A 48,039-nucleotide genomic window follows, 5' to 3' on the forward strand; every position below is an offset into this window, starting at 1 on the left:
GACGCGAGGATCGATGGGTTCATTGACAGCCACCCCCGCAGCCTCGGGGCGGAAGTGTCACCACCAGAACCACCCGAAGTGTCACCGATGTCCTGATGCAGAACTGTCACCGATGTCCTGAGAGATGGCAACTGAAACTTGTCGGGGTGGGTCGGTACACTCGAACATGTGTTCGAAGTTTCCGATCTGCGCGTGCTGACAGCCGCCGATCTGATCGACGCTGCCCGGGAGTGGGCACGCGAGGAGAACACAGCCGCTGCCCGCAAGATGGCGGTGATGGCCGAGTTGTTCACCCGCCGCACCGGGGTCGACGCCGAGGACCGCTCCGGATGGTGGCTCGATCCCGACGCCGCGGTCGCCGCGGAGCTGGCGGTGGCCGTCGGCGTCACTCAGGGGCTGGCACTGCATCAGATCCGACGCGCGGTGGCGCTGAGGGATCGGCTACCCCGGGTGGCGGCGCTGTTCGCCGAGGGACTCATCAGCGATCTGCTGATCCGCAAGATCGTCTACCGCACCGGGCTGGTGATCGACCCGGCGGTGATGGCCGAAGTCGATGCGGCGATCGCCGACCGCGTCGACCGCTGGGGTCAGCTCTCGGAGAAGAAGATCGAGCAGGCCATCGACGCGACCGTGCTGGCGCACGATCCGATCGCGCTGCGCCAGGTGGTGGAGTCCCTGACGGGACGGCGGGTCGAGTTCGGCTCGCCCTCGGACGTACCGGGTTTCACGAGCGTCTGGGCGCTGCTGCCGGCCGCCGACGCGACCGCGCTGGAGGATCGCCTGGAGGCCATCGCGCACACCGTCTGCGCCGCGGACCCCCGCACCCTGCAGAACCGCCGGGCCGACGCACTGAGCGCCGTCGGCGTCGGGCTGGACGCGTTGGTGTGCCAGTGCGGTCTCGACGATTGCGACGCAGCCACCGGACCGACGCCGAGCTCCAACACGACGGTCTACGTGATCGCCGACAGCGAGACCATCGACGAGGAGGAGGACAGGGTCACCGAGGAGCCCGCTCGCAAGGACAAGCCCGCGCTCATCTTCGGTTCCGGGGTCACGTCGGTGGAGGCGTTGAACCTGGCCCGCGCTCGTCTGCGACAGATCGTCCATCCCGGTGATGCGCCGCCCGAACAGCGCTACGTGCCGTCCCGCACGCTCGCCGAATTCATCCGCTGCCGGGATGTCACCTGTCGCTTCCCCGGCTGCGACGTGCCCGCCACCGAAGCCGACATCGACCACACCGTCCCGTATCCCGTCGGGCCCACGCACGCATCGAACCTCAAGGCGCTGTGCCGTTTTCATCATCTCCTGAAAACGTTCTGGGCCGGTCTCGAAGGATGGCACGATCGTCAGCTGCCCGACGGCACGGTCATCTGGACCAGTCCGACCGGCCATGAGTACACGACGTATCCGGGCAGTCGAGATCTGTTTCCGTCGCTGTGCCGCCCGACCGGCACGCTGTGGGACGCCGATCCTCCGCGGCCGCCGGCGTGCGAGGCGCGCGGTGCGATGATGCCGCGGCGCCGGCGCACACGCGCCCAGAGCCGGGCGCGTGCGGTCACCGCGGCCCGCCGTCTGAACCAGAAACTCGGGGCCGAACCACACGGGCCTCCACCGTTCTGAAGGTCCTAAGCCTCCACCGCATCAGCGCAGCGGTCGAGCACAACCTGGAAATTCCAGGGCAGAAGGCGAGCAGTCAGACCTTCGAGCGCCTTCCCACCGCAGTAGCTCGGATGGGTGTATTCGGTGACCCACGTGACGTGGGCACCCTCTCCCACCGGCTCAACGGTGATCGAGCCACCCTGGTGGACGAACTCCGGAATGGAGCGACGGATCCGATAGGAGTACGACTGCGGCGGATCGAATGCAGTGATCTCCTCTCGCAACCACATCCCCACTCCAACAGCTTCTCTGAACGCGCCCACACCTGCGGACGGCGAACCCGACGCCCACCTCGCCCGCAAGATCAGAGGCGCGGTTCGCAGATTCTCGGGGTCAGCCAGCCACGCGAACACCGGCTCAGGGGGCGCATCGATCGTGCGCTCGACGTGAACTACGACCACATGCGCCTCCGCGGCTCGGCTCAGTTCCGATCAGCATGGCACGGGTCTTCATTCGCCAGCCCGTAAGCTGCCCGGGTGGCCGAGCCTCCGATGTCACCACAGCTCCCGTTGACGACGCAGATCTGGCGATTCGTCCTGACCGGTGGGTTGTCGGCGATTGTGGACTTCGGTCTCTACGTTGCGTTCCTCGCGGCGGGGCTGCATGTCAACGTCGCGAAGACGCTGAGCTTCATCGCCGGGACGACGACCGCCTACCTGATCAACCGGCGGTGGACCTTCCAGGCGCCGCCGAGCCGGGCCCGCTTCATCGCGGTCGTTGTGCTCTACGCCGTCACCTATGCCGTCCAGGTCGGCATCAACTACGTCTTCTACATGCAGTTCGAGAACCAGCCCTGGCGGGTACCGGTCGCCTTCGTCATCGCCCAGGGCACCGCGACCGTCATCAACTTCATCGTGCAGCGGGCCGTCATCTTCCGGCTTCGATGACCGTCCGCCCGGCAACTCGAGAGGCCCTCGTCACCGACGGTTGGCACGCAGTCGTGCGCCGGTCAGCACCGGGGGTAGCCGCCTGGGCCACGCTGATGGTGCTCGAGCTCTACGTCCTGATCGCCTCCGGTGACCAGGACATCGACATCAGCACGTCCCCGTCCTTCGCCGACTGGTCGGTGCTCGTGGTGCTGGCGGCGCTGCTGCCCCTGATGGCCCTGGTCGCGTTCGCGGTGAGCCGCATCACGAGCCCGCGAGCACGCGGGCTGATCGCGTGGGCCTCGATCGTGGTGGGCCTGGCCTCGGACACCTACCAGGCCGGCGGCTGGACCGCGTTCCGGACCGACGCCGTCGACGTCGCCGTCGTCCTGGTCATCCTCGCCGCGACCGGCACCGGGATGGGCGCGATCCTCGGCTGGGCGCTGCGCACCACGTTCACCCACCTTCGCTCTGCAGCCCAACTGCTCGCGCGTGCCCTGCCGGTCGTCCTGCTCACCCTTCTGGTGTTCTTCAACAACACCGTCTGGTACATCGCCGCCAACCTGGAAACCACCCGGATCTGGCTGCTGGTGTGCTGTATGGCCGCGATCGCGCTGGCCTTCACGGTCACCGAGTCGATCCACGCCTGCCGTCCCCTGATCGCCGACACCGAGCCACCGTTGCGACGCTCGGAGCGAGCCAGAGTCGTCGCCGTGGTGTCGCTGGCGCAGAGCATCCAGGCGCTGGTCCTCGCCCTGGTCACCGGCGTGATCTTCTTCGTGATGGGGCTGGTGGTGCTCAACGGCACGGTTCTCGACCACCTGACCGACGGGAATCCGGCGCGCAGCCAGTGGCTGGACATCACGCTCCCGGTCGACCAGGCGCTGGCCCACATCACGCTCATCCTGATCGCGTTGACCTTCATGTACCTCAGCGCCCGCGCGGCCACCGACGCCAAACACCGCGTGGACTTCGTCGACCCGCTGCTCGACGACCTCCGCGCCACGCTCGCGCTGCACCGGACGGCCGCCGCGAAGCGGTACCCTCTGTGACGATGTTTCGCACCGAGTTTCCGACCATCGCCAAGCGCCTGACCGGCTGGGGGCGCACCGCCCCGACCGTCGCGCAGGTGCTGACGACGCCGGATCCCGAGGTGATCGTCAAGGCCGTCACCCGCGCCGCCGAGGACCCCGACCGGGGAATACTCGCGCGTGGCCTCGGCCGTTCCTACGGCGACAATGCCCAGAACGGCGGCGGCCTGGTCATCGACATGAATGCGCTCAACCGCATCCATGCGATCAACACCGACGACGCGATCGTCGACGTCGATGCCGGCGTCAACCTCGACCAACTCATGCGCGCGGCGCTGCCACTGGGGCTCTGGGTACCGGTGCTGCCCGGCACCCGCCAGGTCACCATCGGCGGTGCCATCGCCTGCGACATCCACGGCAAGAACCACCACAGCGCCGGCAGCTTCGGCAACCACGTGCGCTCGATGGAGCTGCTGACCGCCGACGGACAGGTCCGCACGATCACTCCCGACGGCCCCGAGCGTGAGCTCTTCTGGGCCACCGTCGGCGGCAACGGGCTGACCGGCATCATCCTGCGTGCCACCATCGCGATGACGCCCACCGAGACCGCGTACTTCATCGCCGACGGTGACGTCACCGCGAGCCTCGACGAGACGATCGCCTTCCACAGCGACGGCACCGAGGACAACTACACCTACTCCAGCGCCTGGTTCGACGCGATCAGCGCCCCGCCCAAGCTGGGCCGCGCGGCCATCTCCCGCGGCTCGCTGGCGACCCTCGACCAACTCCCGCCGAAGCTGCAGAAGAACCCGCTGAAATTCGATGCACCGCAACTGCTCACACTGCCCGACGTCTTCCCCAACGGCTTGGCGAACAAGTACACGTTCATGCCGATCGGCGAACTCTGGTACCGCAAATCGGGCACCTACCGCGGCAAGGTCCAGAACCTGACGCAGTTCTACCACCCGCTCGACATGTTCGGAGAGTGGAACCGGGCCTACGGCTCACTGGGTTTCGGCCAATACCAGTTCGTGGTGCCCACCGACGCCGTCGAGGAGTTCAAGGCGATACTCGTCGACATCCAGCGCTCGGGGTTCTACTCGTTCCTCAACGTGTTCAAACTGTTCGGACCGGGAAACGAAGCGCCGCTGAGCTTTCCGATCCCCGGCTGGAACGTGTGCGTGGACTTCCCGATCAAACCGGGACTCAACGAGTTCCTCAACGGACTCGACAAGCGCGTCCTCCAATTCGGCGGCCGCCTCTACACCGCCAAGGATTCCCGCACCACGGCCGAAACCTTCCACGCCATGTATCCCCGCATCGACGAGTGGATCGCGGTGCGCCGCAAGGTCGATCCCGCCGGGGTCTTCGCTTCCGACATGGCTCGACGACTGGAGCTCCTCTAAATGGTGTTTGACGCCACCGGCAATCCCCAGGCCATCCTGCTGCTCGGGGGTACCTCCGAAATCGGGCTGGCCATCTGCGCGCGCTACCTGCGCAACGCAAAGGCCCGGGTGATCCTGGCCTGTATGCCGGGCGATCCGCTCCGCGAGGCTGCCGAAGCCCAGATGCGCGACGCAGGTGCCTCGGCCGTCGAGGTCATCGACTTCGACGCCATCGACACCGACAGCCATCCGGCTGTCATCGAGAAGGCCTGGGCCAGTGGCGACGTCGATGTCGCGATCGTGGCGTTCGGTCTGTTAGGCGACGCCGAAGAGCTGTGGCAGAACCAGCGCAAAGCGGTCCAGATCGCCGACATCAATTACACCGCCGCCGTGTCGGTGGGCGTGCTCGTCGGCGACAAGATGCGTGCGCAGGGGTCCGGTCAGATCATCGCGATGAGCTCCGCGGCGGGCGAACGCGTGCGGCGCTCCAACTTCGTCTACGGCTCCACCAAGGCGGGCCTCGACGGCTTCTACCTCGGCCTCGGAGAAGCCCTGCGCGAGTACGGCGTTCGCGTCCTCGTCATCCGCCCCGGCCAGGTCCGCACCCGGATGAGCGCGCACGTCAAGGAAGCGCCGCTGACCGTCGACAAGGAGTACGTCGCCGAGCTCGCGGTGACCGCCTCGGCCAAAGGCAAGGATCTGGTGTGGGCGCCCGGCGCGTTCCGCTACGTGATGATGGTGCTGCGCCACATCCCGCGCCCGATCTTCCGCAAGCTGCCCATCTGATGCCCAGCGCGCTGGCCGCGCCGGTTCGAGTGGCCGGCCAGATGGCCGTCGCGGCCCTCATCGCCGCCGCGGTCGCCGTTGTGAGCCTGACCGCGATCGCCCGCGTCGAATGGCCGGCGTACAACTCGTCCAATCAGCTGCACGCACTGACGACGGTCGGCCAGGTCGTCTGTCTGGCAGGGCTTCTCGCCGCCGGGCTGCTGTGGCGGCGCGGCCGCCGCACGCTGGCCCGCCTCGGCGCGGTGCTGTTCCTCGCCGCCTTCTCCGTGGTGACCATTGCCATGCCGCTGGGCGCCACCAAGCTGTACCTGTTCGGCATCTCGGTCGACCAGCAGTTCCGCACCGAATACCTGACCCGGCTGACGGATTCGGCGAGCCTGCACGACATGACCTACATCGGGTTGCCGCCGTTCTACCCGCCGGGCTGGTTCTGGCTCGGCGGCCGGCTCGCCGCGCTGACGGGCACACCGGCCTGGGAGATGTTCAAGCCGTGGTCGGTCGCCTCGATCACGATCGCTATCGTCCTGGCCTTCGTGCTGTGGGCGGCGATGGTCCGTTTCGAGTACGCGCTCGTGGTCAGCACCGCCACGGCCGCCGCCGCGCTCGCCTACACCCCCGCCGAGCCGTACGCCGCGATCATCACCGTGCTGCTGCCGCCGATCTTCGTGCTTGCGTGGTCGGGGCTGCGCGCGCGGGGTAACGCATACAGCGGCTGGGCGGCTGTCATCGCCGTCGGGATCTTCCTCGGCGGCGCGGCCCTGTTCTACACGCTGCTGCTGGCCTACGCGGCCTTCACGCTGACGATCATGGCGGTGCTGCTCGCCATCGCGCGGCGGCACTGGGACCCGCTGGCCCGCCTCGCCGTGATCGCGGTGATCTCCGGGGTGATCGCGCTGATCGGGTGGGGGCCGTACCTGATCGCCGCCGCCAAGGGCACGCCCGCCGACCGTGGCACCGCACAGCACTACCTACCCGTCGACGGCGCCCAGCTGTCGTTCCCGATGCTGCAGTTCACGCTGCTGGGTGCGCTGTGTCTACTGGGCACGTTCTGGCTGGTGATCCGGGCGCGCAGCTCCACGAGAGCAGGAGCACTGGCCGTCGCCGTGCTCGCCGTCTACGCGTGGTCGCTGCTGTCGATGCTGACCACGCTGGTCGGCACCACGCTGCTGTCCTTCCGGCTGCAGCCGACGCTGACCGTGCTGCTGACCGCCGCCGGCGCGTTCGGCTTCCTCGAAGCCGCACAGGCACTGGCCGCCCGGGTCAGCACCGCCAACACCCACCGCGTCGTCGCCGTGGCCACCGCGGTCGGCGCGCTGGGCGCGCTCACCTTCAGCCAGGACATCCCCGACGTGCTGCGCTCCGACATCGTCGTCGCCTACACCGACACCGACGGCGCGGGGCAGCGCGCCGACCGCCGACCGCCAGGTGCCGAGCAGTACTACCGCGAGGTCGACGCGAAGATCCAGAAGGTGACCGGCCGGCCGCGCAACGAGACCGTGGTGATGACCGCCGACTACAGCTTCCTGTCCTACTACCCCTACTACGGCTTCCAGGGCCTCACCTCTCACTACGCCAACCCGCTCGCCCAGTTCACCGAGCGGGCCGGCGCCATCGAAGGCTGGTCCATGCTGACCACAGCCGATCAGTTCATCAAGGCCCTGGACGCGTTGCCGTGGCCGCCGCCGACGGTGTTCCTGATGCGCCGCGGCGCAAACGACACCTACACACTGCGGCTGGCGTCGGACGTCTACCCCAACCAGCCCAACGTGCGGCGCTACCACGTCGCCCTCGACGACGCACTGTTCGACGATCCCCGCTTCGACGTGTCCACGATCGGGCCGTTCGTGCTGGCCATCCGTACGCCCTCTACGATCTAGCCCCGTGGCGGAGCAGCGGGCGACAAGCGGCAATCACCGCACCGCGCGCCTGATCGCGATCGTGGCCGGGCTGCTGGGCACGGTCTTGGCGATCGCCACGCCGCTGCTGCCGGTCACCCAGACCACCGCGCAGATCAACTGGCCGCAGGACGGCGTGCTCGCCAGCGTCGACGCCCCACTCATCGGTTATGTCGCCACTGACCTCGACATCACGATCCCGTGCCAGGCCGCCGCCGGGCTGGATCGGCCCGGCCGCTCGGTGCTGCTGTCGACGGTGCCCAGGCAGGCGCCCAAGGCCGTCGACCGCGGGTTGCTCATCGAACGGGTCAACAACGACCTGCTGGTGATCGTGCGCAACACCCCGGTGGTCAGCGCCCCGCTGGACCAGGTGCTCAGCCCCGCCTGCCGGGAGCTGACGTTCACCGCCCACGCCGACAAGGTCACCGGCGAGTTCGTCGGACTCACCCAGCCACCCGACTCGTCGAACGCCGGGGAACCGCTGCGCGGCGAGCGCAGCGGCTACGACTTCCGCCCGCAGATCGTGGGCGTCTTCACCGATCTGTCCGGCCCGGCCCCGCCCGGCATGCAGTTCTCGGCCACCGTCGACTCCCGCTACAGCACCTCGCCGACGGTGCTGAAGCTCGTCGCGATGATCCTCGGGGTCGCGATGACGATCGTGTCGCTGGGGGCGCTGCACGTGCTCGACAGCGCCGACGGCCGTAGGCACAAGCGATTCCTGCCGCCGCGGTGGTGGTCGCTGTCGCCGCTCGACGGGCTGCTCACCGCCGTGATGGTGTGGTGGCACTTCGTCGGCGCCAACACCGCCGACGACGGCTACATCCTGACCATGGCGCGGGTGTCGGAGAACGCCGGCTACATGGCCAACTACTACCGTTGGTTCGGCACCCCGGAGGCGCCGTTCGGCTGGTACTACGACCTGCTCGCGCTGTGGGCCCACGTCAGCACCACCAGCGTGTGGATGCGACTGCCCACGTTGCTGATGGGCCTGGCCTGCTGGTGGGTGATCAGCCGCGAGGTGATCCCCCGCCTCGGCGATGCGGTCAAGCACAGCCGGGCCGCCGCATGGACGGCCGCGGGGCTCTTCCTCGCGTTCTGGTTGCCGCTGAACAACGGGCTGCGGCCCGAGCCGATCATCGCGCTCGGCATCCTGCTGACGTGGTGCTCGGTCGAGCGCGGAGTGGCCACCAGTCGCCTGCTGCCGGTCGCGATCGCCGTGATCATCGGGGCTCTGACGCTGTTCTCCGGACCCACCGGCATCGCGGCCATCGGCGCCCTGCTGGTCGCCATCGGGCCGCTGAAAACGATTGTGGCCGCGCACGTCTCGAGGTTCGGGTACTGGGCGCTGCTGGCGCCGATCGCCGCGGCCGGCACCGTGACGATCTTCCTGATCTTCCGCGACCAGACACTGGCCGCCGAACTGCAGGGCAACACCTTCCGGTCCGCGGTCGGCCCGAGCCTGGCGTGGTTCGACGAGCACATCCGCTACTCGCGGCTGTTCACCACCAGCCCCGACGGCTCGGTGGCCCGCCGGTTCGCGGTGCTGACCCTGCTGCTGGCGCTGGCCGTCTCGGTCGCCATGGCGTTGCGCAAGGGCCGCATCCCCGGTACCGCACCCGGACCCAGCCGACGCATCGTCGGCATCACGATCATCTCGTTCCTGTCCCTGATGTTCACCCCCACCAAGTGGACGCATCACTTCGGGGTGTTCGCCGGGCTGGCCGGTTGCCTCGGCGCGCTGGCCGCCGTCGCGGTCTCCGCCGCCGCGATGCGCTCGCGCCGCAACCGCACCGTGTTCGCCGCGGCCGTGCTGTTCGTCACCGCGCTGTCGTTCGCGACCGTCAACGGCTGGTGGTACGTCTCCAATTTTGGTGTGCCATGGTCGAATTCGTTCCCCGAATGGCACTTCGGCTTCACCACCATGCTGCTCGGGCTGTCGGTGCTCGCGCTGCTGGTGGCGGCGTGGCTGCACTTCTCGGGTCGCGACGGTGCTCCCGACGGCCCACCACGGCGCTGGCGGAACATGGCGCGGGCTCCGCTGGCGATCGCCACCTGGGCGCTGGTGATCTTCGAGGTGGGCTCCCTGACGCTGGCGATGACCGGCCAGTACCCGGCCTGGACAGTGGGGCGCTCCAACCTCGAGGCGCTGACCGGAAAGACCTGCGGCATGGCCGAAGACGTCATGGTCGAACAGGATCCCAACGCCGGCATCCTCACCCCCATCGACACGCCTGTCAGCATCTCGCTGGGCGCACAGCGATCAGAAGGGTTCAGCCCCAACGGGATTCCGGCCGACGTCTCCGCCGACCCGGTGATGGAACAACCCGGCTCGGACAACTTCGCCGACTCCGACAGCGGCGTGGTCACCGGCAGCGAGGCCGGTACCGAAGGCGGCACAACGGCGGCGGCGGGCATCAACGGCTCCCGCGCGCGCCTGCCCTACAACCTGGACCCGGCCCGCACCCCGGTGCTGGGCAGCTGGCGCAGCGGCACCCAGGCGCCGGCGTTCCTGCGCTCGGCCTGGTACCGCCTGCCCGCCGGCTGGAGCGACGGCGATCGCTCCGACTCGCTGCTCGTGGTGTCGGCGGCCGGCCGATTCGACCCCGACGACCTGGTGGTCCAGTGGGCGCGCGACGACGACGAAGCGGGCGGCAGCATCAGCTTCGCCGATGTCGGCGCGGCCCCCGCGTGGCGCAACCTGCGCGCGCCGCTGTCGGCCATCCCCTCCGACGCGACCCGTATCCGGCTGGTCGCGACCGACGACGATCTGAGCCCCACCCATTGGATCGCCGTCACCCCGCCCCGGATCCCCACGCTGCGCACCCTGCAGGACGTCGTCGGTTCCAGTGACCCGGTGATGCTGGACTGGCTGGTCGGGCTCGCGTTCCCGTGCCAGCGCCCGTTCGGGCATCGCAACGGCGTCATCGAGGTGCCGAAGTGGCGCATCCTGCCGGACCGCTTCGGCGCCGAGGCCAACTCCCCGGTGATGGATTACCTGGGCGGCGGGCCGCTCGGCATCACCGAGCTCCTGCTGCGCGCCACCACCGTGCCCACGTATCTGAAGTACGACTGGTCCCGCGATTGGGGCGCGCTGCAGCAGCTCACGCCGTACTACCCGGGCGCCGACGTCGCTCGCCTGGATCTCGGTTCGGCAACGCGTAGCGGATTGTGGAGCCCGGCGCCGCTGCGTCTGTCCTAGACCCGTCTACCATCGAGCCTCGTGCCTGCCCGCAGTTCCCGTCTCGTCGCGATCCTCGCGGGAGCTCTGGGACTCCTGGGCATCCTGTGCTGCGGTGTCGCACCGCTGCTTCCGGTCACCCAGCAGACCGCCACGATCATGTGGCCCCAAGGCGCCGACGCCGACGGCACCGTCAGCGACATCACCGCGCCGCTGGTCTCCGGCGCCCCCAAGTCGCTCGACGTCACGATCCCCTGCTCCGCGGTCGCGAGCCTGCCCGCCGACGGCGGGCTGGTCTTCTCGACGATCCCGCCCGGCGGCATCGACGCCGGCCGTAACGGCTTGTTCGTGCGCGCCAACGCCGACGTCGTCTACGTCGCGTTCCGCGACACCGTCGCCGCCGTCGCCCCCCGCCAGGACGTGAACCGCGGCGCCTGCAGCGAGCTGCGCCTGTGGGCCAACGTCGGCGCGGTCGGAGCCGACTTCGTCGGCATCCCCGGCGCGACGGGCACGCTGAGCGTCGACAAACGCCCGCAGGTGGCCGGAGTGTTCACCGACCTCCGCGTCCCGGTGCAATCGGGCCTCAATGCGCGCATCGACGTCGACACCCGCTTCATCACCAGCCCGACGGCACTGAAGACCCTCGTGATGGCGCTCGGCGTGGTGTGCGTGGTCGGGTCGATCATCGCGCTGGCGCTGCTCGACCGGGTGTCCGGACGACGCCCGCCGCGCGCACGTCGGCGCGTCGGCTGGGCGACCTGGGTGGGCGACCTCGGCGTCATCGGCGGGCTGCTGGTGTGGCACATCGTCGGCCCACAGTCGTCGGACGACGGCTACAACCTGACGATGGCGCGGGTGGCCGGCGAGGCCGGCTACACCGCCAACTACTACCGCTACTTCGGGGCGTCCGAGGCGCCGTTCGACTGGTATCAGAGCGTGCTGGCCCATCTGGCCTCGATCAGCGCCGCCGGGGTGTGGATGCGGCTGCCCGCCACCCTCGCCGGCATCGGCACCTGGCTGATCGTCAGCCGCTGTCTGCTGCCGCGGCTGGGCCGCCGAGTCGCGGCCAACCGGGTGGCCACGTGGACCGCCGCGGCGGTCTTCCTGGCGGCGTGGCTGCCGTTCAACAACGGGTTGCGCCCCGAACCCCTGATCGCCTTCGCGGTGGTCGCGGTGCTGATGCTGGTCGAGTGGACGCTCGGGACCCGACGACTGTGGCCGGCGGCCGTTGCGATCGTGATCGCGATGTTCTCGGTGACGCTGGCCCCACAGGGTCTGGTCGCGGTGGCGCCGCTGCTGGTCGGTGCCCGCGGGATCACCCGGATCGTCTCCGCGCGCCGCCGCACCGACGGGCTCGCCGCGACCCTGCTGCCTCTGCTCGCATCGGTGTCGCTGGTGTCGGTGATCGTGTTCCGCGACCAGACGCTGGCCACCGTCGCCGAATCGGTGCGCATCAAGTACGTCGTCGGACCGACGATCCCCTGGTACCAGGAGTTCCTGCGCTACTACTTCCTGACCGTCGAGGACAGCGTCGACGGCTCCCTGACCCGTCGCTTCGCCGTCCTGGTGCTGCTGCTGTGCGTGTTCGGGCTGATCGTGGTGCTGCTGCGCCGCGGGCGCGTACCCGGTGCCGTGAGCGGGCCGGTCTGGCGGCTGACGGGCACCACCGCGATCGGCCTGCTGCTCCTGACGCTGACACCCACCAAATGGGCCGTCCAGCTCGGTGCGTTCGCCGGGCTGGCCGGCGCACTGGGCGGGGTGACCGCGTTCGCGTTCGCCCGGGTCGGACTGCACAGCCGGCGCAACCTGGCGCTGTACGTGACCGCACTGCTGTTCGTCCTGGCCTGGGCGACGTCGGGCATCAACGGCTGGTTCTACGTCGGCAACTACGGCGTGCCGTGGTTCGACAAACAGCCGGTGATCGCCCACTTCCCGGTGACCACGATCTTCCTGGTGCTCGCCATCGCCGGCGGCCTGCTCGCCGCCTGGCTGCACTTCCGCATCGACTACGCGGGCCACACCCAGGTCGCCGACACCGGCCGCAACCGGGCGCTGGCCTCCACACCCCTGCTCGTCGTGGCGATCATCATGGTGGTCCTCGAGCTCGGCTCCATGCTGAAGGCGACCGCCGGCCGCTATCCCGTCTACACCACCGGCGCGGCCAACATCGCGGCGCTGCGCTCGGGTCTGAGCACAGACAGTTGCGCGATGGCCGACGACGTCCTCGTCGAATCCGATACGAATGCCGGGATGCTGCAACCGGTTCCGGGCCAACGCTGGGGACAGTACGGCCCGCTCGGCGGTGAGGATCCGGTCGGTTTCACCCCCAACGGCGTCAGCGACACCCTGGAGCCGGCCGAGCCGGTGGCCGCCAACCCCGGCACCGTCAACACCGACGGACCGGTCGACAAACCGAACATCGGCGTCGGCTACGCGGCAGGCACCGGCGGCGGCTACGGGCCCGAGGGCGTCAACGGTTCCCGCGTGTTCCTGCCATTCGGGCTCGACCCCAAGCGCACGCCGGTGATGGGCAGCTTCGGCGAGAACGCCGTGGCCGCCAAGGCCACCTCGGCCTGGTACCAACTGCCGCCTCGCACCCCGGACCGGCCGCTGGTCAGCGTCGCCGCGGCCGGGGCCATCTGGTACTACAACGAAGACGGCTCCTTCAACTACGGCCAGTCGCTGAAGCTGCAGTGGGGGGTGCACCGGCCCGACGGCTCCTACCAGGCGCTGAACGAGGTCCAGCCGATCGACATCTTCCAGCAGAAGGCCTGGCGCAACCTGCGATTCCCGTTGACGACGGCGCCGCCGGAAGCCAACGTCGCCCGCATCGTCGCCGACGACCCCAACCTGTCCGAGGACCAGTGGTTCGGGTTCACCCCGCCCCGGGTCCCCGTGTTGGAGACCGCCGAGCAGTTCCTCGGGTCGGACACCCCGGTGCTGATGGACATCGCCACCGCGGCGAACTTCCCGTGCCAGCGGCCGTTCGCCGAGCATCTCGGCATCGCCGAGCTGCCGCAGTACCGCATCATCCCGAACTTCAAGCAGATGGTGGTGTCGTCGAACCAGTGGCAGTCGGCCGAGTCCGGCGGACCGTTCCTGTTCATTCAGGCGCTGCTGCGGACCGCGGCGATACCGACCTACCTGCGCAATGACTGGTACCGCGATTGGGGAGCCTTGGAGCGCTACATCCGCGTCGTGCCGCGCGACGAGGCACCCGACGCCGTCGTCGAGGAAGGGTCGACACGAGTGTTCGGGTGGAGCCGGGGCGGACCGATCAGGGCCCTCCCGTGATGAACGACGTGAAGGTGGCGCGCTGGGTCGCGACGATCGCCGGGCTGCTCGGCTTCGTGCTGGCGGTGGCGACGCCGCTGCTGCCGGTCATCCAGACCACGGCGACGCTGAACTGGCCGCAGCAGGACCGGCTCGCCAATGTGACCGCGCCGCTGATCGCGCAGGCTCCGGTCTCGCTGTCGGCGTCCATTCCGTGCCCCGTGCTCTCCGGGATGCCGGCCAGGGGCGGTCTCGTTCTCGGCACCGCCCCGGCCCAGGGGCGCGACGCGGCCCTGAACGCGATGCTGGTCAACGTCACCGCGTCCCGCGTCGACGTGATCGTCCGCAACGTCGTCATCGCCAGCGTCAACCGCAACCGGGTCGGTGGCTGCGAGCGCCTCGACATCACGTCCTCACACGACGGCACGTACGCCGACTTCGTCGGCCTGACCCAGGTGTCCGGCGCGGACGCCGGGAAACCGCAGCGCACCGGCTACGCCGATCCGAACTTGCGGCCCGCCATCGTCGGCGTGTTCACCGACCTGGTCGGTCCGGCACCGCCCGGTATGCAGTTCTCGGCGACGATCGACACCCGCTACACCAGCCATCCGAGCGCCCTGAAGCTGACCGCGATGCTGCTGGCGATGGTCTCCACGGTGATTGCGCTGCTGGCCCTGTGGCGGCTGGACCGCCTCGACGGGCGCCGGATGCACCGCGTGATCCCGACGCGCTGGCGGACGTTCAGCGTGGTCGACATCGTCGTCGTGGGCGGCTTCCTGCTCTGGTACGTGATCGGCGCCGGCTCCAGCGACGACGGCTATCAGATGCAGATGGCCCGCACCGCCGATCACGCCGGCTACATGGCCAACTACTTCCGCTGGTTCGGCAGCCCGGAGGACCCGTTCGGCTGGTACTACAACGTGCTCGCGCTGATGACCCACGTCAGCGACGCCAGCTTGTGGATCCGCCTGCCCGATCTGATCTGCTCGCTGATCTGCTGGCTGCTGCTCTCCCGCGAGGTGCTGCCCAGGCTCGGCCCCGCGGTGTCGTCCAGTCGGGCCGCGATGTGGGCCGCCGGCCTGGTGCTGCTGGCCGCGTGGATGCCGTTCAACAACGGTCTGCGCCCCGAAGGGCAGATCGCCACCGGCGCCCTGGTCACCTACGTACTCATCGAACGGGCCATCACCTCCGGCCGGCTCACCCCGGCCGCGCTGGCCACCCTCACCGCGGCGTTCACGCTCGGCATCCAGCCGACCGGACTGATCGCGGTCGCCGCCCTGATCGCCGGCGGCCGTCCCATCCTGCGCATCGTGATGCGCCGTCGCGCGCTGGTCGGCATCTTGCCGCTGATCGCGCCGCTGCTGGCCGCGGGCACGGTGATCCTGACCGTGGTGTTCGCCGACCAGACCATCGCCACGGTGTTGGAGGCCACCAAGATCCGCACCGCGATCGGCCCGAGCCAGGAGTGGTACACCGAGAACCTGCGGTACTACTACCTGGTCCTGCCGACCACCGATGGCGCCATCGAACGCCGGGTGGCGTTCCTGTTCACCGCCATGTGCCTGTTCCCGTCGCTGTTCGTCATGCTGCGGCGCAAGCGCGTTCCGGGCGTGGCCCGCGGCCCGGCCTGGCGGCTGATGGGCGTGATCTTCGCGACGATCTTCTTCTTGATGTTCACCCCGACCAAGTGGATCCATCACTTCGGGTTGTTCGCCGCTGTGGGCGGCGCGATGGCAGCGCTGGCCACGGTCATCGTGTCACCGGTGGTGCTGCGTTCGGCACGCAACCGGATGACGTTCCTGTCGCTGGTGTTCTTCGTGCTGGCGCTGTGCTTCGCCTCCACCAACGGGTGGTGGTATGTCTCCAATTTCGGTGTGCCGTTCAACAACTCGGTGCCCAAGATCGGCGGCGTGAGCATCAGCACGATGTTCTTCGCGCTCTTCGCACTCGCCGCGCTGTGCGCGTTCTGGCTGCACCTGAGACCGCGGCGGGAACCACGGGTGGTCCGCCTGCTGACCACCGCGCCGATCCCGATCGCCGCGGCGCTGATGGTCGTGGTGTCGATCGCCTCGATGGCCATCGGCGTGATCCGCCAGTACCCGACCTACTCCAACGGCTGGGCCAACGTACGCGGGTTGGCCGGCGGCTGCGGGCTGGCGGACGACGTTCTGGTGGAACCGGATTCGAATGCCGGCTTCCTATCCCCGTTGCCGGGCGACTACGGCCCGCTGGGACCGTTGGGCGGTGCGACGCCGACCGGCTTCTCCCCCAACGGCGTTCCGGAGAAGATCATCGCCGAGGCGATCCGGCTCAACAATCCACAGCCCGGCACCGACTACGACTGGAATCGACCGGTCAAGCTGTCCCGGCCCGGGGTGAACGGATCCACAGTTCCGTTGCCTTACGGTCTCGACCCGGCCCGGGTGCCGGTGGCCGGATCGTATTCGACTGCAGCACAACAGGAAAGCCGCCTCACCTCAGCGTGGTATGCGCTTCCCGCACCTGATGACGCGCATCCGCTGGTCGTCGTCACCGCGTCGGGCACCATCGCCGGGATGAGCGTCGCCAACGGCGAAACATCCGGTCAGGCGGTCGAATTGGAGTACGCCACCAAGGGTCCCGACGGCGCACCCGTGCCGGCGGGGCGCGTGCGCCCCTACGACATCGGCCCCACACCGTCATGGCGCAACCTGCGCTACCCGCGCCCGGAGATCCCCGCCGATGCCGTTGCCGTCCGGGTGGTCGCCGAAGACCTGTCGCTGGGCCAGGGCGACTGGGTGGCGGTCACGCCCCCGCGCGTACCGGAGGTGCGCTCGGTGCAGGAGTACATCGGCTCCACCCAGCCGGTGCTGATGGACTGGGCGGTCGGGCTGGTGTTCCCGTGCCAGCAACCGATGCTGCACGCCAACGGCGTCACCGACATCCCGAAGTTCCGGATCTCCCCGGATTACTTCGCCAAGCTGCAGAGCACCGACACGTGGCAGGACGGCAAGAACGGTGGCCTGCTGGGCATCACCGATCTCCTCCTGCGGGCCTCGGTGATGTCGACCTACCTGTCGCACGACTGGGGCCAGGACTGGGGTTCGCTGCGCCGGTTCGACACCATCGTCGATGCGCAGCCGGCGCAGATCGATCTCGGCGAGGCCACCCACTCCGGGCTGTTCTCACCCGGGCCGATGCGTTTCGAGCCGTGACCGACCGCGTCGCGCTCGGCCGGGCGACGCTGACCCGCGTCGTCGAGCTGCGGGTCCAGATGCGCACCGATCTGTTCGGCCAGACCCCCGCCCAGGCGTGGAGCGACAACGCCGACCTGCTCGAGCCGTCGTTCTGGGACCGGGCGGCCGATCAATGGAAAATCGCCATGCAGACCTGGGTGCTGCAGGTCGACGGCATGACCGTGCTGATCGACACCGGCGTCGGCAACGATCGCCACCGGCCGCACTTCCCGCCGCTGCACCAGTTGAGCACCGGATACCTCGACGCACTCGCCGATGCCGGCGTGGCACCGGAGTCCGTCGACGTCGTGGTCAACACCCACCTGCACACCGATCACGTCGGCTGGAACACCCGCCTCGTCGACGGGGCCTGGGTGCCGACGTTCCCCAATGCGCGCTATCTGATGCCCGACGCCGATTACCGTCACTTCTCCCCCGACGGCGACAGCACCAATGAGAGCATGCGAATCGTGTTCGCCGACAGCGTGTTACCTGTGGCCGATCAGACCGAGCTCTACTCCGGCGACCATCAGCTCAGCGACTCGCTGTGGTTGCGGCCCGCGGGCGGTCACACGCCGGGTTCGTCGGTGGTGTGGCTGGACGCCGGTGTACCCGCCGTGTTCGTCGGCGACCTGACCCACTGTCCGATCCAACTGGTTCGCCCGGACGATCCGTGCGCGTTCGACGAGGACCCCGCCGCCGCGGCGCACACCCGCCACCGCGTGCTGACCGAGGCGGCGCGGCGCGGCGCGACGGTGGTGCCCGCGCACTATCCCGGCCGGGGCGGGGCACGAATCTCAGCCCGCGAGAACGGATTCGCCGTCGACGAGTGGCTGGGGCTCTCAGGAATCTAGCTCGTCGGCTCGGTCGTATCATTCGCGGCGGGGTCGGCGTTCTCCCGCGCGATGTCGCCCTGGCAGTCCGCCTGAGACCGATTCGTCTGCTGCACGCACACCTGCACCGGGACGTCGCCGGTGCCCGTCGGCTTCGCGATGTCCGACGAATACAGCGACCACAGCTGCTGATCCGACCCACTCACCTTCGCGCAGTAGGCCTGCGCCTTCTGCTCGGTGATCCCGGCCGCGCCCAACGTCCCACAATCGGCGCCCACCACCACCACGGGCACCGCCACCGTGTCCGTCTTCGCCGGCTCGTCGTGCAGCACCACGAACAACGTCGCGGCGACCGCCACCAGGGCCAGCACCAGCGCCACCACCGCCAGGTTGCGGCCGCGTGAACGAGCAGCAGCCCGATCCGGTTTCGCGTGGCGCGGTCCGGCCGCTGCGGCCTGCGCCGGCATCGTCGCGTGCGGATCGACCCCGAGCGCCGGCGCCACCATGCCCGTCCGGTTGGCCAGTGCCCTCGCGAAGTCGATGCAGCGCTCGAACCGGTCGGCCGGCGACTTGGCCAGCCCCTTCTCCAGCGCCCCGCCCAGCCCCGACAGATCGGGCCGCGCCTGCGCGATCGAGGGCGGCCGCGCCGACAGGTGCGAGCTGATGACGATCGCCGGGTTCGAATGCTGGAACGGCGGCGACCCCGTGAGCAGCTGGTAGGCCGTCGCCGCCAGCGCGTACTGATCGGCACGGCCGTCGATGTCCTTGTCGGCGGTGAGCTGCTCGGGCGCCGAATAGGCGACCGTGCCGACCGTCATGTCCGTGCCGGTGAGCGCGCTGACCTCGCCGACGCGGCGGGCGATACCGAAGTCCGCCAACAGGATTCGCTCGTCATCGGTGTCCGGGTCGGCGATCAGGATGTTGGCCGGTTTGACGTCGCGGTGCAGCAGACCGCGGGCATGCGCGTAGTCGAGCGCCTCCCCCACCGCGGTGACGATGCGCACCACCAGATCGGGCGGCATGCCGTCGGGGTAGCGCTCGGCGAGCAGCCGCGCCGCGTCGGTGCCCTCGACGTGATCCATCGACAACCACAGCCGGCCGTCGAAGTCCCCGCGGTCGTGGACCGACACGATGTGCGGATGCCACAGCGTGGCCGCGATGTCGGCCTCCCGGTTGAACCGCTCCCGGTACTCGATGTCAGCGCAGACCGTGGCGGAGAGCACCTTGAGCGCATCGTTTCGGGGCAGCCGTGGATGACGCGCCAGGTACACCTCACCCATGCCCCCCGAGCCCAGCAGCCGCATGACCGTGTAGCCCGCGATCACGTCTCCATCGGTCAGCGGCATCGCCCGACCCCTACGGTGCGCTGAGGTACGGGAAGTCGGGCAGGAAATCCCCGCCCGGCGCGAAGTCAGTCATCGTCGTGCGGCCGTTGGTCAAGAACCGCGAGCGGTAGTCGGCGACGTCGTCGCGCAGCCCGCGCCCGTTCGGATACCCGGCGGGCTTGCTCGGGTTGTAGGTCAACACGTCCGGCAGCGTGCCCTCGGTGGCGATCGCATCGATGGCCTCGGCGCGGGTGTAGCCGCCGGTCTCGGCCAACACATCGATGAGGTGCCCCATCCACCGGCCCTGATCCCGGTTGGGTTCGTCGGCGTTGAACTCGGCGAGTTCCTCGTCGTCGGGGAAGAGTCCGCTCACCCACGGATGGCCGACCCGGTCGACATGGCGCCACGTGCCGTCGGTGTTCACACTGCACCGCGCCCAGATGCGGACGTCCGGCGCGGCGCCCAGATAGGCCGTCGGCAATTCCACCGCCATGGCGATGACCTTCGAGTCGGGGAACGCAGCGTCGGTGCGCGCCCCGGCGAAGAACGAGAACGATCCCGACCGCGACCGCCACAGATGCGGCTCGTCTTCGAAGGACACGTCGAGCCCGCCGAAGATCTCCGACCCCACCGCGGCGTCGACGCGTGCCTCGGCCTGCAGAGCCAGCCGCACATCGACCTTCTGGCGCCCGTTCACCGGTTCACTGAAGGTGAAGTTGAACACGATGTCGTTGCGCAGGTCACCGTCGTTGTCGATCGCGATGCGGTACACCGCGTCGGGATGCATCGCATCCGCGTTCGGGTTCGCGGTCAGGATCAGCGCGGTGCGCCCCGGATCGTGCGGGGACGGGAACACGTACAGATCGCACAGGTCCAGGCGTGGATCGCCCAGGGGGGCACCCCGACGCAGCCCGGTGAAGTCAGTCGACACAGGCTCTATCCAACCCCACCACTGATCTAGATGGGCGTCAGGCCGTGTTTGCGCAGCACCTTCGGGAACGGTTGCTTGTCGCGCAGCAGCTTCAGCGACTTGCGCAGCAGCAGCCGCGTCTCGTGCGGTTCGATGACACCGTCGATGTATCCGCGTTCGGCCGCGATCCACGGAGTCGCCATGTTGAGGTTGTAGCCCTCGATGAAGTCCTTGCGGATCTTCTGCACCTCGGGCGCGGTCGGATCCGGGAACCGCTTCACCAGCAGCTGGGCCGCACCCTCGGCGCCGATCACCGCGATGCGCGCCGTCGGCCACGCGAAGTTCAGATCCGCCGAGAGCTGCTTGGACCCCATCACCGCGTAGCCGCCGCCGTAGGCCTTGCGGACCACGATGGTGACCTTCGGGACATCGGCCTCGACGATCGCGTTGAAGAAGCGACCGCCACGCTTAATGATGCCGTTCTTCTCCTCCTCGACACCGGGCATCGCGCCCGGGGTGTCGACGACGAACACCAGCGGCAGGTTGAACGAGTCGCAGAACCGGATGAAGCTCGATGCCTTGTCCGACGCCTCGCTGTCCACGGCGCCGGACAGCACCATCGGCTGATTGGCGATGACCCCGACCGGCCGCCCGTCGACCCGGGCGAACGCCGTGATCATCGCCCGGCCACGCTGGTCGGCGACCTCGAAAACGTCGCCGTCGTCGAAGATCCGCAGCAGGATCTCCATCATGTCGTAGGCCTGGTTGTCCGAGTCAGGCACGATCGTGTCGAGCTCGAGATCGTGCGGCGTGATCTCCGGCTCCAGCCCGGGGTTGACGATCGGCGCGTCGTCGAAGTGGTTGGCGGGCAGGAAGCTCAGGTAGTCGCGCACGTACTGATACGCGGCCGCCTCCGACTCGACGACCTTGTGGATGTTGCCGCGCTGCGCCTGGACGTCGGCGCCGCCGAGCTCGTCGAACGTGACGTCCTCACCGGTGACGTCCTTGATGACGTCGGGGCCGGTGATGAACATGTAGCCCTGGTCGCGCACCGCGACGATCAGGTCCGTCTGGATCGGCGAGTACACCGCACCGCCGGCACACTTACCGAAGATCAGCGAGATCTCGGGCACCAGCCCGCGCAGCATCTCGTGGCGGCGGCCCAGCTCGGCGTACCACGCCAGCGATGTCACCGCGTCCTGGATGCGCGCGCCGGCCGAGTCGTTGATGCCGATGATCGGGCAACCGACCATGGCCACCCACTCCATCAGCCGGGCGACCTTGCGGCCGAACATCTCTCCGACCGAACCCTGGAAGACGGTCTGATCGTGGCTGAACACACCCACCGGGCGACCGTTGATGGTGCCGTGCCCGGTGACCACACCGTCGCCGTACAGCGCGTCGGGATCACCGGGGGTCTTCGCCAGTGCGCCGATCTCGAGGAAGCTGCCCGGATCGAGAAGCTCGTGGATGCGTTCCCGGGCGCTCGGGATGCCCTTCTTCGCCCGCTTCGCGACGGCTTTCTCGCCGCCCGGCTCCTTGGCGAGCTCCAGCTTCTCCCGAAGCTCGGTCAGCAGTTCCGCCGTCGTTTTCGTGGTCACTTGCTCTCGCTCTCGATCACGGTGATCGCCTCACTCAGGTGAGCCCCGACCTTGGCAATGTACGGCTCGTCGATGACCTGGATGTGCTCGCCCCCGACCGGCACCACTTCGAGATCCTCGACGAACTCGCCCCACCCGCCGTCGGGCTGACGGACGGCGTAGCGCGGCTCGAAGAAGATCGCGTCATCGTGGTAGCGATCGGCCATGTACAGCGTGACGTGACCGTCGTAGGGCTGGATCTCGGCGGTCTCGAGCAGCCGGTTGTCCAGGTACGACGTCCGCTGGTGCTCGATGATGCCGCCCGGGATCTCCACCCCGGCCTGCTGCACCGCGTCGAGCACGTAGCGGACCTGCCCGTCGTCGTCGAGCGCCTCGAGCTCCTCGTACGGGATCTCGGGGATCTCGACGTTGAAGGTGCGCTGCGCGAACAACGCGTAGCGATCCCAGCGGGCGCGGGTCTCCTCCTTGGTCTGCGGGATCTCCTCGCCCGGCCGGACCATGTCGATCAGCCCGACGAAGCGCACGTCGGCGCCGGACTGCTTGAGCCCGATAGCGCAGGCATAGGCCAGAGCCCCACCCAGCGACCAGCCGACCAAGATGTAGGGGCCGTCGCCCTGGATCTCCCGCAGCTTCGGCAGGTACTCGGCGGCCCGCTCCTCGACCGAACCCTCGACGCGCTCGAACCCGTACATCGGGGTGTCCGGCGGCAACCGCTTGAGCAGCGGCTCGTACACCACCGTCGACCCGCCCGCCGGATGGAACACGAACACCGGGATGCGCGTCGACCCCTCGGGCCGGGCCCGGATCGTGCGGACGAACCCGTCGACCTCACCGGCGTCCATCAGATCGCGCACGACGGTGGACAGGTCCTGGATGGTGCCGGCGGCCTTGACCTGCTCGGCGGTCACCTCTCCGTCGGCGCGCTCGGAGAGCCGCTCGGCCAGCTTCTGCGCGGTGGCGTCGTCGATCGACGGCAGGTCGTTGAAGATGCCGCCCGGCGACTTCCCGGTGACGATCGCCCACGTCGCGAACGTGACGCGTTCGGCGGCGTCACGCGGCGGCACGTCTGCGCCGAGCGCCTCGGTGACCGCTTCCTGCGTCAGCACCTTCGCGGCGAGGCTCGCGGCGCTGGGCTTGTCGGCGCTCGGGGCGCTCGGACCGGACGGATCGGTCGGCGGGGGCGGGATGCCCGGGCCTGACGGGTCGGTCGGCGGAGCGGGGACCGCGACATCAGACAGCGGAGCGGGGACTGTCAGGTCCTGCTGGGCCTCGACGCTGTCGGTCGCGATCTGCGTCGCGTCCTGCTCTGCCGGTGCCGCAATGGGGTGACCCGCCTCGGCGAGCTTGGCCTCGAGTTCGGCGACCGTGCTCGCCCCGCCCATCATCTCGGCCTGCTCGGCCGCGATCTCCTCCGCCGTCTTGCCCTTCTGGGCCTCGGCGAGCTGGTCCACCTCGTCGCGGTGCTCGATCGCGTAGGCGATCAGCTTCTCCACCGCGTACAGGTTGGCGTCGCGCACCGCGGTCAGCTGGATCGGCGGCAGGTCGAAGTCGTATTCCACGCGGTTCTTGATGCGCACCGCCATCAACGAGTCCAGGCCCAGCTCGATCAGCGGCACCTCCCACGGCAGGTCCTCGGGCTCGTACCCCATCGCCGAGCCCACGATCGTGCCGAGCCGCTCACCGATGGTCTCGCCGGACTCCGGGGACCACTTGGCGAAGCTCGCACCGAGGTTGGCCCCGGCAGTGAGGTTGTCGGCCTCGAACCCCGGTGTCTCTTCGGGCTCCTCGACCGGCGCCGCGACAGCCACTTCGGCGACGGTGCCCGCACCCACGGCCGTCGGCAGCGCGGTCTGCGCACCGTTACGGCTGACGATCGCGTCGTAGACCAGGGTGAACGACTCGTCGATCCGCGCATGCACCTGCACGCTCGCCCCGCCAGGATGGCGGGTCAGCGTGGTGACCAGACGCGAGCCCTCCGCAGGGACCGCGCGCTGCTCGGAGGCAACCAGCTTGGCATCCGGAAGGACCATCGCCGCAGCACTTTTCACCAGCGCGGCCAGGTCAGCCTCGGCACGTGGCGAGAACTCCCACACGTGCCGACCGTCGGGCGTCGCCACATGGCTGCCCGGCATCACCGACGAGCTGTCGCCGGTGAAGTGCGCATCCAGCCAGTGCGGCTTGCGCCTGAACCGGGTGGGCGGGATGTTCGCGAAGTCCAGCGACCCGGCCAGCCCGCGTGACGTCCGCGGGAACAGGGTGCGGAAGTCGAGGTCGTGGCCGTGCACGAACAGGTGCGCCATGGCCGTGGTCATCGAGTCGACCTCGTCCTGCTTGCGCGCCAGCGTCGGAATCAGCTGCGCGTCATGCAATCCCGCGTCCGCAGTGGTGAGACCGGCCTGCATCAGCGCGACCGGGTTCGGCGCCAACTCCAGGAACGTGGTGTGCCCGTTGTCGACGGCGTTGCGGATGCCGTGGGTGAAGTAGACGCTGTGCCGCAGCCCCTTCTTCCAGTAGTCCACGTCATGGATCGGGTCGGCGCCGGCACGAATGAGGTTGCCCTCGTGCACCGTCGAGTAGTAGGCGACCTGCAGCGGATGCGGTTCGATGCCTTGCAGTTCCGCGGCCAACTCGCCGAGCAGCGGATCCATCTGCGAGGTGTGGCTGGCGCCCTTGGTCTGGAACTTGCGGGCGAACTTGCCCTCCGATTCGGCGCGGGCGATGATCGCGTCCACCTCGTCGGGCGGCCCGCCGATCACCGTCTGCGTCGGCGCGGCGTACACGCAGACCTCGAGGTTCTTGAAGTCCGAAAACACCGTCTCGATCTCGTCGGCCGAGTACTCCACCAGCGCCATCAGCCGGATGTACTCGCCGAACAGCATCGCCTCGCCCTCACCCATCAGGTGGCTGCGCGAGCAGATGGTACGGGTCGCGTCCTCCAGCGAGAGGCCGCCGGCGAAGTAGGCCGCGGCCGCCTCGCCCAGCGACTGGCCCACCAGCGCACCGGGTTTCGCGCCGTGCGACTTGAGGAGCTCACCGAGCGCGATCTGGAGCGCGAAGATGGCCAGCTGCACCTTCTCGATGGGCAGCTCGGTGGTCTCGTCGGTGTAGTCGATCGCGTCGTCGAGAATCAGCTCCAGGATGGAGAAGCCGCGCTCGTCTTGAATGAGGCTGTCGACCTTGTTGATCCACTCGGCGAACGTCTCGTCGCGCAGATAGAGGCTCTTGCCCATCTTCCGGTGCTGGGCACCGAATCCGGCGAGCACCCACACCGGCCCGTTCGTGACCGGGCCGTCGGCACTGATGACGAGCGGGGTGGGCTTGCCGTCGGCGATGGCGCGCAGACCCTTGATCGCCTCGTCGTGATCGTGGGCCAGCACCACCGCGCGTGAGCGGCCGTGGTTGCGCCGCGACAGCGAGCGGCCGATCGACTCCAGCGACGACGCGCGCCCCTCGGGGCTGTCGATCCAGTCCGCCAGCTCGGCGGCGGCAGCCTTCTTGCGTGACGTCAGGAAGCCCGAGACTGCCAGCGGGACAATGGGTGTCGGGGGATTCTCGGCATCCGCGGCGGCCTGCTGCTCACGGGCGATCTCGAGCAGCCGCAGCGCCTCGTCCGTCAGACCCGGCAGCTCGTACTCACCCTCGGCGGTCGCCGCCGGGGTGTCCAGCGCGTCGTCGTCATCGTCGTCGAGGAATTCGCCGTACTCGTCCATCCGAACGCCGCCCACGTACACGGCTTTGGCGTCGTCGTTGGCGGGCGTCACGACCGCGACGTCGGCTTCGAGAGCAGGTTCGACCAGATCGCTGGCCAGCACCTCGCGCACCACCAGGTGGGCGTTGGCGCCGCCGAAACCGAAACCGGACACACCGGCGATGGCCCGGCCGCTGTAGCGCGGCCAATCGGTCGCCGTGTCGGCCACCTTGAGGTGTTCGCCCTCGAAGTCGATGTAGGGGTTGGGGCCGGCATAGTTGATCGACGGCGGAATCTTGTTGTTGCGCAACGCCAACGCCACCTTGGCCAGGCTCGCCGCGCCGGCGGCCGACTCCAGGTGCCCCACATTGGATTTCACCGCACCCAGCAGGGCCGGCTTGTCGGCGGCACGACCGCGGCCGATGACGCGGCCCAGCGCGTCGGCCTCGATCGGATCGCCGAGGATGGTGCCGGTGCCGTGCGCCTCGACGTAGTCGACGGAGCGCGGGTCGATACCCGCGTCCTTGTAGGCCCTGCGCAGCACGGCTTCCTGGGCGTCGGGATTCGGCGCCAGCATGCCGTTGGAGCGGCCGTCGTGGTTGACCGCACCACCGGCGATCACGGCGAGGATGTCGTCCCCGTCGCGGCGCGCATCCTCGAGGCGCTTGAGCACGATCATGCCGCCGCCCTCGGAGCGGGCGTATCCGTCGGCGTCGGCGGAGAACGACTTGATCCGGCCGTCGGAGGCGAGCACGCCGCCGACCTCGTCGAAGCCGAGCGTGACCAGCGGGGTGATCAGGGCGTTGACCCCACCGGCGAGAACGACGTCGGCATCCCCGGCGCGCAGCGCCTTCATGCCCTCGTGCACGGCCACCAGCGCCGACGAGCAGGCCGTGTCGATGGCCATCGACGGGCCGCGGAAATCGAAGAAGTAGGACACCCGGTTGGCGATCACCGCACTCGAGTTACCGGTGATGGCATAGGGATGAGCGACGGTGGGGTCGGCGACCGACATGAACATGTAGTCGTTGACCGAGCTGCCGACGAACACGCCGACATTGCCGCCACGCAGGCTCGACGCGGGAATCCTGGCGTGCTCCAACGCTTCCCATGTCAGCTCGAGCGCCATCCGCTGCTGCGGGTCGATGTTGTCGGCTTCCATCTTCGACAGCGCGAAGAACTCGGCGTCGAAGCCCTTGATGTCGGACAGGTAGCCGCCCCGGGTGCGGGCCTTGGCCACCCGCTCGGCGATACGCGGCTCCGACAGGAACTCCGACCACCGCCCCTCGGGCAGATCGGTGATCGCGTCGCGGCCCTCGAGCAGCGCTTCCCACGTCTGGTCGGGGGTGTTCATGTCCCCGGGGAAGCGGGTGCCGACACCGACGATCGCGATGTTGAGTCGGCCCTCGTCCCCGTGGCGTGACCAGTCCTCGGCGTCCAGGGCGGCCAGATCCTCTTCGGGCTCACCCTCGATGATCACCGTCGCCAGCGACTCGATCGTCGGATGCCGGAACGCCACCGTCGCGGTCAGCGTCACGCCGGTCAGGTCCTCGATGTCGCTGGCCATGGCCACCGCGTCACGCGAGGACAGACCCAGCTCGACCATCGGCGTCGACTCGCTGATGGAGTCCGGCGACTGCCCGGTGGCATTGCCGATCCAGTTGCGCAGCCACTCCCGCATCTCGTTCACGGTCATGTCGGGTACGCGCGGATTGTTCTGCGGCTCAGCCATGTTCACTACCTCACGATCGGCAGGCAGCCGAGGGCCGCCTGTGCCGTTGCTGTTGGTGGACGTCAGTCCGTTTCATCGGGGAAGGCGTTGGCCACCTTGCCGCTGCGCAGGCTGCCGTCCAGGTATGCCGAGCGGCAGGCGCGGCGGCCGATCTTGCCGCTCGACGTACGCGGGATCGCGCCGGCGGGAGTAAGCAGCACGTCGCGCACCGTCACACCGTGGCGCACCGCGATCGCCGCGCGGATGTCGTCGGCGATCGGCCCCATGTCCAGCTTGTGGGCGCCCGGTGCGCGCTCGCCGACGATGACGAGCTGCTCGGACGTGTCACTCGGGTCCCGCTTGAGACCCGAATGCGCATCGGCGAACACCTCGTCGGGCAACTGGTTGGCCGGCACGGAGAACGCGGCGACGAACCCGGTGCGCAGCGCCTTGGTCGACTCCTGTGCGGAGTACTCCAGGTCCTGCGGATAGTGGTTGCGGCCGTCGATGATGACGAGGTCCTTGGTGCGGCCGGTGATGAAGAGCTCGCCGTCGTGGTAGGCGCCGAGGTCTCCGGTGCGCACCCACGTCGCGTCGTCGGTGGCGCCCTGGGCGTGCGACGGCTCGGTGCGTGACTTCAAGATGTTGTGGAACGTCGCGGTGGTCTCGTCGGGCTTGCCCCAGTAGCCGGTGCCCATGTTCTGGCCGCTGATCCAGACCTCCCCGATCTGGCCGTCGGGCAGCTCACTGGCGGTGTCTGCGTCGACGATGACCGCCCACTCCGCGACACCGATCTTGCCGGCGCCGGCCTGCGCGACCGCCTTGGGAGAGTCGGCGGGCACCTCGACGAAGCGGTGCTTGTTGAGCTCGTCGCGGTCCACGTGGATGATCCGGGGCTCGGCGTTCATCGGTGTGGTCGAGACGAACAGCGTGGCCTCGGCCAGGCCGTAGGACGGCTTGATGGCCTGCGGCTTGAAGCCGAAGGGGCCGAACGCCTCGTTGAACCGGTTGACCGTGGCCGCCGAGATCGGCTCGCTGCCGTTGAGGATGCACTTGATGTTCGACATGTCGATGGGCTCTTCGCCCTCTTTGGGCACACCACGCGCGGCCGCGTGATCGAACGCGAAGTTCGGCGCCACCGAGATGGTGCCCCCGGTGTCACCTTCCTTGCGCGCCATCTCCCGGATCCACCGACCGGGTCGGCGGACGAACGCGGCAGGCGTCATGAAGGTGATGTAGTGCCCGAGCATCGGCGACAACAGCACGGTGATCAGGCCCATGTCGTGGAAGAACGGCAGCCAGGAGACGCCCCGGTCGCCCTCCTGCCCGTCGAGCGCCTCGATGACCTGGACCACGTTCGTGGCCAGGTTGAGGTGGGTGATCTGCACACCGGTCGGGATGCGGGTCGAGCCGGACGTGTACTGCAGGTAGGCGATCGTGTCGTGCTGGACATCGACCGGTTCCCACGTCGAGCCGACCTCGGTGGGCACCGCGTCGACGGCGATGACGCGCGGACGCTGGTTCGCCGGCCGGGTGCGGAAGAACTTGCGGACGCCCTCTGCGGCCGCGGTCGTCGTCAAGACCGCCGACGGCGAGCAGTCGTCGAGCACGGCGTGCAGCCGGCCGACGTGGCCGGGCTCGTTGGGGTCGAACAGCGGCACGGCGATCCGGCCGGCGTAGAGCGTGCCGAAGAACGCCACCAGGTAGTCCAGGTTCTGCGGGCACAGGATCGCGATGCGGTCACCGGGCTGGGTGACCTGCTGCAGGCGGGCGCCAATGGCGCGGTTGCGGGCGCCGAAGTCGGCCCACTTGAGGTCGCGGTACACCCCGTCACGCTCGGTCGAAAAATCCACGAACCGGTACGCCAGCTTGTCGCCGCGCACCTTGGCCCATCGCTCGACGTGCTTGACCAGGTTGCCGCTGTCCGGGAACTTGATCAGCCCGTCTTTGATGAACGGGTTGTGGAACGCCATCTCAACTCCAATCACATGGGATGAATCCCAAACCCCGAAATCGTACCGGGGTGACGGCCCCCCGCCCCTGAGCCGCCATCCGCGTCCTCGGAGAACGTGCTCTCCGAGCGTGTCTTAGATTTCCCTTAATGTTAGGCGACGCCCTGACTGCCGCCAAATTTTCGCGGTCACGTGTCAGCCATGTTTCGGCTGCGGAGCGTTATCGATCAGCTGCCGCGTCCAGTTCAGCGTCCAATCGGTGGCCGGCTGGCCGTCGATGTTCCAGAACTGCGGAGTGGCGTACATCGCATGGACGGGCTGTCCGGCCCCGCCGCTGAGCACCTCGAGCGTCTTCGGCAACTGCGTGATGTTGAACGCCGACGACGGCGCCGCACAGATCAGATCGCCGCGCGCGCAGATCTCGTTGGTGCGGTCGTTGAGCGCGCCGAAACCGCCCGGCCGCGGACCCGTCATCGTCAGACCCAGCGCGGAGAGCGTCGGCACCTCGTTCAACGTGATCTCCGCACCCTGGCCGTCCGGGTTGGGCCCGATGTCCTGGCCGACGCCGTCCTGGCGGCGGCCGTCGGCGACCAGGGTCACGCCGAGCACCAGATCCTGGTCCACCGGGCCCCGGCCGTTGCCGATGTCGCTGGCGATGTCCCCGGCGATCACCGCGCCCTGGGAGAACCCGATCAGCACGTAGCTGGTGAGCGGGCACCGGTTGTTCATGTCCGTCATGGCCTGCACGGCCGCCCGGGTGCCCTCGGTCCGGCTGTCGTTGTAGGACATCTGCTGATCGGCCGACAGCGGATTGTGGAACTGGGCTGTGTACGGAACCGTGAACACCTCGACCCGATCGTTCCCGAACTCGGCCCGGATCGGATTCGTGACGCGCAGCAGCAGCGCCGCCGGGAACTGCACGGGATTGAACGGATCGAGCGCCCGCGACGACTCCCATGTGCCGGGGATCGAAATCAGCTGGACGTCGGGGCAGCTCGCGTCCTGGAACTCCGGCCGCGGCTTGCTGGGCGCACCCGGCGACCCGGACGGCATCCCCGTCGGAGGCAGCGCGGTCGGCGGAATCGCCGTCGAGCCACCGTCGGGCCGCCGCAGCACGACGATCACGACGGCGACGATCAGCACGACGACGAGGCCCACCGCGCCGGCGGCGAACAGCGCCAGAAGGCGGTGGCGTTTACGCCGATTGGTCTTGGCCATGGGTTCGGGAGCTCCTAGCAGAGTTGATCGGTGGCGATGCGAATGTAGTCGGCGGTCTCGGCGTGCAGATGACTCGCCGACGGCGGCGCGCCGCCGGAGCTCATGACACCTTCGGAGGTCGGCTCGCTCGCGTCATTGCGGACCAGCGGCGCGACGAAGTCCCACACCGCCTGATCGGTCTGCCTGGCCGCGCGGGCCTGACACACGTACGAGCCGATGCTCAGGGCCGCGAGATCGCTGGACGGCGCCACCCCCGCGGAGCGCAGCGCGTCGAGATAGGCCCGTTCGCGGGGGGTGACCACCAGCGCGTTGGACGTGTTATCCGGCGCGGGCTGCCCGGGCAACTGCGCGCCGCCCTGCCCGTGCACGGGCGACGGCTCGATTTCCGAAGCGGGCCCGGCGACCATCTCGTCGGCGGCCCCGCAACCGGCCAGCCAGGACGAGGCGACCAGCACACACCCCGCCACACCTGCACCCGCCAACGCGGACCGTGACCTGTGATGCACGGTCTCCAACGTACCGGGGCTCCCGACCAGCGCCTGCCGGCGCTCGCCTACCGGATCGTGGTGGCGAGCTCTCCGCTCATCGCCCCCAGCTGCGCGCTCCACGTTCCCCAGTCATGGGTGCCACCGGCCGGGAAGTCGAAGTGGCCGTTACCGCCGCCGACGGAGCGGTAGTGCTGATAAAACGCGCGATTGCTGCCCTGGGCCTGGTCGCAGTAGCCGATCATCGCCGGCACGTCGGTGCAGGTGGTGGTCGACGGGCTGAAGACCCACAGGCGCGTGTTGTTGTCGGCCAGCAGCTGCACGTGGACGTCGGGGTCGTGCCACTTCCACCGGCCCAGCTGTGGCAGGCCCCACATGTTGCGGGTGTCGACGCCGCCGAATTGCGCCAGCCCCGCGGTGATCGCGCCGTTCATCGTCGTGTTCGACGGCGTCAGGAAGCCCGACAGCGACCCGGCGAAGCGATAGCGGTCGGGATGGAAGGCCGCCATCGTCATCGCGCCGGTGCCGCCCATGGCCGCGCCGACGATCCCGTGGCCGCCCGGCGCGAGCCCCTTGTTGGCGGCCAGCCAGTTGGGCAGTTCGTCGGCGAGGAACGTCTCCCACTGCTTGCTGCCGTCCTGCTCCCAGTTGGTGTACATGCTCCACGCGCCACCGGCCGGGGCCACCACCGAGATGCCCTTACCGGCCAGCGCGTTCATCGCATTGCCCGCGGTCACCCAGTTGCTGACGTCGGGCGCGCCGTTGAACGCGTCGAGCAGGACCACCGCGTGCGGGCCGCCGCCCTGGAACGCGACCGGGATGTCGCGGCCCATCGCCGCCGACGGCACCATCAGCATCTCGACGCCCTGAGCGTGGGCGGTAGCCACCCCGCCGGCGAAGCCTGCCGCGGCTGCCAGCACGACAGCCATCAATGTCCGGATCAGCCCACGCATCAACCCCACCTCTCGAATCACCGACCGCAACGTAGTGAACCACATCACCCCGACGGGCCGGGACGCAAAGCGACTGACGGCGGTGGCCCCCGAAGGGGACACCGCCGTCAGTGTGGTTCAGAGGTGAACGGACTAGCCGCCGTTGGCCGCGGCGTCGACCGGCACCGCCGGAGCCGACGGCTGCGGCACGGCGCCCAGCACGCGCTGCACGTCGGGCTTCATCTGCTGGAGCTGCTGGCCCCAGTAGCCCCAGTCGTGAGCACCGGAGGACGGGAAGTTGAACACCCCGTTGGTCCCGCCGTTGGCCAGGTAGGTCTCCTGGAACGTCCGGTTGGTGCGGATGGTCAGGCCCTCGAGGAACTTGGCGGGCAGGTTGTTGCCGCCCAGCTCAGAAGGCTTGCCGTTACCGCAGTAGATCCAGATGCGGGTGTTGTTCGCGATCAACTTGTTGATGTTGACGAACGGATCGTTGCGCTTCCAGGCGCTGTTGGGGTCCTCGGTCGGGCCCCACATGTCGTTGGCCTTGTAGCCACCGGCGTCACCCATCGAGATGTTGACCAGCGCGGGCCACCAGCCCTCGGACAGGTTCAGGAAGCCCGACAGCGACCCGGCGTACTGGAACTGATTCGGGTGGTAGATCGCCAGCGTCAGGGCGGCCGAGCCGGCCATCGACAGGCCGACGGCCGCGTTGCGGTTGGGGTTCACACCCTTGTTGGCCGCGAGGTAGGCGGGCAGCTCCTGCGTGAGAAACGTCTCCCACTTGTAGGTCTGGCAACCGGACTTGCCGCAGGCCGGCTTGTACCAGTCGCTGTAGAAGCTGGACTGGCCGCCGACCGGCATGATCGTCGCCAGGCCGGAGTCGAGGTACCACTCGAACGCCTGGGTGTTGATGTCCCAGCCGTTGAAGTCGTCCTGTGCACGCAGACCGTCGAGCAGGTAGATACCGGGTGCGTTGGGTCCGCCGCTCTGGAACTGCACCTTGATGTCGCGACCCATACCGGCCGAGGGCACCATCAGGTACTCCACCGGCAGACCTGGGCGTGAGAACGCGCTCGCCGTTGCGGAGCCGCCCACGACACCGATCACGGCGGGCAACACGGCTGCCACCAGGGCCGCGATCGTGAGCCGTCGCGCATTGGCGCGCAGCCTTGAACCGAACTTCATGCTTTGTTGTGTCCCATCTTTTCGTACAGCAGCAACCAGCCGCCGGTCCCCGACCCGGCCTCGTGCCCGTGTAGTCAACCACACCTTTGTGGCCGTCTCTTGTCGCCGCGATACGCGCTCGCGACCCGTCGTCCCATGCCCATCAGGCATATCTGCTGCGGGAGTCCCTCATGTTACGAAAGCAGAAACCATGACGCCCGGCCAAATCGTGGGGCTCACGGCCCGGTCGGAGCCAGCCCCGTATAGGGCGGATTGACGGGCTCCGGGATGGGCAGACCGCACCGGGCGAGCTCGTACAACGGCACCCGGTCGATGCGGTAGCGGGTGTACTCCGCGGCGTGAACGACGTTGGACAGGAATCGCCGAATCCCCATCGGCGCGCGGATCGCCTCGAGGACCTTGTCGGTCTCCGGGCACTTCAGTGCGGCCTCGGCCTGCCGAATCCAGTCCTCGTCCAGATACGGCGGAATCCACGGCGGTTCCTTCAGGAAGGGGCCCTCGGCCACCGCCCAGTCGGGGAACAGGTTCTTGTCGTGGCCGATCCGGCCGTCGGTCAGACGCGCGGTGTGCGCGGCCAACGGGTTGGCCAGTCCGATCTGGTCGATGACGCGGACGTCCAGACCGACGTTCATGCCGAGCATGCCGAGGTTGGTGAAGAACACCGTGTGCGGTCCGACATAGCCGCCCACCGCCGCTGCGCGGACCTCCGGAGGCGGCGGCAGCGCGGGCACCACGTCCCAGCGGTCGTAGTTGCCCGACGGCAGCAGCAGCGCCCCGTCGGGAGTGTTCGCGATCGCGGTCAGCACGGCCCGCATCCGCGGGTAGTCCAGATAGTCGGCCGCTGTGAGCGGGTGGGCGTGCCCCGTGGCCTGCGAGTAGAACCGGCGCTCGTCGACGATGCCGCTGTAGGTGACCCGGGTGGCATCCGCCCCCAGGCCCGGCGAATTGGCCGCCCACAGCGCCCATCCCGCCACGGCCAGCCACAGCACCGCCGTGGCCCCGGCGTAGAGGTACCCGGCGCCGCGGGCCATCCGGGTGCGATCGGGCAGCAGCAGCGGGATCACCGCCACCGGGGCCAGCAGACAGAACATCGGGGTCAGCAGCACCCGGCCGTGCATGAAGTCACCGCCCTGCCGGATCCAGTACACCGCCTGCAGCAGGCCCGACACGAGCATGAACGCCACCACCGCGGGCGGGCTCTGCACGGTGCGGGCCAGCCAGCCGGCCTGCCGCGTCGTGCCGCGCTGCACCCATTGGGGCCGACCGCGCAGCAGCAGCACCATCAGACCGAGCCCGATCAGCAGAATCGCCGGCGCCCACAGCAGGTAGGGCCGGTTGAAGTTCGCGAGGTACACGAAACCCTGGTCCCACTTGGCGCCCGAGGCGTCCTTGGCCAACGCGGTTCCGGGCACCAGCAGTCCGTAGTAACCCATCCGGAAGATCTGATAAGCCACCGGAATCAGGCCGCCGGCGACGACGAGGATCAGCCGGGCGGTCCAGCCGGTGGTGGCGATGAGCATCATCACCAGTGCGACGCCGCCGATCAGTGCCAACTCGGGACGCACCAGCACCGAGAACCCCGCGACGAACGCGAGCGCGATCTGGAATCCGCGGGATGCGCCGCCGTGGCGCGGGGCCTGCGACCAGCACACCATCATCCACCACAGCAGGCCGAGATAGGCCAGCACCAAACCGTTTTCGAGCCCGGAGGTGGCGAAGTCACGCGCCGGCGGAACAGCGATATACGCGAGCGCACCCGCGGGCAGGAAGATCGCGCGCCGGCCGCCGAGCCCCGGGGCGTAGAGCCGCGCGGTGCCCAGCATGACCAGGACCACGCCGAGCACACTGAGCACGAGAGCCAGCGTGAGCGCGACGTATTCGAGCCGGGCCGATCCGGAGACGAACCCGCCGAGCGTCACCAGATAGGACCACGCGGTCGAGGTGTTGGCCTCGACCCGCTCACCGGCGTTGAACACCGGACCGTTGCCCGCCAACAGGTTTCGCACCGTCCGCAGCACGATCAGGCCGTCGTCGGCGATCCACCGGCGCTGCCAGGCGCCCCAGCCGAACAGCGCGGCCACCGCGATCACGCTCACCCACAGGCTGATCCGCACCCACGGGTGGTACGGGAAGGCCGGCCAGCGGTTCAGCCGGTCGGCCGCTGCGGAGGTGACGCGCTCAGCTGAAGAAGATTGCGGCACCGATGGTCCCGATCCACGCCAGCAGCAGTAGCTGCAGAACCCGGTCCTTCAGCGCGATCTCCTCGGGTTCTCCGGCCAGTCCACCGTCGACGTCGACGGCGTAGCGAAGGATCGCGATGGTGATGGGGATGATCGTGATCGCGTACCACGAGGCGTTGGCGCCGTCGCGTTCGAAGGCCCACAGGCTGTAGCAGACCACCATCGCCGTCGCCGCCACCGTCCACACGAACCTCAGATAGGACGCGGTGTAGCTCTCCAGCGACTTGCGGATCTTGGCGCCGGTGCGTTCTGCCAGTTGCAGTTCCGCATAGCGCTTCCCGGCCACCATGAACAGCGAGCCGAACGTCATCACCAGCAGGAACCACTGCGACAGCGGGATGCCCGCGGCGGCACCGCCGGCGATGGCGCGGATCAGGTAGGCCGACGAAACGATGCAGATGTCCAGCACCGCTTGGTGTTTCAGACCGAAGCAGTAGGCGAGTTGCATCGCGATGTACACGGCGATGACCACGACCAGGTTGGGCGAGGCGAGGAAGGAGATCCCGAGCGACGCCGCCCCGAGGACCACCGCCAGCGTGTAGGCCAGCCACGGCGGAACCACCCCTGCGGCGATGGGCCGAAACCTCTTGGTCGGGTGCGCACGGTCGGCCTCGACGTCACGCGAGTCGTTGACCAGGTAGATGCACGAGGCCGCCATGGAGAACGCCACGAACGCGATGACGATGTTGATCGCCATCTGGTCGTAGTCGTAGCGGGCGGTGCCACCGAACGCCGCGATCGGAGCGGCCAGCACGAGGAGATTCTTCACCCACTGCCGCGGCCGGATCGCCTTGATGATGCCCGCGGGCAGGCTCTTGGGCGGTCCGGCTGACGATCCCGTCTCGCGGACCTGGGATGTACTCATCGCGATCCTCCTTCGAGCACCTCGGCGGCTCTGGCGACCACGCCGGCGACGGCCGTGCCGACGGCGACCCCGGCGACCACGTCGCTCGGATAGTGCACGCCGAGCACCAAGCGCGACAACGCCATCGGCGGGACCAGCAGGGCGGGCAGCGGCAGTCCGGTGGGACGGGCCAGCAGCACCGCGGCCGCAGCGGTCGACGTGGCGTGCGCCGACGGGAAGCTGAGCCGGCTGGGGGTGCCGACGTTCACCGCGATCGCCGGATGATGGGGGCGGGCACGACGAACGATGCGCTTGATCAGGACTGCGGCGGCGTGCGCGGCGAACGCCCCGACACCCGCTGTGACGTACTGCCGTCGCCGGGCCGGCACCAGCCACGCACCGAGCGCGGCGACGGCGAGCCAGCCGAGGCTGTGCTCACCGAAGTGGGACAGCGCCCGCGCCGCCGGCAGCACGCCCGGCTTTTCGGCCACCGCGGACTGCACGGCCACCAGCACGGCATCCTCGCCGCGCGGGGTCTCAACCACGGCCGGTTTCTGAGCTGGAACTCTCGAGCAGCACGCTCTCCCACTTCTGCGTGCTGGTCAGCATCGGCAGCGCGGAGCGGTACACCTTGCGCATCTTGGCGAACTTCCGAGACAGCAGCGCCTGCCGTTTGAGTGACTCGCGCAGCAGCTCGAACATCTTCTCGCGGTCCCGCTGGCGGTAGACCACACCGCGGCCGTCGGCGGTGGTCACGGTGACCCCGTCGACGTTGCACAGTGAGAACCACCGCGCGTCCTGGGTGGCGACGTTGACCTGCGGACGCTGGTGGTGTTCGGGGTCGTGGGGCTTGAGCTGGTGCACCACGCCGCGGCCCAGCCGCAGCGAGATCGCGACCGGGTTCGTCGGGATCTCCACCTTCTTGCGCCAGCGCTTGTCCGACGGGGTGGGCAGCGTCGTGGCGCTGGGCAGGACGACCGCGTCGGGGTATTCCTGACGCATCGCACGGACGTCGGGCAGCGAGGACTCCAGGATCGAGAAGAGGCGCTCAGGCCCGGCGAGGAAATCATCCATCGCCTTGTTCTGGATGGCGACTGTCGAATATTCAAGGCAGAGAAGATGTTTCAGCGTCGCCTTCAGATGGCTACGCAACAGCCCGCGGATGTTGCCGTCCCAGTGCAGGGCCGCCACGATCAGTCGGTTGCGCAGGTGGAAGTAGGCCTGCCAGTCGATCGCGTCGTCCTTGTCGCTCCACGCCATGTGCCAGATCGCTGCCCCCGGCAGCGTCACCGTGGGGTAGCCGTGCTCACCGGCGCGCAGGCCGTAGTCGGCGTCGTCCCACTTGATGAACAGCGGTAGCGGCTGGCCCAGCTCCTCGGCGACCTGGCGCGGGATCATGCACATCCACCAGCCGTTGTAGTCGACATCGATGCGACGGTGCAGCAGCCGGCTGCGGTACTCGTCCTCGTCGTTGAGCGGGTACTTGGCGAAGTTGTGGTCGTACTCGGTGTTGACCGCACCGGTCCACATGAAGTTCTCGGAATCGACCATCTCGCCCATCACATGCAGGTGGCTGGGCTCCTGCAGGTTGAGCATCTGGCCGCCGACCAGAGTCGGCACCTTGGCGAAGCGATTCATCGCCAGGGCCCGCAGGATCGAATCGGGTTCGATCCGGATGTCGTCGTCCATGAACAGGATCTGTTCGCAGTCGGTGTTCTTCAGCGCCTCGTACATCACGCGGCTGTAGCCGCCCGATCCGCCGAGGTTCGGCTGATTGTGGATCGACAGACGATTGCCCAGGGCGGCGGCGGCCTCGGCGAAACCCGGGTGGTCCTTGGCCTTCTTGGTGCCCTGGTCGGAGACGATCACGGCGCTGATCACCTCGTCGACCAGCGGATCGGATGTCAGTGCCGCCAGAGCGCTGACGCAGTCCGAGGGCCGGTTGAACGTCGGGATGCCGACGGCGACGTTCGCGCGGCCGGGCGCCGGGATGGGCGCGTACCAGCCCGCGTGGTGCAGGGTCGTCGCGGAATCGGTGGTGATGTCGAACCAGATCCAGCCGCCGTCTTCGAACGGGGTGAGGTCGATCTCGAACTCGGCCACCGCGGGCTCGTCGCCACTACTGACGACGGGGGCGCCGCCGACGGTGATCCGGGCACCGGTGGCCTTGCTGCGGTAGACGTCGACGCGGGCGCTGCCGGTGAGCTCGACCCGCAGCACGACGCTCTCCAGGATCGACCAGCGCCGCCAGTAGCTGGCCGGGAACGCGTTGAAGTACGTCGCGAACGACACCTCGGATTCGGTGCCGATCTCCAAAGTGGTGCGGGTGGGCGCGTGTGCGCGCCGGGCGTTGGTCTCCGACTCCTCGATGTAGAGCTTGCGGACGTCGAGCGGCTCGCCGGGTCGCGGCAGGATCACCCGAGCCAGCGGGCTGACCGCCTGAGATTGACCCGGGGCGAGTGCGCCGGACGGAATGTCGCTGGTTGTCATCTGTCTGTCTCCTCGACCAGCGGCGCACCGTCACGTAGATGCGGCGCCAGCGTGTTGTCGTACATGTTGAGCGCGCTGGCGATCGCCATGTGCATGTCCAGGTACTGGTAGGTGCCCAGTCGCCCGCCGAAAAGCACCTTCGCCGAAGCGGTCTCGGCCTTGGCCCGGGTGCGGTAGGACGCCAGCAGCGCACGGTCGGACTCGGTGTTGATCGGGTAGTAGGGCTCGTCGTCGGCCTCGGCGAACCGCGAGTACTCCCGCATGATCACCGTCTTGTCGGTCGGGTAGGCCCGCTCGGGATGGAAGTGCCGGAACTCGTGGATACGGGTGAACGGCACGTCACCGTCGTTGTAGTTCATCACCGGGGTGCCCTGGAAATCTCCGGTCGGCAGCACCTCGAGGTCGAAATCCAGCGTGCGCCAGCCCAGCCGACCTTCGCTGTAGTCGAAGTAGCGGTCCAGCGGGCCGGTGTAGACGACCGGCGCATCGGGGTTGGCGGCCCGCAGCTCATCGCGCACGTCGAACCAGTCGGTGTCCAGACGGACCTCGATCCGCTCGTCGGCGGCCATGTTCTCCAGCCATGCGGTGTACCCGTCGACCGGCAGACCTTCATAGGTGTCGTTGAAGTACCGGTTGTCGAAGGTGTAGCGCACCGGCAGCCGGTTGATTGTCGAGGCGGGCAGCTCCTTCGGATCGGTCTGCCACTGCTTGGCGGTGTAGTCCTTGACGAATGCCTCGTACAGGGGGCGACCGATCAGCGAGATCGCCTTCTCCTCGAGGTTCTGCGCGTCGGCGGTATCGATCTCGCCCGACTGCTCGGCGATCAGCGCGCGCGCTTCGTCGGGGGTGAAGTAGCGGCCGAAGAACTGGCTGACCAGCCCCAGCCCCATCGGGAACTGGTAGGCCTGCCCGTTGTGCAGGGCGAAGACCCGATGCTGATAGCCGGTGAAGTCGGTGAACTGCCGCACGTAGTCCCACACCCGCTGGTTCGAGGTGTGGAAGAGGTGCGCGCCGTAGCGGTGCACCTCGATACCGGTCTGCGGCTCTGCTTCGGAGTACGCGTTGCCGCCCAGGTGGGAACGCCGGTCGAGGACCAGGACCCGCTTGTCGAGCTGGGTGGCCACCCGCTCGGCGATCGTCAGGCCGAAGAACCCGGAGCCGACGACATAGAGGTCGAAGGCACCTTCGGGTGAGCGGGAATCAGAGGAGAACATCGGCAGCAAGGGTATCTGACGGCGGGTGCCCGCCCCGCGGTGGCGCAACGGCGGAGGTCGCGATTAGCTCACGATTCCATATCGTCACTCTGGTCCCACTAGTCACATCAGTACCATCAAACGCGTACGACAAATCCGCGATCTACCGCCTGTAGTCCATGTATTGAGGAGACTTCCGTGCCGAACCGACGTCGCCGCCGGCTCTCGACAGCCCTGAGCACAGTCGCCGCTCTGGCCGTCGCAGGTCCCGTTGCAGTTGTCGCCACCACCCAGCTGACCTCGCCGTCCCCGCAGCCGCAGCACCGCGAGTTCCGTCAGGCCGCCACCATCACCGATCTGCCCGGCGAGCTGATCTCCGCGCTGTCGCAGGGCCTTTCGCAGTTCGGCATCAACCTGCCCCCGCTGCCCACCGGCCTGCTGACCGGCACCGGAGCCAGCTCACCCACCACCCTGTCGCCCGGCCTGGGCACCGGACTGGGTACCGGCCTGGGTTCTGCGGGCCTCGGCACCCCGTCGCTGACCGACCCAGGCCTGGCCAATCCCGCGCTGACCAGCCCGATCGGTGCCACCCCGTCGCTGACCGACCCGGCACTCAGCTCGCCCGGCCTGACCACACCGTCGCTGACCACTCCTGGGCTCACGACGCCGTCGCTGACCGATCCCGCGCTGACCGCACCCGGACTCACGACGCCGTCGCTGACCACGCCGGCCGGGCTCACCACCCCGGGGCTGAGCACTCCGCCGGCGCTGACCGACCCCGTGCTCGGCGCGGCCCCGATCTCGACGTCGGGGCTCACGGGCGCGGGCGAGGTGCCGATCTCTGCGCCCGTCGGACTCGATCCGGCGCTCGGCACGGGCTACCCGATCCTGGGCGACCCGTCGCTGGCCGCCACCCAGCCGGTGGCCTCCAGCAGCGGCGGCCTGCTCGGTGACCTGACCAGCGCGGCCAACTCGCTGGGCGCGGGAGAAGCCATCGACTTGCTCAAAGGCGTGCTGATGCCGGCGATCATGTCCGCGGTCAAGCCCCCCGCCGCAGCGGCGGCCGCCGCACCCGCGGCAGCGGTCGACGCGGCCAGCGCGGCTGCTGCCCCGGCCCAGGCCGGGCTCGGGGCCGCCGAAGCGGCGCTCGACGCCGGCGCCTGATCGACTCCAGCCACCCACGACGACGGCACCGCAGAAGCCACGAGCTCTGCGGTGCCGTCGGCGCGTCTGCGTGTCTGCGTGTCTGCGTGTCGGAACACCAGTAACAGCTGACACATACGTAACATCAGCCCGTGCTGTGTCGTGGTCCGAGGTCGACACTGATCGTCGCGCTGGCGGGGACGGTGTTGCTCACCGCGCTGCTCGTACGCGCGATCATCAGCGCTGACCCTGCACCGACCCCCGCGATCGCCGCGCCGCAGATGGCATCGCGGCCGCTGGCCGAACTCGGCGGAGGCCGCACCGTTCGCGAGATCCACCAGGACACGCCGTTCTCGATGGTCGCGTTGACATCAGGGGATCTGACCGGCACCACCGCCCGGGTGCGGGCGAAGAAATCCGACGGCAGCTGGGGCCCCTGGTTCGACGCCGAGGCCCTCGAGGGTGTCGGCCCGACCAGCCACGACGCACCGCGCGGCACCGAACCCGTGTTCGTCGGCCGCACCACGACGGTGCAGATCGAGGTCACCCGGCCGCCCAACGCTCCCGTGACCGGACCTGCGGCCCCCGCGCAGGGGCCGCGTCCGGCGCTCGGCTACATCCCGGCGACCGTCGAACAGCCCTTTGCCGAGAACATCAACGCCGTCCTCATCAGCCCGCCACAGACGCCCGTCGATCTGCTCCCCCTCCCCAACGCGGCGACACCGCCGGGGCAACCGCCCAGCATCATCAACCGCGCCGCATGGGGTGCCGATGAATCGATGCGCTGCGGAGAACCCCGCTACGACAGCAGGATTCAGGCCGGCGTCGTGCACCACTCCGCGGGGAGCAACGACTACACCCCACAGGACTCGGCGGGGATCGTCCGCTCGATCTACGAGTACCACACGCGCACCCTCGGCTGGTGCGACATCGCCTACAACGCACTGGTCGACAAGTACGGGCAGGTGTTCGAGGGTCGGGCCGGCGGCATGACCCGACCTGTCGAGGGCAGCCACACCGGCGGGTTCAACCACAACACGTGGGGCGTCGCCATGCTCGGCAACTTCACCGACGTCCCGCCGACGCCCATCCAATTACGCACCACGGCACGGCTTCTCGGCTGGGTGCTGGGTCAGGCCGGGGTCGACCCACGTGGCACCGTGGTGCTGCCGTCCGAGGGCGGAGCGTTCACGAAATTCCCGTTCGGCTCGTCCCCGACGCTGCCGACCATCTTCACCCACCGCGACGTCGGCAACACCGAGTGCCCGGGCAACGCCGCCTACGCGGTGATGCCCCAGATCCGGGACATGGCAGCAGCATTCAACGAGCCACCCGGAGCTGACCTACTCATCGAGCAGCTGCGCGGCGGCGCGATCTTCACCACGTGGGACAAGCTGGGCGGGATCAACAGCTACCTCGGCAAGCCGACCTCGCCCGAGGCCTCCGGAGAGGGCGCGACCCGCTACGCCACCTTCGAACACGGTGCGGTCTACTGGTCCCCCACCACGGGCGCCGAGCCGATCACCGGTGAACTGTACAACGCCTGGGGCACACTGGGATTCGAGCGGGGCGCGCTGGGTTTGCCGACCAGTGCCGAGATCGCCGAACCGCTGTGGATCGTGCAGAACTTCCAACACGGCACCCTCAACTTCGACCGGGAGAAGGGCACCGTCACCCGGGTGACCGACGGCATCCCCGTCGAACTGACCCGCCCCGTCGACAACCCCGTCCAACTCGAGCGCTTCACTCCCCCGATCAACCCGGCGTGACTCGCCCCAATTGCCGAACTTCTCAACGCGGCTCGTACCTCGCCGCTTGATCGTCGTCCGGCTCCGACCCAATTGCCGGACTTCTCAACGCGGCTCGTACCTCGCCGCTTGATCGTCGTCCGGCTAGCCCCAAAACCGCTCCAGCACGCGCGCGACCCCGTGCTCGGCGTTGGTGGCCGTCACCTCGTCTGCGGCCGCGACGGCGTCGGGATGTGCGTTGCCCATCGCGACCCCCAACCCCGCCCACGCGAGCATCGGCACGTCGTTGGGCATGTCTCCGAACGTCACGATGTGGGCAGCGTCGATCCCTTGCGGGACACTCAGTTCCGCGATACCCGTCGCCTTGCTGATGCCGGTGGGGACGATCTCGATCAGCCCGTTGTTGGTGGAGTACGTGATGTCGCCGGCGGTGCCGACATGTTCGAACAGAGCCGCCGCCATGTCGGCGCTGCGGGCGCCCGCCTTGCGGATCAGCAGTTTCACCGCGGGCGCGCTGAGCAGATCCTCCAGCGACACTTCGGTGTTGTCCGGGTTCAGCCACGCGTGCTCATACCCGGGCGAGCTGACGAACTGCGGAGTGGCGGCGTCATGGGCGGTCCTGCCCACCCGCTCGACCGCGAGGCCCGCGCCGGGTATCACCCGTGCGGCGACCTCGGCCAGTTGCCCCAGCTCGTCTGCGGACAACGTGCGCGCGCTGACGATGCGATCCGCCGACGGGTCGTAGATCACTGCGCCGTTGGCGCACACCGCCATCGGCGCGAAACCCAACTGGTCGACGATCGGGGTGATCCATCGGGGCGGCCTGCCTGTGGCGAGCACGAACTGCGCCCCGGAGTCGACGACGGCGCGCACCGCCTCTCGGGTGCGCGGGCTGACCGTTTCGTCGTCGTCGAGCAGGGTGCCGTCGACATCGGTCGCGACCAGTTCGGGTGTCACGCGGTTTCTCCCCGTCTGCGGGCTCGCTCGGCGAGCTCCGCCTCTTCGATCCGGGCGGCTTCGACCGGGGTGGGTGCGCTTCCGCCGAGCCGGCGCGGCAGCCACGGCGCCCCGGGCGGCGCCGGATAGCCCTGTTGCGCGTCGTGCAGCAGCTCGGTCATCGCCGCCCTCATCCGGCCGCTGAGTTCGTCGACATCACTGTCCGGGGGGACCGGCGCGCCCACCGCAACGGTGACCGGGATCTTGCTGCGGCCCAACGCTCTCGGCTGATCTTTGGTCCAGATCCGTTGCGCTCCCCAGACGATCAGCGGCACGATGGGCACCTGCGCCTCCCGCGCCATGCGGGCGGCCCCGCTCTTGAACTCCTTTAGTTCGAAGCTGCGGCTGATGGTGGCCTCCGGGTACACCCCGACGATCTCGCCGGCCCGCAGCGCCTCGACGGCATGGACGTAGGCTTCGGCGCCGGCCTTTCGATCCACCGGAATCGTCTTGGTGTGCTTGATCAGATAGGCGACGGTCTTCACCTCGTTCATCTCGGCCTTGATCATGAACCGCATCCGGCGGTGCCGGCGCATGGCGGCCAACGCCGCGGGCAGCCAGTCGACGTAACCGGTGTGATTGATCGCGACGACAGCACCCCCCGAGGTGGGCATGTTCTCCAACCCGCGGAAGGTGATCGTCGTCCCGGTGGCCCGCACCGCCAGCATCGCCGCGATCTCGAGCGAGCGGAAGACCGGTTCCACGGCTTACCCCGGCGCCTCGGTGGACGGGCCGGCGCGACGGGCGGCCTTGGCGGCCGCCTCGTCGGCGTCCATCCTGTTGGCCTCGGCCAGAGTCGGAGCGCCACCGCCCAGGCGGTGCGGCACCCAGAATTCGCCGGGCGGATGCGGGCCGTAGGCGTCCTGCACCTCGGTCAGAAGATGCTGCATCCGCGAATGCAGCAGCGCGGTCAGCTCGGCGGCCGGCAGCGTCGGGTAGATGGGTGCGCCGACCGCGATCGAGATGGGCACCTTGGGCCGCCACATCTTCTTCGGGTGGCCCTTGGTCCAGATGCGCTGAGCGCCCCACACGATGTGCGGCACGATGGGCACGTCGGCGTCGATCGCCATCCGCGCCGCACCGGACTTGAAGTCCTTGATCTCGAAGCTGCGGCTGACCGTGGCCTCGGGATAGACGCCGACGAACTCGCCGTCCTTGAGCTTCTGCACCGCCTCCGCGTACGACGCGGCACCGCTGTCGCGATCGACCGCGATGTGGCGCAGGCTGCGCATGATCGGCCCGGTGACGCTGTGGTCGAACACTTCCTTCTTCGCCATGAACCGCACCTTGCGGCCCAGGTGCTGCCGGTAAGCGGGGAGCCCGGCGAAAGTGAAGTCGAAGTAGCTGGTGTGGTTGATCGCAATCACTGCACCGCCGGTGCGGGGCAGGTTCTCGACGCCGGTGACGGTGAACGTCAGGCCCTGCGCACGCCAGACGAGCCGGGCGAGCTGGATGACAGTGCCGTATACCGGTTCCACAGGCGCCAGCGTAGTGCGTGGCACAGTGGGGCTCGCCGTGAGTACGCCGAGCCAACCGCTGCCCGTGCCGGCCGTCGTGTCCCGGATAGCGGGCGGCCTGCCGGTGGCTGCGGTGTGGGTCAACGAACTGGGCGGGGTCACGTTCGCCGTCGGCGATCCACCGACAGCGTTCGTCAAGACCTATCCCGACGGGGTCGCCCATCTGCTCGACGACGAGGCGGTGCGGTTGGCGTGGGCTCGTCGTCACGCGACCGTGCCCGAGGTGCTGGCCAGCGGTCGCGGCTGGTTGCACACCGCGGCCCTGCCCGGTCGCTCGGCCGTCGACGCGCGGTGGACCGGCCGACCGGAGACCGCCGCGCGGGCCATCGGTGCCGGACTGCGCGCGCTGCACGACTCACTGCCCGTCGCGGACTGTCCGTTCGGCGCACCGTCCTGGATCGGCGAGGGCGCTCCCCCACCTGCGCGGCTCGTGGTCTGCCACGGCGACGCCTGCGCCCCCAACACCCTGATGGCTGACGACGGCTCGTTCGCCGGCCACGTCGACCTCGGCGACCTCGGCGTGGCTGACCTGTGGGCCGACCTCGCCATCGCCACGATGTCGCTGGACTGGAACTATCCAGGTGGCGAGTGGGAGGCGGTGCTGCTCGCCGCCTACGGGGTGGCACCGGACGCCGAACGCATCGCGTTCTACCGGCAGCGGTGGGACGACGAGCCCGCGCGGCCGGGCTAAGCTGACAGACGAGCAAGCAGTCGTCAGAGGGGTATTTGTGCAGGTCACCAGTGTCGGGCACGCCGGCTTCCGCATCGACACCAAGGCCGGGAGCATCCTGTGCGATCCGTGGGTGACGCCGGCGTATTTCGCCTCGTGGTTCCCGTTCCCTGACAACAGCGGTCTGGAATGGGCGGCGCTGGGCGACGTCGACTATCTCTACGTGTCGCACCTGCACAAGGACCACTTCGACCCGGTGATCCTGCGTGATCACGTCCGCAAGGACGCCGTCGTGCTGCTGCCGGACTACCCGGTGCCGGATCTACGCCGTGAGCTCGAGAAGCTCGGCTTCCACCAGTTCTTCGAGACCACCGATTCGGTGAAACACCGCGTCAGCGGTCCCAAAGGCGACCTCGACGTGATGATCATCGCGCTGCGGGCTCCCGCGGACGGCCCCATCGGCGACTCCGGTCTCGTGGTTTCCGACGGCGAGACGGTGGCGTTCAACATGAACGACGCCCGGCCGGTCGATCTCGACGTGCTGGCCGCCGACTTCGGTGAGATCGACGTGCACATGCTGCAGTACTCCGGGGCGATCTGGTACCCGATGGTCTACGACATGCCCGAGCGGGCCAAGTACGCGTTCGGTGTGCAGAAGCGCCAGCGTCAGATGGACCGGTGCCGGCAGTACATCGCACAGGTCGGCGCCACCTGGGTGGTGCCCTCGGCCGGTCCGCCGTGCTTCCTGGATCCGGAGCTGCGCGACCTCAACGACGACCACGGCGATCCGGCGAACATCTTCCCCGACCAGGTGGTGTTCCTGGACCAGATGGCCTCGCACGGGCACACCGGCGGGCTGTTGATGATCCCCGGATCGACTGCGGAATTCACCGGCTCACAACTGGATTCGCTGCGTCACCCCGCACCCGACGACGAGGTCCGAGCGATCTTCACCACCGGCAAGGCCGACTACATCGACGCGTACGCGGAGCGGATGGCCCCGGTGCTCGCCGCCGAGAAGGCGTCCTGGGCGCCGGCCGACGGAGAGCCACTGCTCGCGCCGCTACGGGAACTGTTCGAACCCATCATGTCGGCCTCCGACCAGATCTGCGACGGCATCGGTTATCCCGTGGAGCTGCGGTTGGGGCCTGAAACGGTGGTGCTGGACTTCCCCAAACGCTCTGTGCGCGAGCCGATCTCGGATGAGAAGTTCAGGTACGGATTCGAGATACCGGCCGAATTGGTACGCACGGTCGTGCGCGACCGGGAACCGGACTGGGTGAACACCATCTTCTTGTCCACGCGGTTCCGGGCCTGGCGGGTCGGCGGATACAACGAATACCTGTACACGTTCTTCAAGTGCCTGACCGACGAGCGCATCGCCTACGCCGACGGCTGGTTCGCCGAGGCGCACGACGACACCGCCTCGATCACGCTGGAGGGCTACGAAATCCAGCGCCGCTGCCCCCATCTGAAGGCTGATCTGTCGAAATTCGGTGTGGTGGAGGGCAATACGCTCACCTGCAATCTGCACGGCTGGCAGTGGAATCTGGACAGCGGACGGTGCCTGACCACCAAGGGCCACGAGCTGAGGTCGCAGAAACTGTGAGCGCCGGTGCTGTCTCGAGCCCGTTCTACGACGACGGGCTGATCCAGCTCGACCGCGAAGCACTGACCCTGCGCCGCTATCACTTCCCGTCAGGCACCTCGAAGATCATCCCGTTGCGCGACATCCGCGGCTACCACGTCAGCCCGCTGGGGCTGTTCATGTCGCGGTTCCGCCTGTGGGGCACTGATTTACGGTGCTGGCTCCCGCTGGATGTGAACCGGCCGCGCAAGTCCACGCTCGTCACCCTCGACGTCCGCGGCGCCTTCCCGCGGCCCGCGTGCACACCCGAGCATCCGAACGCATTCGTCGACCTGCTCGACAAGCTCCTGGCGGGCCGCTGATATAGATCGAGTTAGTCCTTCTCAAATGCCTCCGGAGGTGTCAGGAAGGGATCTGTAACCGATTCCTTTGGGTCCGTGTGTTGACGCGCGCGGACCTCCTGACACGCCCCGGAGGTGTCG

General features: G+C 68.7%; 33 protein-coding genes. 15 read left to right on the forward strand and 18 right to left on the reverse strand.

Going from position 1 to position 48,039, the window contains the following annotated elements; all coding sequences use genetic code 11:
• Positions 1 to 168 precede the first annotated feature (168 nt).
• Positions 169 to 1,620: an HNH endonuclease signature motif containing protein gene (locus DMB80_RS23000; protein WP_240431349.1), complete on the forward strand. Its 1,452-nt coding sequence runs from the start codon at positions 169 to 171 to the stop codon at positions 1,618 to 1,620.
• 5 nt (positions 1,621 to 1,625) lie between these two features.
• Here the strand turns inward: DMB80_RS23000 and DMB80_RS23005 are convergent, their stop codons facing one another.
• On the reverse strand, positions 1,626 to 2,060 hold the full coding sequence (locus DMB80_RS23005; protein ID WP_111511985.1) for an SRPBCC family protein: 435 nt from the start codon (positions 2,058 to 2,060) through the stop codon (positions 1,626 to 1,628).
• A 90-nt stretch (positions 2,061 to 2,150) separates the two neighbouring features.
• Between DMB80_RS23005 and DMB80_RS23010 the strand changes: the two genes are divergently transcribed.
• From DMB80_RS23010 to DMB80_RS23050, 9 genes are read left to right on the forward strand one after another with little or no spacing between them, the layout of a single operon-like run.
• Positions 2,151 to 2,546, forward strand: a complete 396-nt coding sequence (locus DMB80_RS23010; protein WP_046363514.1) for a GtrA family protein — start codon at positions 2,151 to 2,153, stop codon at positions 2,544 to 2,546.
• Positions 2,543 to 3,577, forward strand: coding sequence for a hypothetical protein (locus DMB80_RS23015; protein WP_111511986.1), 1,035 nt, complete (start codon positions 2,543 to 2,545; stop codon positions 3,575 to 3,577). Before DMB80_RS23010 ends, DMB80_RS23015 begins: the two co-directional genes overlap by 4 nt.
• A 2-nt stretch (positions 3,578 to 3,579) precedes the next feature.
• Positions 3,580 to 4,962, forward strand: a complete 1,383-nt coding sequence (locus DMB80_RS23020) for a decaprenylphosphoryl-beta-D-ribose oxidase (protein ID WP_111511987.1) — start codon at positions 3,580 to 3,582, stop codon at positions 4,960 to 4,962.
• Positions 4,963 to 5,727: a decaprenylphospho-beta-D-erythro-pentofuranosid-2-ulose 2-reductase gene (locus DMB80_RS23025; protein WP_111511988.1), complete on the forward strand. Its 765-nt coding sequence runs from the start codon at positions 4,963 to 4,965 to the stop codon at positions 5,725 to 5,727.
• Positions 5,727 to 7,604: a galactan 5-O-arabinofuranosyltransferase gene (locus DMB80_RS23030; RefSeq protein ID WP_111511989.1), complete on the forward strand. Its 1,878-nt coding sequence runs from the start codon at positions 5,727 to 5,729 to the stop codon at positions 7,602 to 7,604. The genes DMB80_RS23025 and DMB80_RS23030 overlap by 1 nt, the downstream gene beginning before the upstream one ends.
• Before the next feature lie 4 nt (positions 7,605 to 7,608).
• Positions 7,609 to 10,821, forward strand: a complete 3,213-nt coding sequence (locus DMB80_RS23035; RefSeq protein ID WP_111511990.1) for an arabinosyltransferase domain-containing protein — start codon at positions 7,609 to 7,611, stop codon at positions 10,819 to 10,821.
• A 21-nt stretch (positions 10,822 to 10,842) separates the two neighbouring features.
• Positions 10,843 to 14,094, forward strand: a complete 3,252-nt coding sequence (locus DMB80_RS23040) for an arabinosyltransferase domain-containing protein (RefSeq protein WP_111511991.1) — start codon at positions 10,843 to 10,845, stop codon at positions 14,092 to 14,094.
• Positions 14,094 to 17,267: an arabinosyltransferase domain-containing protein gene (locus tag DMB80_RS23045; protein ID WP_111512008.1), complete on the forward strand. Its 3,174-nt coding sequence runs from the start codon at positions 14,094 to 14,096 to the stop codon at positions 17,265 to 17,267. The genes DMB80_RS23040 and DMB80_RS23045 overlap by 1 nt, the downstream gene beginning before the upstream one ends.
• Complete coding sequence (locus tag DMB80_RS23050; protein ID WP_240431350.1) at positions 17,264 to 18,142, forward strand: MBL fold metallo-hydrolase; 879 nt, start codon at positions 17,264 to 17,266, stop codon at positions 18,140 to 18,142. The genes DMB80_RS23045 and DMB80_RS23050 overlap by 4 nt, the downstream gene beginning before the upstream one ends.
• On the opposite strand, the gene DMB80_RS23055 is transcribed toward DMB80_RS23050, so the two are convergent.
• From DMB80_RS23055 to glf, 14 genes are all read right to left on the reverse strand, one after another.
• A complete protein-coding gene (locus DMB80_RS23055; RefSeq protein WP_111511992.1) occupies positions 18,139 to 19,467 on the reverse strand; it encodes a serine/threonine-protein kinase in 1,329 nt (442 codons plus the stop codon). The genes DMB80_RS23050 and DMB80_RS23055 overlap by 4 nt on opposite strands.
• 10 nt (positions 19,468 to 19,477) lie before the next feature.
• Positions 19,478 to 20,377, reverse strand: a complete 900-nt coding sequence (locus DMB80_RS23060; protein ID WP_111511993.1) for a DUF4331 family protein — start codon at positions 20,375 to 20,377, stop codon at positions 19,478 to 19,480.
• Between the two features lie 26 nt (positions 20,378 to 20,403).
• Complete coding sequence (locus DMB80_RS23065) at positions 20,404 to 21,957, reverse strand: acyl-CoA carboxylase subunit beta (RefSeq protein WP_111511994.1); 1,554 nt, start codon at positions 21,955 to 21,957, stop codon at positions 20,404 to 20,406.
• Positions 21,954 to 27,377, reverse strand: a complete 5,424-nt coding sequence (gene pks13, locus DMB80_RS23070; protein ID WP_111511995.1) for a polyketide synthase Pks13 — start codon at positions 27,375 to 27,377, stop codon at positions 21,954 to 21,956. The genes DMB80_RS23065 and pks13 overlap by 4 nt, the downstream gene beginning before the upstream one ends.
• A 62-nt stretch (positions 27,378 to 27,439) precedes the next feature.
• On the reverse strand, positions 27,440 to 29,329 hold the full coding sequence (fadD32, locus tag DMB80_RS23075) for a long-chain-fatty-acid--AMP ligase FadD32 (protein ID WP_111511996.1): 1,890 nt from the start codon (positions 29,327 to 29,329) through the stop codon (positions 27,440 to 27,442).
• 174 nt (positions 29,330 to 29,503) lie between these two features.
• Positions 29,504 to 30,526 (reverse strand): carboxylesterase Culp6, encoded by a 1,023-nt coding sequence (gene culp6, locus DMB80_RS23080; RefSeq protein WP_046365095.1) that lies wholly within the window; start codon positions 30,524 to 30,526, stop codon positions 29,504 to 29,506.
• Positions 30,527 to 30,540: 14 nt separating this feature from the next.
• Positions 30,541 to 31,032, reverse strand: a complete 492-nt coding sequence (locus DMB80_RS23085) for a DUF732 domain-containing protein (RefSeq protein ID WP_240431351.1) — start codon at positions 31,030 to 31,032, stop codon at positions 30,541 to 30,543.
• A 47-nt stretch (positions 31,033 to 31,079) separates the two neighbouring features.
• Positions 31,080 to 31,964: an esterase family protein gene (locus DMB80_RS23090; RefSeq protein WP_111512010.1), complete on the reverse strand. Its 885-nt coding sequence runs from the start codon at positions 31,962 to 31,964 to the stop codon at positions 31,080 to 31,082.
• Positions 31,965 to 32,096: 132 nt separating this feature from the next.
• Positions 32,097 to 33,128: an esterase family protein gene (locus DMB80_RS23095; protein ID WP_111511997.1), complete on the reverse strand. Its 1,032-nt coding sequence runs from the start codon at positions 33,126 to 33,128 to the stop codon at positions 32,097 to 32,099.
• A gap of 215 nt (positions 33,129 to 33,343) precedes the next feature.
• Entirely contained in the window at positions 33,344 to 35,329 is a 1,986-nt protein-coding gene (aftB, locus tag DMB80_RS23100) for a terminal beta-(1->2)-arabinofuranosyltransferase (RefSeq protein ID WP_276131564.1), read from the reverse strand.
• On the reverse strand, positions 35,307 to 36,233 hold the full coding sequence (locus DMB80_RS23105) for a decaprenyl-phosphate phosphoribosyltransferase (protein WP_046365098.1): 927 nt from the start codon (positions 36,231 to 36,233) through the stop codon (positions 35,307 to 35,309). The genes aftB and DMB80_RS23105 overlap by 23 nt, the downstream gene beginning before the upstream one ends.
• Positions 36,230 to 36,757 carry a phosphatase PAP2 family protein gene (locus DMB80_RS23110; RefSeq protein ID WP_111511999.1) on the reverse strand — a complete coding sequence of 176 codons (528 nt, stop codon included), beginning with the start codon at positions 36,755 to 36,757 and terminating at the stop codon, positions 36,230 to 36,232. The genes DMB80_RS23105 and DMB80_RS23110 overlap by 4 nt, the downstream gene beginning before the upstream one ends.
• Entirely contained in the window at positions 36,750 to 38,702 is a 1,953-nt protein-coding gene (locus tag DMB80_RS23115; RefSeq protein ID WP_111512000.1) for a glycosyltransferase, read from the reverse strand. Before DMB80_RS23115 ends, DMB80_RS23110 begins: the two co-directional genes overlap by 8 nt.
• Positions 38,699 to 39,916 carry a UDP-galactopyranose mutase gene (gene glf / locus DMB80_RS23120; RefSeq protein ID WP_111512001.1) on the reverse strand — a complete coding sequence of 406 codons (1,218 nt, stop codon included), beginning with the start codon at positions 39,914 to 39,916 and terminating at the stop codon, positions 38,699 to 38,701. The genes DMB80_RS23115 and glf overlap by 4 nt, the downstream gene beginning before the upstream one ends.
• A gap of 177 nt (positions 39,917 to 40,093) precedes the next feature.
• On the opposite strand from glf, the gene DMB80_RS23125 reads away from it, so the two are divergent.
• The gene (locus tag DMB80_RS23125) at positions 40,094 to 41,059 is read left to right on the forward strand and encodes a hypothetical protein (protein WP_111512002.1); all 966 of its coding nucleotides are present in this window, start codon (positions 40,094 to 40,096) and stop codon (positions 41,057 to 41,059) included.
• 131 nt (positions 41,060 to 41,190) lie between these two features.
• Entirely contained in the window at positions 41,191 to 42,807 is a 1,617-nt protein-coding gene (locus DMB80_RS23130) for an N-acetylmuramoyl-L-alanine amidase (RefSeq protein WP_240431352.1), read from the forward strand.
• A gap of 123 nt (positions 42,808 to 42,930) precedes the next feature.
• Here DMB80_RS23130 and DMB80_RS23135 read toward each other — a convergent pair whose 3' ends face one another.
• Genes DMB80_RS23135 through DMB80_RS23145 form a run of 3 tightly spaced genes read right to left on the reverse strand, consistent with a single transcriptional unit; the run spans position 42,931 to position 45,260 of the window.
• Positions 42,931 to 43,743, reverse strand: a complete 813-nt coding sequence (locus DMB80_RS23135; protein ID WP_046366801.1) for a Cof-type HAD-IIB family hydrolase — start codon at positions 43,741 to 43,743, stop codon at positions 42,931 to 42,933.
• Positions 43,740 to 44,486, reverse strand: a complete 747-nt coding sequence (locus tag DMB80_RS23140; protein WP_111512003.1) for a lysophospholipid acyltransferase family protein — start codon at positions 44,484 to 44,486, stop codon at positions 43,740 to 43,742. Before DMB80_RS23140 ends, DMB80_RS23135 begins: the two co-directional genes overlap by 4 nt.
• 3 nt (positions 44,487 to 44,489) lie before the next feature.
• A complete protein-coding gene (locus DMB80_RS23145; RefSeq protein WP_111512004.1) occupies positions 44,490 to 45,260 on the reverse strand; it encodes a lysophospholipid acyltransferase family protein in 771 nt (256 codons plus the stop codon).
• A 37-nt stretch (positions 45,261 to 45,297) separates the two neighbouring features.
• On the opposite strand from DMB80_RS23145, the gene DMB80_RS23150 reads away from it, so the two are divergent.
• From DMB80_RS23150 to DMB80_RS23160, 3 genes are read left to right on the forward strand one after another with little or no spacing between them, the layout of a single operon-like run.
• Positions 45,298 to 45,990, forward strand: coding sequence for an aminoglycoside 3'-phosphotransferase (locus DMB80_RS23150; protein WP_205538866.1), 693 nt, complete (start codon positions 45,298 to 45,300; stop codon positions 45,988 to 45,990).
• 37 nt (positions 45,991 to 46,027) lie between these two features.
• Entirely contained in the window at positions 46,028 to 47,578 is a 1,551-nt protein-coding gene (locus DMB80_RS23155) for a Rieske 2Fe-2S domain-containing protein (protein WP_111512006.1), read from the forward strand.
• Positions 47,575 to 47,919 (forward strand): hypothetical protein, encoded by a 345-nt coding sequence (locus DMB80_RS23160; protein ID WP_111512007.1) that lies wholly within the window; start codon positions 47,575 to 47,577, stop codon positions 47,917 to 47,919. The genes DMB80_RS23155 and DMB80_RS23160 overlap by 4 nt, the downstream gene beginning before the upstream one ends.
• Positions 47,920 to 48,039 lie beyond the last annotated feature (120 nt).

The organism is Mycobacterium kyogaense, from assembly GCF_003254575.1.
Classification (GTDB): Bacteria; Actinomycetota; Actinomycetes; order Mycobacteriales; family Mycobacteriaceae; genus Mycobacterium; species Mycobacterium kyogaense.

Coding starts and splice junctions, on each gene's coding strand:
- DMB80_RS23020 (WP_111511987.1), top strand. CDS start 3,580: ATGTTTCGCACCGAGTTTCCGACCATCGCCAAGCGCCTGACCGGCTGG.
- glf (WP_111512001.1), bottom strand. CDS start 39,916: ATGTTCTCCTCTGATTCCCGCTCACCCGAAGGTGCCTTCGACCTCTAT.
- DMB80_RS23010 (WP_046363514.1), top strand. CDS start 2,151: ATGTCACCACAGCTCCCGTTGACGACGCAGATCTGGCGATTCGTCCTG.
- DMB80_RS23055 (WP_111511992.1), bottom strand. CDS start 19,467: ATGCCGCTGACCGATGGAGACGTGATCGCGGGCTACACGGTCATGCGG.
- DMB80_RS23090 (WP_111512010.1), bottom strand. CDS start 31,964: ATGCGTGGGCTGATCCGGACATTGATGGCTGTCGTGCTGGCAGCCGCG.
- pks13 (WP_111511995.1), bottom strand. CDS start 27,377: ATGGCTGAGCCGCAGAACAATCCGCGCGTACCCGACATGACCGTGAAC.
- DMB80_RS23095 (WP_111511997.1), bottom strand. CDS start 33,128: ATGAAGTTCGGTTCAAGGCTGCGCGCCAATGCGCGACGGCTCACGATC.
- DMB80_RS23045 (WP_111512008.1), top strand. CDS start 14,094: ATGAACGACGTGAAGGTGGCGCGCTGGGTCGCGACGATCGCCGGGCTG.
- fadD32 (WP_111511996.1), bottom strand. CDS start 29,329: ATGGCGTTCCACAACCCGTTCATCAAAGACGGGCTGATCAAGTTCCCG.
- DMB80_RS23105 (WP_046365098.1), bottom strand. CDS start 36,233: ATGAGTACATCCCAGGTCCGCGAGACGGGATCGTCAGCCGGACCGCCC.
- culp6 (WP_046365095.1), bottom strand. CDS start 30,526: ATGGCCAAGACCAATCGGCGTAAACGCCACCGCCTTCTGGCGCTGTTC.
- DMB80_RS23025 (WP_111511988.1), top strand. CDS start 4,963: ATGGTGTTTGACGCCACCGGCAATCCCCAGGCCATCCTGCTGCTCGGG.
- DMB80_RS23015 (WP_111511986.1), top strand. CDS start 2,543: ATGACCGTCCGCCCGGCAACTCGAGAGGCCCTCGTCACCGACGGTTGG.
- DMB80_RS23115 (WP_111512000.1), bottom strand. CDS start 38,702: ATGACAACCAGCGACATTCCGTCCGGCGCACTCGCCCCGGGTCAATCT.
- DMB80_RS23030 (WP_111511989.1), top strand. CDS start 5,727: ATGCCCAGCGCGCTGGCCGCGCCGGTTCGAGTGGCCGGCCAGATGGCC.